The organism is Flavobacterium sp. FG19 (assembly GCF_057809475.1).
On the sequence record NZ_JBMDKA010000005.1, the window covers coordinates 1 to 57,671 of the forward strand.

The 57,671-nt window shown below is 34.9% G+C and carries 63 protein-coding genes (1 of these 63 running past the window's edge); 55 read left to right on the top strand and 8 right to left on the bottom strand.

The window, feature by feature from the left end; all coding sequences use genetic code 11:
* A partial coding sequence (locus tag ACODST_RS06715) for a transposase (protein ID WP_488931350.1) occupies positions 1-332 on the top strand: 332 nt, incomplete at its 5' end.
* A gap of 168 nt (positions 333-500) precedes the next feature.
* On the opposite strand, the gene ACODST_RS06720 is transcribed toward ACODST_RS06715, so the two are convergent.
* A complete protein-coding gene (locus ACODST_RS06720) occupies positions 501-914 on the bottom strand; it encodes a helix-turn-helix domain-containing protein (RefSeq protein ID WP_488931351.1) in 414 nt (137 codons plus the stop codon).
* A gap of 403 nt (positions 915-1,317) precedes the next feature.
* Here ACODST_RS06720 and ACODST_RS06725 point away from each other — a divergent pair, with 403 nt between their 5' ends.
* The 11 genes from ACODST_RS06725 (at position 1,318) to uvrB (ending at position 13,800) form a co-directional block, all read left to right on the top strand.
* Complete coding sequence (locus tag ACODST_RS06725) at positions 1,318-3,537, top strand: NADP-dependent isocitrate dehydrogenase (protein WP_488931352.1); 2,220 nt, start codon at positions 1,318-1,320, stop codon at positions 3,535-3,537.
* Positions 3,538-3,687: 150 nt separating this feature from the next.
* Positions 3,688-6,069 carry a TonB-dependent receptor gene (locus ACODST_RS06730; protein WP_488931353.1) on the top strand — a complete coding sequence of 794 codons (2,382 nt, stop codon included), beginning with the start codon at positions 3,688-3,690 and terminating at the stop codon, positions 6,067-6,069.
* A 23-nt stretch (positions 6,070-6,092) separates the two neighbouring features.
* Positions 6,093-6,914, top strand: a complete 822-nt coding sequence (locus tag ACODST_RS06735; protein ID WP_488931354.1) for a DUF4249 domain-containing protein — start codon at positions 6,093-6,095, stop codon at positions 6,912-6,914.
* 2 nt (positions 6,915-6,916) lie between these two features.
* Positions 6,917-7,426 (top strand): GyrI-like domain-containing protein, encoded by a 510-nt coding sequence (locus tag ACODST_RS06740; RefSeq protein WP_488931355.1) that lies wholly within the window; start codon positions 6,917-6,919, stop codon positions 7,424-7,426.
* Between the two features lie 18 nt (positions 7,427-7,444).
* Positions 7,445-7,888, top strand: coding sequence for a DinB family protein (locus tag ACODST_RS06745; RefSeq protein WP_488931356.1), 444 nt, complete (start codon positions 7,445-7,447; stop codon positions 7,886-7,888).
* An 85-nt stretch (positions 7,889-7,973) separates the two neighbouring features.
* On the top strand, positions 7,974-8,429 hold the full coding sequence (locus ACODST_RS06750) for a RidA family protein (RefSeq protein WP_488931357.1): 456 nt from the start codon (positions 7,974-7,976) through the stop codon (positions 8,427-8,429).
* A 67-nt stretch (positions 8,430-8,496) separates the two neighbouring features.
* Positions 8,497-9,159 (top strand): thiamine diphosphokinase, encoded by a 663-nt coding sequence (locus ACODST_RS06755; protein ID WP_488931358.1) that lies wholly within the window; start codon positions 8,497-8,499, stop codon positions 9,157-9,159.
* A gap of 202 nt (positions 9,160-9,361) precedes the next feature.
* The gene (gene rlmF / locus ACODST_RS06760; RefSeq protein ID WP_488931359.1) at positions 9,362-10,312 is read left to right on the top strand and encodes a 23S rRNA (adenine(1618)-N(6))-methyltransferase RlmF; all 951 of its coding nucleotides are present in this window, start codon (positions 9,362-9,364) and stop codon (positions 10,310-10,312) included.
* Between the two features lie 80 nt (positions 10,313-10,392).
* Entirely contained in the window at positions 10,393-10,629 is a 237-nt protein-coding gene (locus tag ACODST_RS06765) for a uroporphyrinogen decarboxylase (protein ID WP_091496092.1), read from the top strand.
* An 85-nt stretch (positions 10,630-10,714) separates the two neighbouring features.
* Positions 10,715-11,653 carry an alpha/beta fold hydrolase gene (locus ACODST_RS06770; RefSeq protein WP_488931360.1) on the top strand — a complete coding sequence of 313 codons (939 nt, stop codon included), beginning with the start codon at positions 10,715-10,717 and terminating at the stop codon, positions 11,651-11,653.
* Positions 11,654-11,808: 155 nt separating this feature from the next.
* Complete coding sequence (uvrB, locus tag ACODST_RS06775; protein ID WP_488931361.1) at positions 11,809-13,800, top strand: excinuclease ABC subunit UvrB; 1,992 nt, start codon at positions 11,809-11,811, stop codon at positions 13,798-13,800.
* Here uvrB and ACODST_RS06780 read toward each other — a convergent pair.
* On the bottom strand, positions 13,797-14,198 hold the full coding sequence (locus tag ACODST_RS06780) for a TerB family tellurite resistance protein (protein WP_488931362.1): 402 nt from the start codon (positions 14,196-14,198) through the stop codon (positions 13,797-13,799). The two genes, uvrB and ACODST_RS06780, sit on opposite strands and share 4 nt — an antisense overlap.
* Before the next feature lie 57 nt (positions 14,199-14,255).
* Here ACODST_RS06780 and ACODST_RS06785 point away from each other — a divergent pair, with 57 nt between their 5' ends.
* The 4 genes from ACODST_RS06785 to ACODST_RS06800 all read left to right on the top strand — a co-directional run bounded on the left by ACODST_RS06785 (position 14,256) and on the right by ACODST_RS06800 (position 17,770).
* Positions 14,256-15,056: an alpha/beta hydrolase gene (locus ACODST_RS06785; protein ID WP_488931363.1), complete on the top strand. Its 801-nt coding sequence runs from the start codon at positions 14,256-14,258 to the stop codon at positions 15,054-15,056.
* A 25-nt stretch (positions 15,057-15,081) separates the two neighbouring features.
* Positions 15,082-16,092, top strand: a complete 1,011-nt coding sequence (locus ACODST_RS06790) for a dipeptide epimerase (protein WP_488931364.1) — start codon at positions 15,082-15,084, stop codon at positions 16,090-16,092.
* A gap of 1 nt (position 16,093) precedes the next feature.
* Positions 16,094-17,116 carry an aminotransferase class I/II-fold pyridoxal phosphate-dependent enzyme gene (locus ACODST_RS06795; RefSeq protein ID WP_488931365.1) on the top strand — a complete coding sequence of 341 codons (1,023 nt, stop codon included), beginning with the start codon at positions 16,094-16,096 and terminating at the stop codon, positions 17,114-17,116.
* Between the two features lie 186 nt (positions 17,117-17,302).
* A complete protein-coding gene (locus tag ACODST_RS06800; RefSeq protein WP_488931366.1) occupies positions 17,303-17,770 on the top strand; it encodes a DUF1456 family protein in 468 nt (155 codons plus the stop codon).
* Positions 17,771-17,865: 95 nt separating this feature from the next.
* Here the strand turns inward: ACODST_RS06800 and ACODST_RS06805 are convergent, their stop codons facing one another.
* Both ACODST_RS06805 and ACODST_RS06810 read right to left on the bottom strand, forming a co-directional pair.
* Entirely contained in the window at positions 17,866-18,573 is a 708-nt protein-coding gene (locus ACODST_RS06805; protein ID WP_488931367.1) for a LytR/AlgR family response regulator transcription factor, read from the bottom strand.
* A 3-nt stretch (positions 18,574-18,576) separates the two neighbouring features.
* Positions 18,577-19,323 (bottom strand): sensor histidine kinase, encoded by a 747-nt coding sequence (locus tag ACODST_RS06810; protein WP_488931368.1) that lies wholly within the window; start codon positions 19,321-19,323, stop codon positions 18,577-18,579.
* 513 nt (positions 19,324-19,836) lie between these two features.
* Here ACODST_RS06810 and ACODST_RS06815 point away from each other — a divergent pair.
* Both ACODST_RS06815 and ACODST_RS06820 read left to right on the top strand, forming a co-directional pair.
* On the top strand, positions 19,837-20,634 hold the full coding sequence (locus ACODST_RS06815; protein WP_488931369.1) for a DUF5694 domain-containing protein: 798 nt from the start codon (positions 19,837-19,839) through the stop codon (positions 20,632-20,634).
* An 86-nt stretch (positions 20,635-20,720) separates the two neighbouring features.
* Positions 20,721-21,518 carry a DUF5694 domain-containing protein gene (locus tag ACODST_RS06820; protein ID WP_488931370.1) on the top strand — a complete coding sequence of 266 codons (798 nt, stop codon included), beginning with the start codon at positions 20,721-20,723 and terminating at the stop codon, positions 21,516-21,518.
* A gap of 447 nt (positions 21,519-21,965) precedes the next feature.
* Here the strand turns inward: ACODST_RS06820 and sucC are convergent, their stop codons facing one another.
* Positions 21,966-23,159 (bottom strand): ADP-forming succinate--CoA ligase subunit beta, encoded by a 1,194-nt coding sequence (gene sucC / locus ACODST_RS06825; RefSeq protein ID WP_248725907.1) that lies wholly within the window; start codon positions 23,157-23,159, stop codon positions 21,966-21,968.
* A gap of 415 nt (positions 23,160-23,574) precedes the next feature.
* Here sucC and gltB point away from each other — a divergent pair, with 415 nt between their 5' ends.
* The 20 genes from gltB (at position 23,575) to ACODST_RS06925 (ending at position 42,136) form a co-directional block, all read left to right on the top strand.
* Positions 23,575-28,092, top strand: a complete 4,518-nt coding sequence (gltB, locus tag ACODST_RS06830) for a glutamate synthase large subunit (RefSeq protein ID WP_488931371.1) — start codon at positions 23,575-23,577, stop codon at positions 28,090-28,092.
* A 156-nt stretch (positions 28,093-28,248) separates the two neighbouring features.
* On the top strand, positions 28,249-29,703 hold the full coding sequence (locus tag ACODST_RS06835) for a glutamate synthase subunit beta (protein ID WP_488931372.1): 1,455 nt from the start codon (positions 28,249-28,251) through the stop codon (positions 29,701-29,703).
* Between the two features lie 837 nt (positions 29,704-30,540).
* Complete coding sequence (lysA, locus tag ACODST_RS06840) at positions 30,541-31,764, top strand: diaminopimelate decarboxylase (RefSeq protein WP_488931373.1); 1,224 nt, start codon at positions 30,541-30,543, stop codon at positions 31,762-31,764.
* A gap of 267 nt (positions 31,765-32,031) precedes the next feature.
* Positions 32,032-32,346: a GIY-YIG nuclease family protein gene (locus tag ACODST_RS06845; RefSeq protein WP_488931374.1), complete on the top strand. Its 315-nt coding sequence runs from the start codon at positions 32,032-32,034 to the stop codon at positions 32,344-32,346.
* A 166-nt stretch (positions 32,347-32,512) separates the two neighbouring features.
* Positions 32,513-33,022 carry a hypothetical protein gene (locus tag ACODST_RS06850; RefSeq protein WP_488931375.1) on the top strand — a complete coding sequence of 170 codons (510 nt, stop codon included), beginning with the start codon at positions 32,513-32,515 and terminating at the stop codon, positions 33,020-33,022.
* 145 nt (positions 33,023-33,167) lie between these two features.
* The gene (locus ACODST_RS06855) at positions 33,168-33,719 is read left to right on the top strand and encodes a hypothetical protein (RefSeq protein ID WP_488931376.1); all 552 of its coding nucleotides are present in this window, start codon (positions 33,168-33,170) and stop codon (positions 33,717-33,719) included.
* Positions 33,720-33,807: 88 nt separating this feature from the next.
* On the top strand, positions 33,808-34,527 hold the full coding sequence (locus ACODST_RS06860; RefSeq protein ID WP_488931377.1) for a hypothetical protein: 720 nt from the start codon (positions 33,808-33,810) through the stop codon (positions 34,525-34,527).
* A 27-nt stretch (positions 34,528-34,554) separates the two neighbouring features.
* A complete protein-coding gene (locus tag ACODST_RS06865; protein ID WP_488931378.1) occupies positions 34,555-34,857 on the top strand; it encodes a hypothetical protein in 303 nt (100 codons plus the stop codon).
* 147 nt (positions 34,858-35,004) lie between these two features.
* On the top strand, positions 35,005-35,397 hold the full coding sequence (locus ACODST_RS06870) for a helix-turn-helix domain-containing protein (protein ID WP_488931379.1): 393 nt from the start codon (positions 35,005-35,007) through the stop codon (positions 35,395-35,397).
* Between the two features lie 38 nt (positions 35,398-35,435).
* Positions 35,436-36,248 (top strand): hypothetical protein, encoded by an 813-nt coding sequence (locus ACODST_RS06875; RefSeq protein ID WP_488931380.1) that lies wholly within the window; start codon positions 35,436-35,438, stop codon positions 36,246-36,248.
* Positions 36,249-36,349: 101 nt separating this feature from the next.
* Complete coding sequence (locus tag ACODST_RS06880; RefSeq protein ID WP_488931381.1) at positions 36,350-36,991, top strand: hypothetical protein; 642 nt, start codon at positions 36,350-36,352, stop codon at positions 36,989-36,991.
* A 303-nt stretch (positions 36,992-37,294) separates the two neighbouring features.
* Positions 37,295-37,732, top strand: a complete 438-nt coding sequence (locus ACODST_RS06885) for a c-type cytochrome (RefSeq protein ID WP_488931382.1) — start codon at positions 37,295-37,297, stop codon at positions 37,730-37,732.
* A 148-nt stretch (positions 37,733-37,880) separates the two neighbouring features.
* Positions 37,881-38,330: a hypothetical protein gene (locus ACODST_RS06890; RefSeq protein ID WP_488931383.1), complete on the top strand. Its 450-nt coding sequence runs from the start codon at positions 37,881-37,883 to the stop codon at positions 38,328-38,330.
* 26 nt (positions 38,331-38,356) lie between these two features.
* Positions 38,357-38,776 carry a hypothetical protein gene (locus ACODST_RS06895; protein ID WP_488931384.1) on the top strand — a complete coding sequence of 140 codons (420 nt, stop codon included), beginning with the start codon at positions 38,357-38,359 and terminating at the stop codon, positions 38,774-38,776.
* Between the two features lie 120 nt (positions 38,777-38,896).
* Entirely contained in the window at positions 38,897-39,262 is a 366-nt protein-coding gene (locus ACODST_RS06900) for a hypothetical protein (protein WP_488931385.1), read from the top strand.
* Positions 39,259-39,693 (top strand): hypothetical protein, encoded by a 435-nt coding sequence (locus tag ACODST_RS06905; protein ID WP_488931386.1) that lies wholly within the window; start codon positions 39,259-39,261, stop codon positions 39,691-39,693. The genes ACODST_RS06900 and ACODST_RS06905 overlap by 4 nt, the downstream gene beginning before the upstream one ends.
* Before the next feature lie 17 nt (positions 39,694-39,710).
* Positions 39,711-40,622 (top strand): hypothetical protein, encoded by a 912-nt coding sequence (locus ACODST_RS06910; RefSeq protein WP_488931387.1) that lies wholly within the window; start codon positions 39,711-39,713, stop codon positions 40,620-40,622.
* Between the two features lie 10 nt (positions 40,623-40,632).
* A complete protein-coding gene (locus ACODST_RS06915) occupies positions 40,633-41,040 on the top strand; it encodes a hypothetical protein (RefSeq protein WP_488931388.1) in 408 nt (135 codons plus the stop codon).
* 107 nt (positions 41,041-41,147) lie between these two features.
* On the top strand, positions 41,148-41,510 hold the full coding sequence (locus ACODST_RS06920) for a hypothetical protein (protein WP_488931389.1): 363 nt from the start codon (positions 41,148-41,150) through the stop codon (positions 41,508-41,510).
* Positions 41,507-42,136, top strand: coding sequence for a hypothetical protein (locus ACODST_RS06925; RefSeq protein WP_488931390.1), 630 nt, complete (start codon positions 41,507-41,509; stop codon positions 42,134-42,136). The genes ACODST_RS06920 and ACODST_RS06925 overlap by 4 nt, the downstream gene beginning before the upstream one ends.
* Positions 42,137-42,168: 32 nt before the next feature.
* Here ACODST_RS06925 and ACODST_RS06930 read toward each other — a convergent pair whose 3' ends face one another.
* Positions 42,169-42,618, bottom strand: a complete 450-nt coding sequence (locus ACODST_RS06930; protein WP_488931391.1) for a hypothetical protein — start codon at positions 42,616-42,618, stop codon at positions 42,169-42,171.
* 332 nt (positions 42,619-42,950) lie between these two features.
* On the opposite strand from ACODST_RS06930, the gene ACODST_RS06935 reads away from it, so the two are divergent.
* From ACODST_RS06935 to ACODST_RS07010, 16 genes are all read left to right on the top strand, one after another.
* A complete protein-coding gene (locus tag ACODST_RS06935; RefSeq protein WP_488931392.1) occupies positions 42,951-43,427 on the top strand; it encodes a hypothetical protein in 477 nt (158 codons plus the stop codon).
* Positions 43,428-43,452: 25 nt separating this feature from the next.
* A complete protein-coding gene (locus ACODST_RS06940) occupies positions 43,453-44,010 on the top strand; it encodes a hypothetical protein (protein ID WP_488931393.1) in 558 nt (185 codons plus the stop codon).
* A 34-nt stretch (positions 44,011-44,044) separates the two neighbouring features.
* A complete protein-coding gene (locus ACODST_RS06945) occupies positions 44,045-44,512 on the top strand; it encodes a DUF1572 domain-containing protein (protein WP_488931394.1) in 468 nt (155 codons plus the stop codon).
* 3 nt (positions 44,513-44,515) lie between these two features.
* The gene (locus tag ACODST_RS06950) at positions 44,516-45,499 is read left to right on the top strand and encodes a hypothetical protein (RefSeq protein WP_488931395.1); all 984 of its coding nucleotides are present in this window, start codon (positions 44,516-44,518) and stop codon (positions 45,497-45,499) included.
* A 131-nt stretch (positions 45,500-45,630) separates the two neighbouring features.
* Entirely contained in the window at positions 45,631-46,119 is a 489-nt protein-coding gene (locus tag ACODST_RS06955; protein WP_488931396.1) for a YegJ family protein, read from the top strand.
* Between the two features lie 29 nt (positions 46,120-46,148).
* Positions 46,149-46,865 (top strand): M949_RS01915 family surface polysaccharide biosynthesis protein, encoded by a 717-nt coding sequence (locus ACODST_RS06960; protein WP_488931397.1) that lies wholly within the window; start codon positions 46,149-46,151, stop codon positions 46,863-46,865.
* A 22-nt stretch (positions 46,866-46,887) separates the two neighbouring features.
* Complete coding sequence (locus ACODST_RS06965) at positions 46,888-47,646, top strand: ankyrin repeat domain-containing protein (protein ID WP_488931398.1); 759 nt, start codon at positions 46,888-46,890, stop codon at positions 47,644-47,646.
* Between the two features lie 94 nt (positions 47,647-47,740).
* Positions 47,741-48,106 carry a hypothetical protein gene (locus tag ACODST_RS06970; protein WP_488931399.1) on the top strand — a complete coding sequence of 122 codons (366 nt, stop codon included), beginning with the start codon at positions 47,741-47,743 and terminating at the stop codon, positions 48,104-48,106.
* Positions 48,107-48,342: 236 nt separating this feature from the next.
* Positions 48,343-49,530 (top strand): hypothetical protein, encoded by a 1,188-nt coding sequence (locus ACODST_RS06975; protein WP_488931400.1) that lies wholly within the window; start codon positions 48,343-48,345, stop codon positions 49,528-49,530.
* 145 nt (positions 49,531-49,675) lie between these two features.
* Positions 49,676-50,002, top strand: coding sequence for an ArsR/SmtB family transcription factor (locus tag ACODST_RS06980; protein ID WP_488931401.1), 327 nt, complete (start codon positions 49,676-49,678; stop codon positions 50,000-50,002).
* Positions 49,992-50,492 (top strand): SRPBCC family protein, encoded by a 501-nt coding sequence (locus ACODST_RS06985; protein ID WP_488931402.1) that lies wholly within the window; start codon positions 49,992-49,994, stop codon positions 50,490-50,492. The genes ACODST_RS06980 and ACODST_RS06985 overlap by 11 nt, the downstream gene beginning before the upstream one ends.
* Before the next feature lie 36 nt (positions 50,493-50,528).
* Positions 50,529-51,032 carry an SRPBCC family protein gene (locus ACODST_RS06990; protein ID WP_488931403.1) on the top strand — a complete coding sequence of 168 codons (504 nt, stop codon included), beginning with the start codon at positions 50,529-50,531 and terminating at the stop codon, positions 51,030-51,032.
* An 85-nt stretch (positions 51,033-51,117) separates the two neighbouring features.
* Positions 51,118-51,987 carry an alpha/beta hydrolase gene (locus tag ACODST_RS06995; protein WP_488931404.1) on the top strand — a complete coding sequence of 290 codons (870 nt, stop codon included), beginning with the start codon at positions 51,118-51,120 and terminating at the stop codon, positions 51,985-51,987.
* A gap of 124 nt (positions 51,988-52,111) precedes the next feature.
* On the top strand, positions 52,112-52,486 hold the full coding sequence (locus tag ACODST_RS07000; RefSeq protein ID WP_488931405.1) for a hypothetical protein: 375 nt from the start codon (positions 52,112-52,114) through the stop codon (positions 52,484-52,486).
* 11 nt (positions 52,487-52,497) lie between these two features.
* Complete coding sequence (locus ACODST_RS07005; RefSeq protein ID WP_488931406.1) at positions 52,498-52,866, top strand: nuclear transport factor 2 family protein; 369 nt, start codon at positions 52,498-52,500, stop codon at positions 52,864-52,866.
* Between the two features lie 153 nt (positions 52,867-53,019).
* Positions 53,020-54,609, top strand: coding sequence for an ABC-F family ATP-binding cassette domain-containing protein (locus ACODST_RS07010; RefSeq protein WP_488931407.1), 1,590 nt, complete (start codon positions 53,020-53,022; stop codon positions 54,607-54,609).
* Positions 54,610-54,751: 142 nt separating this feature from the next.
* Here the strand turns inward: ACODST_RS07010 and ACODST_RS07015 are convergent, their stop codons facing one another.
* Both ACODST_RS07015 and ACODST_RS07020 read right to left on the bottom strand, forming a co-directional pair.
* Positions 54,752-56,287, bottom strand: coding sequence for a YifB family Mg chelatase-like AAA ATPase (locus ACODST_RS07015; RefSeq protein ID WP_488931408.1), 1,536 nt, complete (start codon positions 56,285-56,287; stop codon positions 54,752-54,754).
* Positions 56,288-56,367: 80 nt separating this feature from the next.
* Entirely contained in the window at positions 56,368-57,339 is a 972-nt protein-coding gene (locus ACODST_RS07020) for a Gfo/Idh/MocA family protein (RefSeq protein WP_488931409.1), read from the bottom strand.
* A 316-nt stretch (positions 57,340-57,655) separates the two neighbouring features.
* Between ACODST_RS07020 and ACODST_RS07025 the strand changes: the two genes are divergently transcribed.
* Positions 57,656-57,671, top strand: the start of a protein-coding gene (locus tag ACODST_RS07025; protein WP_488931410.1) for an ammonium transporter. 1,301 nt of this gene lie beyond the right edge of the window; only the first 16 of its 1,317 coding nucleotides appear in the window; it begins with the start codon at positions 57,656-57,658; its stop codon lies off the right edge, out of view.

Here is a 57,671-nt window from a genome sequence, read left to right on the forward strand (position 1 = left end):
AACAATCGGGAACATCAGTAAAAGGAAAACCTAAAATATCAAAAAAGGGAAATAGAAACTTGAGAAAGGCAATGCATCTACCAGCATTAACAGCCGTAAAATGGGATGAAAACTTCAGAGACATTTACGCCAGATTAATATCTAAACATGGAATTAAAATGAAAGCATTGGTATGTATTCAAAGAAAATTACTGGAACTAATCTATATTTTATTTAAGAATGAAACTATTTATGATAAAAACTATACAATAAAAAATAGCGTGAAAACACAAATGGTTTTGCACGCTATAGAGACTAGTTCAATGACTGTCTTGAAAGACAAAAATAATTAAAATTTCAATTTTAACTTGTAAATCAACACAGAATCTCCGAAGCATATTTTTTTTAGATTGAATACTTTTAAGATAGCCCGGTTCGCCTTTTCCGGCGGGACACACCCAAAATAAAAAAAACCGACACTCCTAAAGCATCGGTTTATATTTTAATGAAAAATTGGTTTTCTATTTTTTTAATAGTTTTTCCAAATATTCGATTTTATCTTTTTCAGCTTGCAGTAAACGCTCGTAAAGCTTTTCTTTTTCATGAAAAGTTTCAATTAATTTATCTAATGGATTGAAATTATATATTGGATTTGCAGCATTTTGACCATTATTTATACTGTTGTCGTGAAAACTATTAAAATAATTAATCATATTTTCTTCTGAAAAATTTTTAATTGCTTCAACAGTCACACCAAGTGCTTTTGCAACTGCCTCAAGTCTTTCGTCATCTATCGTTTCACTATTTTCAATAGCCGAAATAGTTTGTTGACTAATACCTAAAGCCTGTGCCAAAGCCTCCTGTTTCATATCACGAAGTTCACGAATACGGCTGATTTTTCGCCCTATATGATTTGGTTTTGTAAGTGTGCTCATAATTCAAAGATAAGGATTAAGCCTAATATTAAACAACAAGTAAAAAACATATTAAACAATGTATCGCACATTTGTGATATGTTTATTGCCGGCTGGTCAAAAATACAACTTTTCATACAAAAACAAGCAGGCCTAAAATAAATTTCTACACCTGTAGTATTTTCTATTTCCGAAATGTTCTTATTTTATTTGTGATTCATCAAAACCGTAATTTTTTAATATCAAAATCATCGATTTAGCAATATATCGGATATGAAATAACAATCTGTTAATTTCGCCTTTTCTCACGAAAACTCAACCGATTTCGTTGTGATTTTATTATATTTGCTCCGCTCATTTTGAGCCGAATATATCTTTGACATCGTTAAACTCCTGACGATACGATTATAAAAAAAAAAAGAAAATGACAAAATCAAAAATTTTTTACACCTTAACTGATGAGGCGCCGTTATTGGCAACTTACTCTTTGTTACCAATTGTTCAAGCATTTACAGCTACAGCTGGAATTGAAATCGAAACCAGAGATATTTCGCTGGCAGGAAGAATTCTATCAAATTTCCCGGAATCTTTGACTGATGCTCAAAAAACTGGAGATGCATTGGCAGAATTAGGTCAATTAGCAACTCAGCCAGAAGCTAACATTATCAAATTACCAAACATTTCAGCATCTGTACCGCAATTAAAAGCGGCTATTGCTGAATTACAATCACACGGATACAACGTACCAAATTTCCCGGAAGATCCTCAAAACGATGCTGAAAAGGAAATTAAAGCAAAATATGCAAAAGTTTTAGGTTCTGCTGTAAACCCGGTTTTACGTGAAGGAAACTCTGACCGTAGAGCTCCAAGAGCAGTTAAAAACTTTGCAAAAGCAAATCCGCACTCAATGGGTGCCTGGTCTGCTGACTCAAAAACCAAAGTGGCTTCTATGTCAGGTGGCGATTTTTACGGAAGCGAAAAATCAGTAACTGTAAATGAAGCAAACGATGTAAAAATCGAATTCGTTGCTAAAGACGGAACTGCAACTGTTCTTAAAGCAAGTACTCCATTAAAAGCAGGCGAAATCATTGATAGTTCTGTTTTAAGCGTAAGCAAATTAAAAGCTTTCGCTGCTGATGTAATCGCTGAAGCTAAAGCGGCAGGAGTTTTACTTTCTGTGCACTTAAAAGCAACTATGATGAAAGTTTCTGATCCAATTATCTTTGGCGCTATCGTTGAAGTATATTTTGCAGACGTTTTCAAAAAATACGCTTCTTTATTCGCTGAATTAAACGTTGATACAAGAAACGGTTTAGGTGATATCTACGCTAAAATTGCCGGAAGACCTGAGCAGGCAGAAGTTGAAGCTGCTATTGACGCAGCAATCGCTAACGGACCAGCTTTAGCAATGGTGAATTCGGATAAAGGAATTACAAACTTACACGTACCTTCAGACGTAATTGTTGATGCTTCTATGCCGGCAATGATCCGTACTTCTGGTCAGATGTGGAATAAAGAAGGAAAAGCACAAGATACATTTGCAGTTATTCCGGACCGTTCTTATGCCGGAGTTTATACAGCAACTATCGATTTCTGTAAAAAACACGGTGCTTTTGATCCAAAAACAATGGGAAGTGTTCCTAACGTTGGATTAATGGCTCAAAAAGCAGAAGAATACGGATCTCATGACAAAACTTTCCAGATGAAAGCAGACGGAGTTGTACGTGTTGTTGATGCAAACGGAACTGTTTTAATGGAACAAAACGTTGAAGCTAATGACATTTTCAGAATGTGTCAGGCAAAAGACGCTCCTATTCAGGACTGGGTAAAACTGGCTGTAAACAGAGCCCGTTTATCTGATACTCCTGCTGTTTTCTGGTTAGACGAAAACAGAGCTCACGATAGAGAATTGATCGTAAAAGTTCAAAAATACCTTAAAGATTACGATACTGCAAACCTAGATATCCGTATTTTAAACCCGGTTGCTGCTACTGAATTTACTTTAGACAGAATCATCAAAGGTTTAGATACTATCTCTGTAACAGGAAACGTTTTACGTGACTATTTAACCGATTTATTCCCAATTTTAGAATTAGGAACTTCTGCAAAAATGTTATCTATCGTTCCTTTAATGAATGGTGGTGGATTGTTTGAAACGGGTGCCGGAGGTTCTGCTCCAAAACACGTTGAGCAATTTACAGAAGAAGGCTATTTACGTTGGGATTCATTAGGAGAATTTTTAGCTCTTGGTGCTTCATTAGAGCATTTAGGACAAACTTTAGATAACTCTAAAGCTATTGTTTTATCTGAAACTTTAGATCAGGCAAACGATAAGTTCTTAGCAAACGATAAATCTCCGGCTCGTAAAGTAGGACAGATTGATAACCGTGGTTCTCACTTCTACTTAGCATTCTACTGGGCTCAGGCTTTGGCTGCTCAGGATAAAGATGCTGAATTGAAAGCGATCTTTACTCCAATTGCTGCTGAATTTGAAGCTAACGAAGCTAAAATTGATGCTGAATTAATTGGTGCACAGGGGAAAGCTCAAAACATTGGCGGATACTACCAGCCAGCACCTGAGTTAGTAAGTAAAGCAATGCGCCCTAGTGAAACATTCAATGCTATTATTGCTAAAATTAAATAATTGAAACGGACAGCCGTCCGTCTCTGCAATAAATACCAAAAGGACAGTCCCAAAAAGGCTGTCCTTTTTTCATTCTTAACTTATGTTTAACAAAAGTTCACGGATAATATTTAGCAAGAATTAGTATCTATGTATATCAAAACCAGTACGATGATTACAAAAAGAATCAGTCTTGTTCTCCTTATTATCTTTACGACTTTTACTTCTTTTGCACAGGAAAAATTTACTCTAAGCGGTACTATCCGGGATTCTAAAAATAACGAGACCTTAATTGGTGTCAACATTTATATTCCCGCCTTAAAAAAAGGAACTACTACCAACGAATATGGTTTTTATTCTATAACACTGCCTCGTGGTGAACACCTGATCGAAATTAGTTATGTGGGGTATCAGACTCTTGAACAGAACATCATTTTACATCAGAATACAAAAAATAATTTCTCTATCAGCGAAAGCGGAGAACAACTTCAGGAAGTAGTCATTACCGAAAAAAAAGGCCGAATAAACATCAAATCGCCTGAAATGAGCGTCAACAAGCTCTCCATTTCAACCATCAAAAAAATGCCCGTTGTTTTAGGCGAGGTCGACGTTTTGAAATCGATACTTCTGCTGCCCGGAGTTACCAATTCCGGCGAAGGAGCTTCTGGTTTTAATGTCCGCGGCGGCGGTGCTGATCAAAATTTAATCCTGCTGGACGAAGCTACTATTTTTAACTCATCGCATGTTTTTGGTTTCTTCTCCGTCTTTAATCCGGATGCCGTCAAAGACCTGAAATTGTATAAGGGCGGAATTCCGGCACGATTTGGGGGCCGCGCTTCTTCTGTATTGGATATTTACCAAAAAGACGGCAGCAGTAAAGATTTTCATATGAACGGCGGAATTGGTCTGGTCTCCAGCCGCCTCCTGCTCGAAGGCCCGATTGTAAAAGACAAAGGGTCATTTTTAATTGGAGGAAGAGGTTCTTACGCCCACTTGTTTCTAAAACTTTCAGAAGAAAACAAAGACAATTCAGCCTATTTCTATGATCTTAATACCAAATTAAGTTATAAATTAAACGATAATAACAGTTTATACCTGTCCGGTTATTTTGGAAGAGATGTTTTCAGGCTCAACAAAAACTTTACCAATATTTACGGAAACTCTACCTTAAACCTGCGCTGGAATCATTTGTACTCTGCTCAGTTATTTTCTAATTTGTCTTTAATTTACAGCGACTATTATTATGGGCTCGATTTAGATTATGTAGGTTTCAGATGGGATTCCGGGATCAAAAACTACAATATCAAATATGATTTCAAACATTATCTTTCGGATAAATTCAAATTGAATTACGGGGTTAACGGAATCTACTACGACTTTAATCCCGGAACAATCAGACCCAGCTCTGCCGGTTCGGGAATTAATTCTGACCAGCTGGATAAAAAATATGCTTTTGAACCCTCGTTATATCTGGATGCCGAAAACCAGGTTTCGAAAAGAATTACGCTCTCTTACGGATTACGTTACAGTCTGTTTTATCGTTTAGGTTCTTCTACTATCAACTATTACGACGACAACAGTCCGGTTATTTTTGATCCCGATATGCAGATTTATGAAAAAGGATCGCCAAGTTTCACTAAATATTTCGGAAAAAACAAGGTCATTCAGCACTATGATAATTTTGAACCGCGTCTTTCTGTTTCTTATCAGTTAAATGAAAATCAGGCGCTAAAAGCGAGTTACAATCGTATGGTACAGTACCTGCAGTTAATTTCAAACACCTCATCGCCTACTCCACTGGATGTCTGGATGCCGAGCGACACTTACATCAAACCTCAGATTGCCGATCAGGCCGCATTAGGATATTTTCGAAATAGTGAAGACGGAGTTTATTCGCTTGAAATAGAAAGTTTCTATAAAAAAATCCAAAACCGCCTGGATTACATAGACGGTGCCGATTTAATTGCCAACAATGCCATTGAGCAGGTTATTTTAAATGGAAAAATGCGGGCTTATGGTCTTGAAATTATGTTTAAGAAAAATGAAGGCAGATTTAACGGCTGGGTTTCTTATACCCTTTCGAAATCGGAACAGCAGACACCGGGAAGAACTCCGGAAGAAACCGGAATCAACAATGGTCAATGGTACAGTTCGGCTTACGATAAAACCCATAATCTGGCCATTACATCGGCTTACAACCTGAACGAAAAATGGTCTTTTGGCGCTAATTTCATATTACAGTCCGGACAGCCTGTTACTTATCCCAACGGTCAGTATGAATATTTAGGCATTACGATTCCCAGTTATGGATTACGAAACGAAAACCGTCTTCCGGCCTATCACCATCTGGATGTTTCAGCAACACTGACACCCCGGAAAAACAAAGACCGAAACTGGAAAGCCGAATGGGTTTTCAGTATATACAATCTTTACAACCGCAGCAATGCCGCTTCTATTAATTTTAAACAGAATACAGATACCGGAGTTAATGAAGCCGTACGTATCTCTATTTTTGGCATCGTACCCGCTGTGAGTTATAATTTTAAATTTTAAAAAATCACTTTTGAAAATATACCATGAAAAAAGCTATCATATTTATCGTATTATGCACCTCTCTTTTCTTTACAGGCTGTGAAGAAGTGGTAGACGTTGATCTGGACACGGCACCGCCAAAACTGGTAATTGAAGCCGCTATAGCCTGGGAAAAAGGCTCTACAGGCAAACAGCAAGTCGTAAAACTGACGACCACCACGGGTTATTTTGAAGAAAAAATCCCAACCGTTTCCGGTGCTGTTGTATTCATAAAAAACAGCCAGAACCAGCGGTTTAACTTTGCAGAAGTTCAAAAAACCGGACGATATATCTGCAATACTTTTATCCCTAAAATTGATGAAACTTATACACTGACCGTCATCAGCGGCGGAAATACCTATACCGCAGCAGAAAGTTTAAAAGCTGTTGCTCCTATTACCCGAATTGAACAAAATAATCAGGGAGGATTCACCGGGGAAGATATTGAGATAAGAACCTATTACAATGATCCGCCCGATGAAGACAATTTTTATCTGTACAAATATGTATATTCTAATAAGATTACTTCTAATTTTTATGTAGATGAAGATAAGTTCTTTCAGGGAAACGAATTTTACAGCGTTTCAGACGATGAAGACCTGAAACCCGGAGACGAGATTGAAATTACACATTTTGGAATTTCAAAACAATATTATAACTATATGAGTATTCTGGTTAGTATTGCCGGAAGCAATGTTGGAGGTCCGTTTCAGTCTCCCCCTGCAACCGTGAAAGGAAATATTATCAATACTACCGACAAAACTAACTATCCGCTGGGATATTTTTCACTTAGCGAAAAAGAAACCAAAAAATTCAAAATTCAGTAAGCATGCAGGTTCAAATAGAAATGCTGTCCGAAAAAAAACTGATTGGAAACTATATCAATATGTCTTTTATGGACAATAAAACTTTTCAGTTATGGAGCGGTTTCATGCCCAGACGAAAAGAAGTTAAAAATACAATCAACAGCAATCTATATTCTGTTGAAGTCTTTTCTGACGGTCATTTTGATAATTTCGAACCGGCAAAAAGCTTTCAAAAATGGGCAGCTGTTGAAGTAAACAGCTTCGATCAGATTCCTTCAGACATGGAACCCTTAATTGTTCCTGAAGGCCTGTATGCTGTTTTTACGCATTACGGCCCTGCTTCAGAAGGACATAAAACTTATCATTCTATTTTTACAGAATGGCTTCCCAACTCTCAATACGTTATAGACGACCGTCCGCATTTTGCTGTTATGGATCATAAATACAAACAGGATGATCCCGATTCTGAAGAAAAAATCTGGATTCCGATAAAAAGCAGGGATTCATTTTCAGCTGTGAATTATTCTTCCTAATTTACAACTAAAAAAAACATGTTAATCGAAAGCTTAAAAACACTTTTCAATCGGGATTTAAATAAATTAAAAACTGAAATAAGTTCCTATACAACCGAAGATCTCATTTGGACCATTGATAAAAACATTTCCAACTCAGCCGGAAATCTCTGTCTGCATTTAATAGGAAACCTGAATACCTATATCGGAGCTGAAATGGGCAAAACGGGATACATCCGAAATCGTCCACTGGAATTTTCATTAAAAGATATTCCAAAATCAGAATTAATCCAGAAGATAGAGGACACAATCTTAGTAATCAATACCAGTTTAGATTCATTGACTGAAGCTGATTTGGAAGCTGTTTATCCTCAGATTGTGTTTGAAAAAGAAATGACTACCGGGTTCTTTCTGGTGCATCTTTCAACACATTTAGCGTATCATTTAGGTCAGATCAATTACCACAGAAGACTGCTGGATTAACCAAAAAACTGTAATCTCAACATATGTAAATGTTTTAAAAATTAGAATTGCGAAATCTTTGTTTCCTAATTTTAATTTTTAAAACATGAAACATTTTATAGCCTGTTTAGCCTGTATTTGTGCATTTCAGACCCAGGCACAAACTTTCAAAAATCCTGATTCTCTATTTAATCCCGCACCTTATGGTTTTAGTCATGCCTCTTCTGTAAAAACATCAGGAGAACTGATTTATATTTCAGGCCAAAGCGGTGGATTGGGAAAAGAGCATATTTTAAGTCCTGACTTTAGAGAACAAGTCCAGACGGCTTTAAAAAATCTGACGATCATTTTAAACAGTTATCAGCTGAAACCTGAAAATGTTATGAAAATTACCGTTCTGATAGTGGATCATTCTGCAGAAAAGCTAAAAATATGGGAAGAAGAAATGAGTAAAACCTGGCAGAACAAACCATTTCCTGCCAGTACACTGATTCCGGTTCCCAAATTAGCACTTGACAAAATGCTGATAGAAGTAGATGCTGTCGCCTTTAAAGCCAATTAAATAAACCAATGCCCTGTCAGAGCCCATAACTTTCGTACATTTGCGGCATATTTTAAATCAACTCTAAATGTCATCACATCATATAGTAAGGGACGATCAGGAACCCGCTTTAATAATTGCCAACGGAGCAGCCTGTAACCCTGAATTATTAGGACAATTACTCGAATGGTCTCCGCTTGTTATTGTGTTAGATTCGGCTATAGAAAGAGTAGCTGAACTGGGAATAAAAGTAGATGTCCTTTTAGGGGATTTTGACCGTGGTTTTGATCCTGAAATCTATAAAACCTCCCAATATCCAATCGAAATCGTCCATACTCCGGATCAGGACAAAACCGATCTTGAGAAAGCGTTTGATTATTTGGTTAAAAGAAATATTCCGGCCGTAAATGTAATCTGGGCAACCGGAAAACGTGCCGATCACACCATTACCAATCTTACGAATATCGTACGCTACCGCAATCTGCTTAAAATTGTGATTCTGGACGATCATTCCAAAATATTCTTACTGCCCGAAAAATTTGAAAAATGGTATACCGCAAAAACTCCCGTTTCATTAATTCCGATAGGCGTTGTTAACGGAATTTATTCGACTAATTTAAAGTATGAACTAAATAACGATACGCTTACTATGGGTTACAGAACCGGAAGCAGTAATTCTGTTTTAGAAGACGGCCTGGTTACCATTTCACATCATAATGGTGATTTGCTTTTGATGGAATGTTTTGATTAAAAAGAGTCCCAGCGGGACCAAATATTTATAGATCAAAAGATTTTATTCTAATTAAAAGCTCCAGCGGAGCGACACATAACGTTTTATGTCGCTCCGCTGGAGCTTTTGTTTAAATCATAAAATTAATTAGCTATAAATATTAAACTCTTCCAGAGCATTCTTAGAAAATGGAATACCTATCTTTGCATCGAAATCAATAAAAATGAAAGCAGAAAACAATTTACAAAAAGACAATTTACACCCGCGAAATCTTCATCGTTCACGTTATGATTTCGAAAAACTGATTTCAAATTGTCCGGAAATAAAAGCTTTTGTTTCCATAAACAAAAACGGAATTGAAACCGTTGATTTCAGCAATCCACTTGTCGTAAAAACTTTGAATAAAGCTTTGCTGCAAACGTATTACGGAATTGAAAATTGGGATATCCCTAAGAATTATCTTTGCCCGCCAATTCCCGGACGTGCCGATTATATTCATTATATAGCCGATTTATTAGCAGAAAGTAACCATAATCAAATTCCTGAAACTTCTTATGTTTTAGGTTTAGATATCGGAACAGGTTCTAATTTAATCTATCCGATATTAGGAAATGCAGTTTACAACTGGACTTTTGTTGCAACGGATATTGATAAAAAAGCCATCGAAAACTGCAGTGAAATTATCGAAGCTAATCCGGATTTAATTGATTCTATTAGTTTACAGCAGCAGACAGAACCCCGATTTATTTTCAAAAATATTATTACGCCCGAAGACCGTTTTGCTTTCACGATGTGTAATCCTCCTTTTCATGCTTCAGCCGAGGAAGCGAATAAAAGTGCTTCAAGAAAAGTTTCTAATCTTAATCCGAAAGAGAAAAGAAACACCAAACCTGTTTTAAACTTTGGCGGTCAAAATGCAGAATTATGGTGCAACGGCGGTGAAATTGGTTTTATAACTCAGATGATTTACGAAAGTGCCAAATACACTTCGCAGGTTCTATGGTTTACAACTTTGGTTTCTAAAAAAGAAAACCTCACATCAATTTATAAAATTTTGAAAAAAGTAAATGCTGTTTCGGTAAAAACGATTGAAATGTCGCAGGGACAGAAAACTAGTCGTATTGTGGCCTGGAGTTATTTTGAAAATCCTAAAAGCCAAAAGCAATTCTTTTAAAAGACTGATTTCCAAAACAAAACCTTGATTTTATAATTAGCATTTGCTACATTTATTGTAAACTATTTAAAATCAATATTATGGCAGAATACATTGGTTATCTCGCATCTGTTTTTATTGTTGGAGGATTTCTATTAAAAAATCTTAGAACAATCCGGTTTATTAATATGTTTGGCTGTATCTGTTTTGTCATCTATGGCATATTCTTAAACGATTACAGAGATTTCAATCAGTGGCTTTGGCCAGTAATTATTCCGAATGCTATTTTAGCTTTTGTACAGATTTATTATCTGACTTCTAAAAAGGAACAATCTTAAAATTATGATATTTTAAAATAAAATTCTGATACGCTTTCCGCTTACGATAATCGTAACTTTAAGTTTAAAATTGAATTTTATTACCATGTTAAAACACTATTCTCGTTTAGCAATCGTGCTATTTTTAATCACAAGTTGTGCTTCTAAAAAAGTAAAATTTGAAGATTATGTTTTTAAAACCAAAAAAGAAGAACAAAAATATCAGGCTGCCTACGATAAGGCTTTAAAGCTTTGGAACATTCCTTACAGTGAAGAAGATGTGAAAACCAGTTTTGGAACAGCCCACATAGTCATTGCCGGTCCAAAAAACGGAAAAGATCTGGTTTTACTCCACGGAATGGATGCCAGTTCTACGATGTGGTATCCAAACATTAAAACGCTAACCAAAAATCATCGGGTTTATGCCATCGATTTTATAATGGAACCCAATAAATCCAATTTAACGGCTAAACCTCTTTCTTCTAAAGACATTCTTGTTTTCTACAATGAAGTTTTTGATCATTATAAATTAAAGAAATTTGATATAGTAGCGGCTTCAAGAGGCGGTTGGATTGCTGCTTTATTAGCGACTCAAAAGCCAAATTCAATTGATAAAATAGTTTTATTAAGTCCCGCACAAACCTTCAAATTTATTGATAAAGTTGGCAAAACCTCTTCAGCATTAATGCTGAAACTTTTTCCGAGCGAGAAAAAATTTGGTAAAACATTAAAAACCTTTTCTACTCATCCGGAAAACATCAGTGTCATCTATAAAAGGCAGTTTTATTTAGCTAATAAATATGCCAAATCAAATTCCAGCATGCTTAAAATGATGCCTTTTTCAGAAAAAGAATTAGAATCGATTCAAAATCCGGTTTTAGTTTTAATTGGAGATAAAGATGTGATTAATTCTGAAGAAAGTTTAGAAAGAGCCAATAAATATCTTTCCAACTGCAAGACAAAAATCATAAAAGATGCAGGGCATTTTTTAACCATCGATCAGCCAAAAATTATAAATGATGCGGTCATTAATTTTTTAGAATAAGAGTTTTTTTGCCACGAATTACACTAATTTCCACTAATATTTAATTTCGGAGTCAAATATAAATTCGTGTTAATTCGTGCAATTCGCGGCAAACTTTTTAAAGCCTTTATTTACAATCTTCGTATCTTTACCAACCTAATTTTCATCAGTAACAAATGAATTTCCACGTAGCTTCAGAATACAGTCCAAAAGGAGATCAGCCGCAAGCCATACAAAAATTGGCGCAAGGTGTAGTCGAAGGAGAAAAATATCAAACTTTATTAGGAGTTACAGGTTCCGGAAAAACTTTTACCGTTGCCAATGTGATACAGGAAGTACAGCGACCGACTTTGGTTTTAGCACATAATAAAACTTTAGCTGCGCAATTGTACTCCGAATTCAAGCAATTCTTCCCGAATAATGCGGTGGAGTATTTCGTCTCTTACTACGATTACTATCAGCCGGAAGCTTTTATGCCTGTTACAGGAGTTTTCATTGAAAAAGATTTATCTATCAATGAAGAATTGGAAAAAATGCGTTTGAGCACCACTTCTTCCCTGCTTTCAGGCCGTCGTGATGTTTTGGTTGTGGCATCAGTTTCTTGTTTGTATGGTATTGGAAATCCCGTTGAATTTCAGAAAAATGTTATCGAAATTACCCGGGATCAGGTTATTTCAAGAACTAAATTACTGCACAGTCTGGTGCAAAGTTTATATGCCAGAACCGAAGCCGATTTTAATCCGGGAACTTTCCGTATTAAAGGGGATACGGTTGAAGTGTATCCAAGTTATGCTGATGATGCCTACCGTATTCACTTTTTTGGAGATGAAATCGAAGAAATAGAATCTTTTGATGCCCAGACCTCACAGGTAATTGAAAAATTCAAAAGACTAACGATATACCCGGCCAATATGTTTGTGACTTCTCCGGAAGTTTTACAGGGCGCTATATGGGAAATCCAGCAGGATCTGGTCAAACAGGTGGATTATTTTAAAGAAGTAGGAAAACATCTGGAAGCCAAACGTCTGGAAGAAAGAACCAATTTTGACTTAGAAATGATCCGGGAATTGGGTTATTGTTCAGGAATCGAGAATTACTCGCGTTACCTTGATGGACGTGAAGCCGGAACAAGACCTTTCTGTCTTTTGGATTATTTCCCAAGTGATTATTTAATGGTTATTGACGAAAGTCACGTAACCGTTTCGCAAGTTCATGCCATGTACGGCGGTGACCGAAGCCGTAAAGAAAACTTAGTTGAATACGGATTTAGATTACCGGCTGCCATGGATAACCGACCTTTAAAATTTGAAGAGTTTGAAGCCTTGCAGAATCAGGTTATTTATGTTTCAGCAACTCCTGCCGATTATGAATTACAAAAAACAGATGGTGTTTATGTAGAACAGATTATTCGTCCAACTGGTTTACTAGATCCAATAATTGAAGTTCGTCCAAGCTTAAATCAAATTGATGATTTGATTGAAGAAATTCAGGTTCGATGTGAATTAGACGAAAGAGTTTTGGTGACCACTTTGACCAAAAGAATGGCAGAAGAATTAGCTAAATATCTGACCAAAGTAAGCATTCGATGCCGTTACATCCATTCTGAAGTGGATACTTTAGAACGTATTGAAATTATGCAGGATTTACGAAAAGGGCTTTTTGATGTTTTAATTGGAGTAAACTTGCTTCGTGAAGGTCTGGATTTACCTGAAGTTTCTCTTGTTGCCATTTTAGATGCTGATAAAGAAGGTTTCTTGAGAAATCATCGTTCGTTAACACAAACTATCGGACGTGCCGCGAGAAACTTAAATGGTAAAGCAATCATGTATGCCGATAAAATTACGGCAAGTATGCAACGTACCATTGATGAAACGGAATACAGAAGAACCAAACAGATTAACTTCAACGTCCAGAATAATATTACGCCACAGGCTTTAAATAAAAAAATCGACAGTGCCTTTACGAAAAACCCGTTAGTGGAATACGAATTAGGTCATCCAATTCCTGTTGCTGCTGAACCGGAAACAGCTTATTTATCCAAAGCTGAATTGGAAAAAATGATTCGCGAAAAACGTAAAACAATGGAAAAAGCAGCTAAAGAATTAGATTTCTTACAAGCAGCCAAACTTCGTGACGAAATTAAAAAACTACAGGAACAGCTGGCTTAATTGTGCTGTTCCTGAAAAATTTCCAGTAAAACTATTGGATTGATTACCGTATTGGGTGCTTTTTTCATCATTTCTAAAACACGTTTTACTGCAGAAAGATTCAACCCCATCTGTATAGCAATCTGCTGAATAGCCTGAAACTCTTTTTCATGCAAAACACCATCGCAATGCATCAGCAGAGCCAGTCTGTAAAACTGATTGATACGCTGCATTTCAGAAGGAATTGGCAGCGCTTTTGTTTCCTGATGAAATAAGTCCTGAAATTCTTCCTTACTTATATTCAATTCAATAGCTACCAGTCGTAAAAATTCCAACTCTCTTTTGTGCAAATGTCCGTCTACAGTGGCGAGGGTAATCATTTCTAAAAGTAAACTTCTTTTTTCTGCTTCTGTATTCATCAATTTATTATTTTTAGCTAAAATATTGCTTTTAAATAAAAATACAAAACACGGATAATGAAGAGGATTTTTTTGGCAGTTTTACTTCTGTTTACTTTTATTGGCAAAGCACAAAGCACCGCTTCTAAAAATGTATCGACTTTTACCATTGAGGCACCTCAGCTGAATACTTCAAAAAAAATATGGATTTATCTTCCTGAAAATTATTCTAAAGATATTAAGAAAAAATACAGCGTTATTTACATGCATGACGCCCAAAATCTGTTTGATGCTAAAACTTCTTTTTCCGGCGAGTGGAATGTTGACGAAAAATTAGACAGCTTGAAAGCCCCAGTAATTGTTGTCGGAATCGAACATGGAAATGAAAAACGTATTGACGAATTAACACCTTTTAAAAACGAAAAATACGGCGGTGGAAATGCCGATAATTATTTAGAATTTATCGTAAAAATAGTAAAACCCTATATTGATAAAAACTACAGAACCAAAACAAAAGCAAAAAACACTATTCTTTTTGGAAGTTCTCTTGGCGGATTAGTTTCTTATTACGGAGCACTAAAATATCCCGAAGTTTTTGGAAAAGCGGGTGTTTTTTCCCCTTCTTTTTGGTTTTCTTCCGACATTTATACTTTCACCGAAAAACAATCCAAAATCAAAACTAAAATCTATTTTCTTTGCGGTGATAAAGAAAGTGACGATATGGTAAACGACTTGAACAAAATGAAACGTTTACTGGATACCAAACGCTGTTATTGTCTTCATCTGGATAAAACAAAAATTGTAAAAGGCGGAGAACATAATGAGAAACTTTGGAGAGATCATTTTACAGAAGCCCTATTGTGGCTGGGTGATAAATAGAAAAAAATAAAAACATCGCATACCAATGAAACTTATTTTAAGAGAATATAATCTCAAACTAAAGCACACTTTTACTATTTCGAGAGAATCTATTGATTTTCAGCCGTCCTTAATCGTCGAATTGCAAAGCGAAGGTTTTCCAGGTTTTGGAGAAGCTACTTCAAATCCGTATTACAACATTACGGTTCCGATGATGATGCAGGATTTAGAAAAAATAAGAAGCATTATTGAAAATACAGAAGATGAAACTCCAGAAGTATTTTGGGCAAAAATTCATCCGTATTTAAAAGAAGATATGTTTGCTCTATGTGCTTTGGATCTTGCTTACAATGATTTGTATGCCCGCAAAAAAGGCAAGAAATTATACGAATTATGGAACTATACGACTGAAAGAAATCCGATGACAGATTACACCATCGGAATTGCTTCTATCGATAAAATGGTTTCAAAAATGCAGGAACTTCCTTGGCCGATTTATAAAATCAAACTGGGAACTAAAGAAGATATCGAAATTGTAAAAGCACTTCGAAAACATACCAATGCGATTTTTAGAATTGATGCCAACTGTGGCTGGGGTGTTGAAGAAACCATCAACAATGCCGTTGAATTAAAAAAACTGGGCGTAGAATTCCTAGAACAGCCTATGAAAGCAGATAATTGGGAAGGTCATAAAGAGGTTTTCAAACATTCTGTTCTTCCTGTCATTGCAGACGAAAGCTGTATTATTGAAGAAGATGTAGCGAAATGCCATAATCATTTTCATGGTGTAAATGTTAAACTGGTAAAATGCGGCGGTTTAACTCCAGGAAAACGTATGATTGAAGAAGCTAAAAAATTAGGATTAAGAACGATGGTAGGATGCATGACCGAATCAACTGTTGGTATTTCTGCCATCGCTCATTTACTTCCTCAGCTGGATTATGTAGATATGGATGGCGCTCTCCTTTTGGCTGAAGATATTGCAACAGGAGTAACTATAAAAGACGGTGTTGTAAGTTATTCTGATTTAAACGGAACAGGAGTTACACTTTTATAAAATGATAGTTGATAAATTTCCTGACCGAATTATTGAAATTGATCAAAAACAATATTTGTATTTTGGCGGAACTGCGTATTTGGGACTTCCAACAAATACAGCATTTCAAAATTTAGTCGTTCAGAATATTTTGAATTGGGGAACTACTTATGGAAGCTCCAGAACAGCTAATATTCAGTTAAAAGCTTACGATGAAGGCGAAAGGTTTTTGGCTTCCCATATCGGCTCAGAAAAAGCGGTAACCGTTTCTTCGGGAATGCTGGCCGGAAAACTGGTTATTGATTTAATGAAAAAGCAGACAGATTGTTTTTTTCATTTGAACGACACACACAATGCTATTCAAACCGAAAACAGTTTTCCTGTATTCTTAAATGGAAACTTAAATAATCGTTTATTAGATTCAAAAACAGAAAAAATAACGATTTTAACTGACGGTGTACCTTCTTTTGAAACAAAACCTGCTAACTTATCCTTTTTAGACAATATTTCAAAAAGCAAAGAAATCACATTGGTTATTGATGAATCTCATTCTCTAGGAATTTCAGGTAAAAATGGATCCGGAATTTATTCATCAATTTCATTTCCTGCAAAAAGAAAAATCATGGTTTCTTCGTTAGGAAAAGCCTTTGGATTAACTGGCGGCGTTATTGCTGGCGATTCGAAATTCATAAATCAGATAAAAGAACTGGAAACTTTCACCAGTGCCGCAGGAATGAATCCTGCTTTTGTACAAACTCTTTCTGATGCTGCAGCAATTTATAAAGTACAACATCAAAAACTGCTGGACAATCTAAATTACATCGATTCGATTTTAAACAAAAACAGCATTGTCAAATTTGACAAAACTTATCCGCTGATTTATTTATTATCCAATGAATTAGTAGAAAAACTACAACAGGAAAACATTATTATCGCCAGTTTTAGATACAAAAAAGAAGCTGAACCATTAAATCGAATTGTAATCACAGCGAATCATTTAAAAGAAGATTTGGATAAATTAGTCGGCGTTTTAAATAAAAATTAGCCACGAATTCACAAATTATTTTTGATAATCTTTGAGAATAATAATTCGTGAATTCGTGGCAAAAAAAATAAATCGGCCAATTGCTTTTAAAATGTACCTTTGCAAAGAATAAATATCAAGTTTTAGTTTTAAGTAAAGATTGGAAAAACATGAAACTTGAAACAAAAAAACCTGAAACAAAAAATTATGACAAATAACGATATACTTAAAAAACTTCGCGTGGCTTTGATGCTCCGTGATGACCAAATAGTTGAAATTTTAGAATTAGTAGATTTTAGAATTTCAAAATCAGAATTGGGTGCTTTTTTCAGAGCTGAAGATCATCCTAACTATATGGAATGCGGTGACCAAGTTTTGAGAAACTTTCTAAATGGATTGGTAATTCATTTAAGAGGAACGAAAGAAAACCCTAAAAACCCAAATGAAGTTTTAGCCAAACATAAAGCTGAAATTCCGAAAAGAGAGACTTCTAAAGAAAGACCAGAATTTAAAGCAACTCCAAAAGATTCCGAAAAATACAGAGGTGATAAAAGTCCGTCAAAATCTGGTTCAGCTGCTGGAAAACCTAAAAAGAAGTCCTTCCCGAAAGGAAATGGAAAACCGGTTGTGGTAGAAAAAGTGGTTTTTAAAAACGGCAATAAGAAAAAATCGTAATTAGGGATTTAACCGCAAAGTTTTTTAGCCACGAATTCACAAATTATTTTTGATAATCTTTGAAAATAAAATTCGTGAATTCGTGGCTATTTATTTTAAATCTTATTCTCCTCTATTTTATCAAAAAAGGCATCTTTAAACGTTGCTCCTATCGGCAGTTCTTTTCCATTTATAAAAACAGAAAAATTATCGGTTGATTCAATGTGTTTCAAAGAAACAACATACGATTTATGAGTCTGAATAAACTCATTTTCCGGAAGAGATTCAATTACGTTTTTCAAGGAAGAATGCGTAATAATCTGCTGTTTTTCGGTATGGATACAAACATAATTCTGAAGACTTTCTACATACAGAATATCACTTAAAAAGATTTTTTGGAATTTGTTTTTTCCATCGGTTTTAACGAACAGAAAATCAGGCAGATTACTTTGATTGGAAACTACTGTTTTGGACTCCGAATTCAATTTTGAAACAGCCTGATAAAAACGTTCAAACGAAATGGGTTTCAATAAATAATCGACTGCATTCAGTTCAAAACCTTCTAAAGCAAAGTCCGGATAAGCAGTTGTAAAAATCACTTTTATATTTTTTGAAATAATTCTGGAAAGCTGCAAACCTGTCAATTGAGGCATCTGAATATCCAGAAAAATAACATCGGCTGTTTGCGTATTCAGAAATTCCAATGCTTTTAAAGAATCATTAAATACTCCGGCTTTTTCAAGGAAATTTACTTTTCCGATATAATTTTCCAGTATTCTGGTTGCAGGCGGTTCGTCATCTACAATAATGCATTTAAAAGCCATAGATTAGTTTTTTAGTGGTATTTTCAAGTAGGTTTTAAAGGTATTATTTTCTTCTGTTTTTTCAAGAATAAATTGGTCTTTATACATGTATTCGAGTCTTTTCGTCAGGTTCTCAAAGCCGATTCCGGTAGACGAATAATTTTCTCCGTTGACATTATAATTAAAAGTAGAAATCTCTAAAAAACCTTTTTTTATTTGAATGGAAATCAAGGCTTTCTCTTCTTTATCATTCAGTTTTCCATGCTTAAAAACATTCTCCACAAAATGAATTAATGCAGACGAAAGAATCTTTTCATTTGAATATTCTCCTTCAACGGAAAAATCAAGATACAACTGATCTTCAAAACGTTTTTTCTGCAAATGAATATAGTTTTGAATAAACTGAATTTCCTTTGAAAGAACTGCTTCATCTTTATCTGTTTCAGTAATAACATATCGAAGCAAATCGGAAAGCACTAAAATATCATCGGCCATTTCATCTTCTTTTACAACCAACTGACTATAAAAAGAATTCAGCGTATTAAACAAAAAATGCGGACTCACTTGTGCTTTCAACATTTGGAATTCGGCTTTTTTGTTTTCCAAAAGCAATTCCTGATTTTGATGTTGCGTAGCATGAAACTGCCAAAACAAAAAAGTCAATGCGCTTAAAAGTACAGCTGGCAATCCAAAGAAAAAATTGTCTTTTATGTAATAACCTATTTCTCTGGCTTCTTCATAGTAGTTGTGCTGACCGGTAATAGTGAACATAACAACTTCTTGCAAAAAATAACGAACAGCTGCAAAAAGCAATAACGAAACTGGAATTGTCAGAATATAAAAAAGTAATTTCTTCTTGTTCAGAAACCATGCACAGAAGTAGTAAAAGTTGAGAATGTAAATACAAAATATTGCCAACAAATGAGTTGGCGTAATTCCATAACATATTGCTTTAATTACAACTTCTAATTTTTGATCATTAAGTCCAATATCCCAGAAAATGTATGTTAGAAATAACAACAAGAAGAAGACAACGTGATAGTAAAAGGGTATTCTTGATTTCATAGTTTCTGATAATTAATTCAAAAATACAACTAAGCCTTAAATAGAAAATTAGATTTATTTAAAACATGCTTTTTTAAGGATGAACTATCAAAAATGTTACACGAAATTATTACACGATAAATTTCATGCGTTTGTAAAATGAAATTCCAGGTTCATCAAAAACAAAAAACAGAGGTCGAAAGACCGTATACATTTGCAATGAATTTAAAACAAAACGTCATGCAAAAAATCATTTTATTACTAGCAATTATTACATTAAACCTAACCTCAGCCCAAACCAGGAAAAAACAAATTTTATTAATTGGAACTTTTCATTATTCAAATCCAGGTCATGATGTTGCCAAGATCAATACTTTCAATGTAATGTCCGAGAAAAGCCAAAAGGAGCTCGAAATAATAAGTGACAAAATCAAAAAATTTGGTCCCAATAAAATTTTTGTAGAATGGAAATTTAGCAAACAGGCCGAGTTAGATCAGTTTTACAATAAAAACACCGACAGTTTACTTAAAAATAATTCAAATGAAATTACGCAGTTAGCATTACGTACTGCTAAAAAACTGAATCATAAAAAAATGTATGGAATTGATTATCGTACCCGTTTTCCTTATGACAGTTTAATGATGTCAATGGAAAAAGCAAATCAGAAGGATTTAATGAAAAAAAATACGGAATCAACAGAAAGGTTTCAAAAAGACAATAATGAAAGAATGGCTAAAAGCTCTCTAACCGAGCTTATGCTTTACTATAACGAAAAAGCAACTAATGAAGATAATATCCAATGGTATTTGGAAGTAGCCAACAGAACTGGAAATCCAGACGATTTTACAGGAGCTTCTTTAGTTTCAAATTGGTATAAAAGAAACCTTTACATGTATTCTTTGGTTCAGAAATTAACCAAAAGTACTGATACTAAAATAATGGTTTTACTTGGAGCCGGACACGCTGCAATGCTAAGAGAATTTCTGGCACACGATCCAGAATTTGAAATTGTAGAATTGGCGACAGTTTTGAAATAGTGAATTTCTAACCTCAACATTAACCTGTGCGTAGACGCACTGCAATGCGCCTCTACGATATACATTATCCATAAAAACAAAAAATCATGAAAAAAATCATTCTATTATTAGCTCTTATCACATTTAACATGACATCTGCTCAAACTAAGAAAAAGCAGATTTTATTGGTCGGAACATTTCATTATGCCAATCCTGGCCTTGATGTTGCTCAACTAAACAGTTTTGATATCTTGTCTGAGAAGAGCCAAAAGGAACTCGAAATAATGAGTGACAAAATCAAAAAATTTGGCCCGGATAAAATATTTGTAGAATGGGAATTTAATAAACAAGCCGATTTAGATAAGTTTTACAATAAAAATACCGACAGTCTTTTTAAAAATAACAAAAACGAAATAACACAACTGGCGCTTCGTACGGCTAAAAAACTGAATCATAAAAAATTATACGGAATGAACCTCTATACTTCTTTTCCTTATGACAGTTTACTGATGTCAATGGAAAAAGCAAACCAGAAGGATTTATTGAAAAAAAGTGATGAGACAAAAAAAAGAAATGAAAAAGATCATAATGAAAGAATTGCAAAAAGCTCATTACAAGAACTCATGTTGTATTACAATACGAAAGAAGCCGAAAATAGAAATATTCAATGGTATTTGGAAGTAGCCAACAGAGCTGGAAATCCAGATGATTTTACCGGAGCTTCTTTAGTTTCAAATTGGTACAAAAGAAACTTGTACATGTATTCTTTAATTCAGAAACTAACAGAAAGTACAGATACTAAAATAATGATTTTGGTTGGCGCTGGTCATGCTGCATTGATTAGAGAATTTATAACACATGATCCTACATTTGAAATTGTGGACTTATCAACTGTTTTGAAATAATTTTTTTTAACCGCTAAGAATTACGCAAAGTTCGCAAAGTTATTTTGCCACAGATTATTAGGATTAAAAGGATTTTTAAATCTGGGGTAATCTTTGTAATCTGTGGCTAACTATTTAAGATATAGCTTTGCAAATTTTGTATTGTAAAAAACATAGTTATAAATCCAATTTTAAAATATAGCCCGTGGTTTCAACCACGGGAACGATTAGTGATGCATAAATTATGATATACATTGTGTCCCCGTGGTTGAAACCACGGGCTATATTGAAATACATTACGCAAAATTTTATTAATCTAGCTTTGCGAACTTTGCGTTTATATTCACAATCCTCGGTAAAAAAATCCTTGCGTGCTTTGCGGTTAAAACAAAAAAAATCCACTCCTTTCGGAATGGATTTTCTAATATTTAAGTAAGATGCACTGCTGTGCATCTCTACAAATTTTAATTAAGAAAGAGCAGCTTTAACTTGGTCAGCAGCTTCCTGGAATTGAACTGCAGATAAGATTGGCATACCAGAGTTGTCAATTAATTCTTTTGCAATTTCAGCATTTGTTCCTTGCAAACGAACGATAATTGGCACATTGATAGCGTCACCCATGTTTTTGTAAGCGTCAACAACACCCTGAGCAACACGGTCACAACGAACGATACCTCCGAAGATGTTAATTAAGATAGCTTTTACGTTTGGATCTTTCAAGATAATTCTGAAAGCTGTTTCAACACGTTTTGCATCAGCAGTTCCTCCTACGTCAAGGAAGTTAGCAGGCTCAAAACCAGCGTATTTAATTAAATCCATAGTTGCCATCGCAAGACCTGCTCCGTTTACCATACATCCTACAGTACCGTCAAGGTCAACATAGTTAAGACCAACTTCTTTAGCTTCAACTTCGATTGGATTCTCCTCACGGATATCTCTCATTTCAGCATATTTTGGTTGTCTGTATAAAGCATTATCGTCGATGTTAACTTTAGCGTCAACAGCTAAGATTTTGTTATCAGAAGTTTTAAGAACCGGGTTGATTTCGAACATAGAAGCATCAGAACCAATGTAAGCATTGTATAATGCGTCGATGAATTTCACCATTTCTTTGAAAGCGTTTCCGGAAAGACCTAAATTGAAAGCAATTCTTCTAGCCTGGAAACCTTGTAATCCAACAGCAGGATCAATTTCTTCAGTAAAGATTAAGTGTGGAGTGTGCTCAGCAACTTCTTCGATATCCATTCCACCTTCAGTAGAATACATAATCATGTTGCGTCCTGTACCTCTATTCAATAAAACAGAAACATAAAATTCAGAAGTTTCGCTTTCACCAGGATAGTAAACATCTTCAGCAACTAAAACTTTGTTTACCTTTTTTCCTTCTGGCGGAGTTTGAGGTGTAATCAACTGCATTCCGATGATTTGTTCTGCTAACTCTTCAACTTGTTGTAAGTTTTTTGCCAGCTTAACTCCTCCACCTTTTCCACGACCACCTGCGTGAATTTGTGCTTTTATTACATGCCATCCTGTACCAGTTTCGGCAGTTAATTGTTTTGCAGCAGCCACCGCTTCAACCGCATTGTTAGCCACAATTCCGCGTTGTACGCGTACTCCGTAACTCGCTAAAATTTCTTTTCCTTGATATTCGTGTATGTTCATAATATTGAATTTGTCTGGTTCTGAATTTATTTCAGAATAAAAGTGCGACAAAAGTAACAAATAACAACTTAATAGGAAAATCTTTTTCAATTAAATAATCCTATATATAGGTATTCAGCGTTGAATAGTTTTCAACGCAAACAAATCGTTAACAGAATGATTTGTTAATGTTAACACAAAACCACTAAAACGTTTGATATTTAACAAAAAATTCATTGATTTTATTGGTCTCCCGACGATTTTTCCTAATATATTTTAAGAGTAATTATATTTTTAGCAATTCGGGATGCTTTATATAATATTATTAATAATTAAGAACCCATTTTCTAATATTACAACAAAAATGAAAGCAAAAGCATAATTTCACTACATTATGTTTAACGAAATCTTTATTTTTGTAAAAAAAATATCAAGAATGAAAGTTAAAGAACAAGGGCTTTATCTGCCTGAATTTGAACACGACAATTGTGGTGCGGGATTTATTTGTAATTTGAATGGTATTAAATCAAATGATATTATTCATAAAGCATTAGACATCTTAATTAAATTGGAACATCGTGGTGCCGTTAGTTCTGATGGAAGAACTGGAGATGGTGCCGGAATTTTATTCGACATTCCACATGATTTCTTTAAGAAAGTTTGTGACTTCGAAATCCCTGAAGCTCGTGAGTATGCAGTAGGAATGGTTTTTTTACCAAAAAGCAAAAACCAGGTTTCTTTTTGTATCAATGCATTTGAAGCAACTATTAAAGATCAGAACTTAAAGATCTTAGGTTGGAGAGATGTGCCTGTTGACGTTGAAAATTTAGGTGAAATCGCCGCAGAAAAAGAACCAACAATTAAACAAGTTTTCGTTTCTAAAAACGGACAGGATTTAACTGAAAATGAATTTAATGCAAAACTTTTTGCAGCTAGAAAAATAGCTGAACATGCCGTAAGAGGATCTAAAACTTCTGAAAGCCACATGTTCTATTTTACTAGTTTATCGACCACTACTATAATATATAAAGGTCTATTGATGCCGGAAGACATCAGCCGTTATTATATAGATTTGAAAGATCCGGACCTGGTGACGCGTTTAGCGCTTGTACACCAGCGTTTCTCTACTAATACATTCCCATCCTGGGACTTAGCTCAACCGTTTAGATATATGTGTCATAATGGTGAGATCAATACACTTCGTGGAAACGTAAGCCGTATGCGTGCTCGTGAAGAGCTTATGCAAAGCGCTGTTTTTGGCGATGATATTAAAAAATTATTCCCAATTATCTTAGAAGGAAAATCAGATTCTGCTTCTATGGATATGGTGGTTGAACTTCTATTAATGACGGGCCGTTCGCTTCCAGAGGCAATGATGATGGTGGTTCCTGAAGCTTGGGAAAAGCACCAGACCATGTCTCCTGAGAAAAGAGCTTTCTATGAATACAACGCTTGTATCATGGAACCTTGGGATGGTCCTGCTTCTATTCCTTTTACAGATGGTAACGTAATTGGAGCCTTACTAGACAGAAACGGTTTACGTCCTTCTCGTTATACTTTAACACATAGCGGATTCGTAATTATGTCATCTGAAATTGGTGTATTAGACATCGATCCGGAAGATGTAATTCAGCACGGTCGTTTGGAGCCAGGAAAAATGTTCTTGGTTGATATGAATGAAGGTCGTATCATCGAAGACGAGGAAGTTAAGAAAGCGATAGTTACAAAACGTCCTTACCAGCAATGGGTTGACGAAAACTTATTGCCATTGGCTAGCGTTCCTTACACAAACAACCCTACTCCTGTTGAAAAATTAGATTTCTTAACAAGACAACGCTTGTTTGGTTATACTATTGAAGATTTAAAAACAATCATCAACCCAATGGGAAGTGACGGAGCTGAAGCAATCAGTTCTATGGGTAACGATACACCTTTGGCTGTATTGTCTGATCAGCCACAATTGTTGTACAATTACTTCAAACAATTGTTTGCTCAGGTTACAAACCCGCCGTTGGATGGTATTCGTGAAGAAATCATTACTGATATCAGTTTAGCGATTGGTGGAGATTTCAATATTTTTGAAATTGAATCTAAACAATGTAAAAAACTGAAAATCCAAAATCCGGTTATTTCTAATGAAGATTTGGATAAAATCAGAAATATCGATCACGCAGATTTCAAATCGGCTACCATTTCTACTTTATATAAAATAGAAAAAGGAGTTAACGGTTTAGAGCGTGCTCTTGAAAAATGTGTTCAAGCAACTTTTAAAGCAGTTGAAGAAGGATGCAACATCATTATCTTATCTGATAGAGGTGTAAGTGAAGAATTAGCTCCAATTCCTATGTTATTGGCTTGTTCTTACATTCACCACTCATTGAATATTTTACAGGTTCGTTCTAAATTCGGAATCATTATTGAATCTGCTGAACCACGCGAACCTCATCATTTTGCTTTATTGTTCGGATATGGTGCAAGTGCGATCAACCCTTACATGGTAAACGAAATCATTCACGATCAGGTGGAAAAAGGTTTCATTACAAAAGTAAAAGCAGATTATGCAGTTGTAAACTATAATAAAGCAATTGCAAAAGGAATCGTGAAAATCATGAACAAAATTGGTATCTCTACTTTACATTCGTACAGAGCTGCTCAGATTTTCGAGATTTTAGGTTTAAACAAAACATTTACATCTAAATACTTCCCTTACACTCCATCAAGAATTGAAGGAATTGGTTTAATGGAAGTTGAAAAAGAGGTTAAAAAACGTTTCCAAAAAGCTTTCCCAAATTCAAAAATCGCAAACTTGCTTTCTCTTGAAATTGGAGGTATTTACAGATGGAGACGTGGTGGAGAAAAACACATGTTTAACCCAACTACGATTTCTAAACTACAGCAGGCAGTTCGTTTAAACAGCCCTGAAAGCTATAAAGAATATGCTAATGCTGTAAACGAGCAAAGCTCAAACTTAATGACGATCAGAGGTTTATTTGAATTCAACAATTTAGATCCAATTTCTATTGATGAAGTTGAGCCTTGGACAGAAATCGTTAAGAAATTCAAAACGGGTGCAATGTCTTACGGATCTATTTCCAGAGAAGCACACGAGAATTTAGCGATTGCGATGAATAGAATTGGTGGAAAAAGTAACTCTGGAGAAGGTGGAGAAGATCCAAAACGTTTCCAGAAAGAAATCAACGGAGATTCTAGAAACTCTGCCATCAAACAAGTTGCTTCAGGACGTTTTGGTGTTTCAATCAACTATTTGACAAACGCTAAAGAAATCCAAATCAAAATGGCTCAGGGAGCAAAACCTGGAGAAGGTGGACAGTTACCTGGAGAAAAAGTAGTGCCTTGGATTGCTGAAACCAGAAACTCTACGCCTTATGTAGGTTTGATTTCACCTCCGCCTCACCACGATATTTACTCTATTGAGGATTTATCTCAGTTGATTTACGATTTGAAAAACGCAAACCGCGAAGCTCGTATCAACGTGAAATTAGTTTCTGAAGTTGGAGTTGGAACTATCGCTGCCGGTGTTGCCAAAGCAAAAGCTGACGTTATCCTGATTTCAGGTTATGACGGAGGAACGGGAGCTGCTCCATTAACATCTTTACAACACACAGGTATTCCATGGGAACTTGGTTTAGCTGAAGCGCAACAAACACTTATCTTGAACGACTTAAGAAGCCGTGTAGTTTTAGAATGTGACGGACAATTGAAAACTGGTCGTGACGTAGCTATCGCAGCTTTATTAGGTGCAGAAGAATTCGGATTTGCAACGGCTCCGCTTGTAGCTTCTGGATGTATCATGATGAGAGCTTGTCACTTGAATACTTGCCCGGTTGGTATTGCAACTCAGGATCCGGAATTGAGAAAAAATTTCAAAGGAACTCCAGAGCACGTAATCAACTTCATGTATTTCATTGCTGAAGAGTTAAGAGAAATCATGGCTCAGTTAGGTTTCAGAACTTTAAAAGAAATGGTAGGTCAGTCTCAAAAATTAAACGTAGACAAAGCTATCAAACATTATAAAGCTAATGGTTTAGATTTATCGACTATTTTATACAAACCGGAAAAAGCGAAAACGGTTCCTAATCACAATACAACAACTCAAGATCACGCTCTTGAAAACGTATTGGATTTTGACATCATCAAAGAAGCAATTCCGTCTATCTATAGAAAAGAGAAAACGAGAGTTACTTTCAAAATCAAAAATACAGACCGTTCTGTAGGTGCGATTTTAAGTAACGAAATCTCAAAAATTTATGGCGCACAAGGATTACCAGATGACACTATTTTAGTTGATTTTGAAGGTTCTGCCGGACAAAGTTTTGGTGCATTCGCAACAAACGGATTGTCATTTAAAATTCACGGAAACTGTAATGATTACTTAGGAAAAGGTCTTTCTGGAGGAAAACTAATTGTAAAAGTACCTCCAACTGCGACTTTCAACCCTGAAGACAACATCATTATCGGAAACGTTGCCCTTTACGGAGCTATTACCGGAGAGGCTTATATTAATGGTATCGCAGGAGAGCGTTTCTGTGTAAGAAACTCTGGAGCAACAGCAGTTGTAGAAGGAATTGGAGATCACGGATGCGAGTACATGACAGGTGGTACAGTAGTAGTTTTAGGAAAAACTGGAAGAAACTTCGCTGCTGGTATGAGTGGTGGTGTAGCTTACATTTACGATCCGAAAAAGAAATTCGATTCGACAGTATGTAACATGGAAATGGTTGCATTCGACCCAATGGAAGAAGAGGATCTTACTAAACTAAGAAAACTGATCAAAAATCATTCGTTGTACACCAGCAGTCCATTAGCAAAAAGAATTTTAGCAGACTGGGAAAACCAACAACAGCACTTCGTAAAAGTAATGCCGACAGATTACAAAAAAGCATTACAAAGAATTGCAGAAGAGAAAAAAATAGAAGAATTAATAGCGGGATAAATGATTTTAGATTTTAGAGTTCAGATTTTAGATTAAAACTTAACCGCAAAGCTTTGCGAACTTAAAACACTCAAAAAAGCAAAAAAGACCTTGCGCTCTTTGCGGTTAAAAAAATTAGAACTTTAGAATTTATCATTTAGATTTAATTAAAAAGTCATGGGTAAAATAGGCGGATTTAAAGAATATAACAGAGCCGACGAAAGTAATTTAGCAGTTGCAGAACGTGTTTCAAACTACAACGAATTTACTATTCCGGTTCCAAAAGATAAATTAAAAGAACAAGGATCAAGATGTATGGACTGTGGAATTCCTTTTTGCCACAGTGGTTGTCCGTTAGGAAATTTAATTCCTGACTTCAACGACATGGTGCATCAGGAAGAATGGCAGAGCGCGTTAGAGATTTTACAATCGACTAACAACTTCCCTGAATTCACAGGACGCTTATGCCCTGCCCCATGTGAGAAATCATGTGTATTAGGAATCATCAAAGATCCGGTTTCTATCGAAAACATCGAGAAAAGCATAGTAGAAAGAGGTTTCGCTGAAGGATGGATTAAACCACAAGCGCCAAAAACAAGAACCGGAAAAACAGTTGCTGTTATTGGTTCAGGACCTGCAGGTCTTGCCGCGGCGCAGCAATTAAACAGAGCAGGTCATACCGTAACTGTTTTTGAAAGAGACAACGCAATTGGAGGTTTATTACGTTACGGAATTCCAAACTTCAAATTAGAAAAAGGAATTATCGACCGTCGTGTAGCTATTCTAGAAGCAGAAGGAATCACTTTCAAAACAAATGTAAATGTTGGAGTTAATTTCAGTGTAGAAGAATTAAACCAATTCGATTCTATCGTTTTATGCGGAGGAGCAACAGAAAGAAGAAGCTTACCAACTAAAGGAATCGAAAGTAAAGGCGTTGTTCAGGCAATGGATTTCTTAACACAGCAAACAAAAGTTTTATACGGAGAATCTATTCCAGATCAGGTAAAAGCTACTGGAAAAGATGTAATCGTTATTGGTGGTGGAGATACAGGTTCTGACTGTATCGGAACTTCAAACAGACAAGGAGCGAAATCGGTAACTAACTTTGAGATTTTACCAAAACCTCCAGTTGGAAGAAGCGAGTCAACTCCATGGCCTTTCTGGCCGTTACAGTTAAAAACATCTTCTTCTCACGAAGAAGGTTGTGACAGAAACTGGTTAATCAACACAAAAGAATTCATTTCTAACGATAAAGGTGAATTAACTGGATTAAAAACGGTTGAAGTTGCATGGAAAATGACTCCAGGTCAGCGTCCTGAATTAATCGAAAAAGAAGGTTCTGAGAAAATCTGGCCTTGCGATTTAGCTTTACTAGCTCTTGGATTTACAGGTCCTGAGAAAACTTTAAGCGAGCAGTTAGGAATCGAAACTGATATGAGAAGCAATTACAAAGCGCATAACTATCAGACAAACGTTCCTCATATCTTCACAGCTGGAGATATGCGTCGTGGACAATCATTAATCGTGTGGGCTATTTCAGAAGGTCGCGAAGCTGCAAGAGAAGTAGATTTATTCCTTATGGGATCTACTAACCTGCCTACTAAAGGAAAAGGAGATTTACCGAGTTTATAATTTTTTAAGACTCTAAGTCGCTAAGGTTCTAAGATGCTAAGTTTTTTTTCTCAGCCTTAACCTTAATTTCTATACAACATAACTACTTACAAACCCTTGAATTTATATTCAGGGGTTTTGTTTTTTATTTTGCCACAGATTAAAAAGATTAAATGGATTAAATGGATTTTTTTGTTTGCCCCGAATTGCACGAATTTCCACAAATTTTTAATTTTCTGGCCGATTTCTATTTCAAATATAGCCCGTGGTTTCAACCACGGGAACACAATATATGATAACGTCCAATCCGTAACGTTTCCCGTGGTTGAAACCACGGGCTATGTTCTGAGCATTTTGCGAAAAATCTACATTAAAAATTTGCGGAAATTTGTGTAATTTGTGGTTAAAAAATTTTCTCATTTTAAAGCATCACAAAAGGAATTTTAATAAACATAGTTCCCGCTTTCGGCTATATCTCTCCGTTCCACTGCGAGGATACCGCCTCAATCGGGGCTAAATACAAACATTAGGCTTCTTTTAAAAATTAGAATAAAAAAGAAATCCATTTAATCTGTGTAATATGTGGCAAAAAGAAATAATCTGTGGAAATCATTTTAATCTGTGGCAAAAAAAATAATTTCAACAGCATTTATAAATTAGAGAAATTCGTGAATTTGTGGCCAAAAACCTTTATATATTAGCATCTCAAAACCTTAGCATCTTAGAAAAAGGTTACAAAACTCCAAAAACAAGAACTTTTTGTTTTAAATTAAACAATTTGTTACAATTTGTTATTTTTCTGCATTTTATTTGCTGGTAATCAAAAGTGTAATAACTTTGCCCAAAATAAGTTTAAAAATGCAAGCAAAAGATTTACTGCAGTTAGCAGACCAATTTGGAAGTCCATTGTATGTTTACGATGCTGAAAAAATCCAATCACAGTACAACCGATTAACTAAAGCTTTCTCTAAGGTAGAAAACTTAAGAGTTAATTACGCCATGAAGGCATTGTCAAACGTTGCGATTCTTCAGTTATTAAAGAACATGGGGTCTGGCTTAGACACTGTATCAATTCAGGAAGTTTTGTTAGGACTTCATGCTGGCTATGAACCCGAAAGAATTTTCTTTACACCAAACGGCGTTTCTCTGGAAGAAATTGAAGAAGTAGCCGCAATGGGTGTACAAATCAATATCGACAATTTATCTATTTTAGAGCAATTCGGAACAAAACATCCACATATTCCGGTATGTATCCGTATCAATCCACACGTAATGGCCGGCGGAAATGCTAATATTTCTGTGGGACACATCGATAGTAAATTCGGAATTTCTGTACACCAGATTCCGCATATCTTGCGAATTGTTGAAAACACTAAAATGAGCATTGTTGGAATTCACATGCACACAGGATCTGATATTTTAGATATCGAAGTATTCTTGTATGCTGCTGAAATCTTGTTTGATACCGCAAAACACTTCAAAGATTTACAATTCTTAGATTTCGGAAGCGGATTCAAAGTTCCTTACAAAAAAGACGATATCGAAACAGACATCGAAGAATTAGGTAAAAAATTATCAAAAAGATTCAATGCTTTCTGTGCTGAATATGGCAGAGATCTGACACTTATCTTCGAACCAGGAAAATTCCTTGTATCTGAAGCAGGTCATTTCTTAGTAAAAGTAAACGTAGTAAAACAAACAACCTCAACAGTTTTCGCCGGAATCGACAGTGGTTTCAACCACTTAATCCGTCCAATGTTTTACGGATCTTCACACCATATCGAAAACATCTCTAACCCAAAAGGAAAAGAGCGTTTTTACTCTGTTGTAGGATACATTTGCGAGACTGATACTTTTGCAAACAACCGTAGAATTGCAGAAATCACAGAAGGTGACATTTTAGAATTCAGAAATGCAGGAGCATATTGTTTCTCAATGTCATCCAACTACAATTCAAGATACAAACCAGCTGAAGTTTTATGGATGAACGGTAAAGGAATCTTAATCCGCCAAGCCGAAACATTCGAAGATTTACTTAAAAATCAAATCCCGTTACCAGAAGAAGTTGCTGCTACGGTTTAACAATAGAAAAAAAAAAGGAATATCACCAAAGTCCCGTTTCTTAATTGAGGCGGGATTTTTTTGTTTTAGATATTTTAGGCTTCTTAGATTTTATTAAAAATGATCATCAGACTGAGCCAAGTCGAAACCTACGTAAAGTAACCACACCGTTTTGTCATTTCGACGAAGGAGAAATCTTCGCAAGTAACTCCACAAAGTATATCAAAACCAAATACAAAAAAAAGAAAGAAAAGTCTTAAAAAAAATTTTATCTTTAACATCAAAAAAATGCTACATCAAGAAGGCTATCACACCTACTATATTTACATACTTACAAACAAATCAAAAACAGTTTTCTACACGGGAGTGACAAATAATTTAAAAATCCGTTTAAGTCAACATAAAGAAAGTAATATAACTGGAATCAAAACTTTTACATCAAAATACAATGTAACATACTTACTTTATTATGAAAAATTTACTTGGATTCAAGAAGCAATTGCTCGCGAAAAAGAAATAAAAGACTGGCGTAGAGAAAAGAAAATTGAATTAATCAAAACTATTAATCCTGATTTGGATTTTCTTAATTATTTATTTGGATAACATTTCCAATCTTTGTAGAGCTACTTGCGAAGATTTCTCCTTCGTCGAAATGACAAATATTGTGGATAATTAAGAAGTGATTAAAAGCTTTTGGATTACTAAAACACTTATTTTTCAAGAAACATTATATTTGAAATAGAAAAGAAAATTGCACTATTTACAAACTATGAATTCCTTCGAGACTATTTATGATTTTGCATCCAGCGCAGGATTCAAAAAGCTTCAAATATTACTTTTGCCAATTGGATTTTTTTTATTCATAAGATTTCTCCTATTCTTGATTAAAAATGACAAAGATGAAGATTTATTCAAAAATCCCGAACAGCAAAAATTTAAAGTGTATTTAATGCAATACGCTTCAATATTTATTTTTATAGTTTCCCTAATAATGTTTGGAAGTAAATATTACAAAACATACAACTTATATAATACCTCTCTAATTAAAACTGAAGGATTTGTAACTAACTTTCATCCAATGCCATCAGGCGGTCACGATACTGAAAGATTTACTGTTAATGGAGTGGAATTCAAATTTTCAGATTTTGACATTTCAAATTTTGGATATAATAATGCAAAATCAAAGGGAGGAGCGATAGATGCAAATAAATATGTTAGAATAAGTTATATTAAAGTAAACAACTCAAATCAGATTTTAAAATTAGAAGTGAGGAAATGAGAAACAGCTTTCTAATAACATTTCCAATCTTTGTAGAGTTACTTACGAAGATTTCTCCTTCGTCGAAATGACAAGATTGTGGATTACTGGAATTGAAACTATAAATTATTCATATCTTACCTGAATACTTTCAATATTTATAAAAATGAACTTTGAAGCCATTAACATACGCAGGATAGACCCGGCAACAAGAAATTTCAAATTACATGAAGATTATCTTCTTTCCTATGATCATGATGATGGCTGGACTCAAAGACTGCTAAGAGCCGGAATTTTTATTGATCTCATTTATGAATGTAAAGTTGAGATAGACTTTTACACAAAAAATCGGGATAAATTTGAAAAACAATTTGAATACGAAATACCTTTAGAAATTAAAAATATAATTTCTGAAATAATGAATCTTGATCAGCTGACACTTAAGCATTATTATGGAGACGGGGTTACGGAAGACTTTGACGATCAACATTTTGTTATAAATCATAATGGTATATCTCATAATATTGGAATAAGTTTTATGGAGAAAAAGCGTCAGCCCGAAAATCCGTCAGAAAAGCTGTTTTTTGTTTTAATTGATCTTTTTGACAAATGGCTGGAAGAACTTTATCAGGAATGTTTACAGGAATCTGTAATATCCAGTCAAATCGCTTCAAACGATAAACCTGTCGTTCGGGGTAAACGAAAACATAAAAAGTAAAGCTTCGCAAGTAAATCCGGAAAATAATACTCTGGAAAAACCTATATTTATTCTTTAAAATAACCTTATAAATACACCAGATTCTGCTATGAAGAAACTATCAATTATTCTCTTATTTATCTTCTTCTCGGCATGTAATCTTAATACCAATAAAAAAACTGTTCCTGATAGTAAAGATAGTTCCGAAATTAAAAAAAAGAATCAGCAGACAGATTCTGTCGTTTTACTAACAGATACTATATTAATCAACAAACAACATTACATTCAGAAAATAAGAGATAAATCTTTTTATTGCCTTTTGTCCCCTAAAGGTGATACCATTATAAAACCTGCCGATTATTATTCTGATGCCGAATATTTAGATATTAACCACGACGGATATAATGACATTCGTATTTATTTTGTGAGTAACATTCCTAATCAATGTGATAATTACTTATACAATAAAAAGCTTCAAAACTTCAGGCTTATTGAGGATTGCGATCTTGACATACAAAAAATAAAAGGAACTCCCTTTTACCTTTCCTATAATAAAGCAGGCTGTGCCGACTTAAACTGGGAAAGTTATTTAAGTAAAATTGAAAATTATAAGTTAGTAAAATATGGATATATGTTAGGTCATGGCTGTGATTCTGAGGCTGAAAAAGATTCTCAATCAATATCTATTTATAAAATCATCAATGAAGAAAAACAGGAAATGAAATTAATCAAAGAACTACCTTACCTTAAAAACATTCCTAAAAACGAAGACAAATTTAGTTTTCTGGCAAAATACTGGGAAACCAATTATAGTATATTTGACAGGTAAAAAAACATTAACAGCTTTTATTCTTTTATGACCATTTATAAAATCACCCTTCAACTTCTATTTTTTATCGGCCTCTTCCTTTTTGCCGGCAGTTATCTTATTACTCCCTATATTGTCAATGATGGAGAATACATTGTAATTGATGCAGATGGCGTGGCATTCCTAAAAATGTTATATATCATTACTACGCTTATTTTTGGCGGTCTGTTTTGGGCATTTCTCAGGGTTTTTAAAAACAAAACGTATCTTGTTCTTTCTTTTATTCTTCTGGTATCCAGTGTCTTTTTTTTAGCCAGAATGTTTGTCTATTTTGATCCGTTTTTAGAATAATTCAGTTCTAAAAAACTGATTCTTTTAGAACTAAATACTATCAGAAAAAACCGTATTTTTATCGCGTTAAAAAATAAGTACTTTACTTAAAAATCCTGTTTTTTACCAATTACTATTTTATAAAAGAATTTTAAATACCTTTGAAATATGAGCATAACAGAAAAACCAAAACATATCGGCAGAAACATCAGCCGAATCAGAGAGCTTAAAGGTATGAAACAGGAAGCACTTGCAATTGCAATTGGTTTAAGTCAGCAGACTATTTCAAGCATTGAAACAAGCGAAATTGTTGATAAAGAAAAACTTGAAAAAATTGCAGAAGCACTTGGCGTTACAGTTGAAGCTATTGAAAGTTTTTCAGAAGAAAATGTATTTAACTATTTTAATACTTTTAATGAATCTGTTTCAAACAGTAATTTTGGTCATCATAATACTTGCAATTTCAATCCGCTTGATAAAGTTGTCGAACTTTACGAACGTTTGGTTCAGGCCGAAAAAGACAAAAACGAATATTTAGAAAAATTACTAAAAGGGAAATAATTCCTTAACCTCCTAAAAACCCAACTAACATTTAACCAATGAAATTCGCTAAATTTCTATTTATTGCTTTTTTTGTAATTTCCTGCTCAAATGACGACTCTGCAGAAAATAACTCCGAAAACAAGTCGCTGGTTACAGAATTAAGTGCCAATGTATTTAATTCCGGGCTTGAATCAACTTCGAAATTTACTTTTGAATACGATTCAAATCAAAGGCTAATCAAAAAAAATGGCGGATATATCCCGCTTTCGATCTCTACCGGTTTTGGCGGATTTTTTACAAGCGAAGTTCATACTACTTTCACTTACAATAACAATAGTGTGGTAATTGAAAATTTTTCTACTTATAAGGACTTTACCATAGCAAAAGATACCCGAATACTGACTTTAAACGCTTCAAATCAAATTGAAACCAAAGAAATTCCAAATCCATCAAATAATTACAATTCAAAAAAACAAAATTACATATACCTCAATAACAGACTTGCCAAAATAGTAACGACTTATCCAAATATGCCTTACGATGCTGCAGATGAAAGCGATTACATTTTGTCGTATGTAGAGAATTTTTATTATGACTCAAATAGTAATCTTACAAAGGCTGAATATTTTGAACAGCACAATGGGGTTAATAAAGGCGAAAAAACGATACGAACTTTTGAAGATTATGACAGCGCAGAAAATCCATGCCGGGATTTACAATTTGTAGATGAATTTTTCTACCGTTCGCTTTCAAAAAATAACTTTAAAAAATACACCATAACTCAGTACACTAATGATGTTTTAAGCTTCCAAAGTACCAGTACCTGGACTTTCAATTACGATTCAAGCGGACAGCTTATCATTAAATAAAAAAAAATCCTCAGAAATATAAATTTTACAAAAGCACAAATAACATCTTATTTCGTGCTTTTTTTGTACACAACCAAAATTCCAATCTAAATTTTAAACCTATGAAATTAAATCTACTCACTTTATTTTTTGTCTTATCAGCAAGTTTTATTTATTCTCAAAAAACAATCAAAATAATTCTAGACCCAAAAATAAAAGCATTGGCTCTTGAAAATATAAATACAACAAACAACGGATCACAATATGCGATAGATTCGATTTATGGAACAGTTTATAGAGGAAAAAATATGGTTGAAGACACTATATTCTATGATCACCTAAAAAATGATTTTACAAAAAAAGACTTTATGTGCAATCATTATTACAAAAATGACACACTTATTATTAAAGGTGGCTTTGGCTCTAGATTTCAAAGATATGGTTTCGTTGCTAAAGTGTTTCCAAACAAAACTGCCGAAGTAAAATTACGTATGTCCTGGGGGTATCCATCTTATTTTACAAGTAGAGACCAGATAGATGCTAAAAGCGAAATACTCGTTTATACAAGAACTTCAAAACTTGTTCTCAACAGATTACCCAACAATAAATCTGATCGTAAACATATTTTCGGCTGTGTCGATTTTTTAAGCGAAGATTATTTTGTTGAAATGAAAGACAAAAAAACTGGAGAACTTTATAAAGAAAAAAACACAATGGAATACAAGATTTATTTTGACAGCAGGTATCTCAAAGATGATGAATAACACAACCATTTTATTCCTGCAGTAAAACTCAATAGAACTAAACAAATCAAACCGCCAAATCTATGAAAATCACAATTCCCCTTTCGATATTTCTCCTACTATAATGATATAAAAACATACGGTACTATTGTGAGTAACATTCCTAATCAATGTGGTAATTACATAAACAATAAAAAGCTTCAAAACTTTACTCTTATTGAGAATTGTGATCTTACAATACAAAAAATAAAATTTTGTAAAAGCACAAATATCTTATGATTCTGTGCTTTTTTTATTTTTTAACAAAACGATATTTCGAAACTCATGAACAAATTATTTTTTATAACTGTACTTGCTTTTCTTCTAAATTCTAACACTGAAAAAAAACAGTTCGATAATAAAATCGATTTTCGGGAAAACTACACCAAAATTGATCAGGCTGATCCTCTTTATAAAAAAGGGCAGAATCTTTTTAAAAGAAATTGTGCCGCCTGCCATTCAATTGATATGGTTCAAACAGGCACAGCTCCGGCTTTAGGAGGAATTACAAAATTACGTGAAAAAGACTGGCTGTATAAATATACCCGATATTCTTATGAAATGTTCGAAAAAGGCGATAAAATTGCAAAAGAAAACAGAGCCAAAGGCTGGGGTCTCATGACTTCATTTCCTAACCTCACAGATGCTTCTCTGGATGCTATTTACTATTTTGTTGAGAAAAGGTATGAAATGACAAAAAAAGGAATTCCAATTGAAAAATAATGAGGCCAGAGATAATGAACATTTTTTAAGCGGTTTATTAAAAAAAATCCCCCTCGCTGGCACGAGCGAGATGCTTACGCCGGAAATAAATGTTTTTACATAGAATAAAAACTCATACATTAGCCTTACAAATCAAACCCAAAAATCAATGAAACCTACAGTCCTACTTTCAGCACTTTTTATCCTGCTGACAACCAATGTATTCAGCCAGACTATTGCAGACTTAAAACTAAAGCCAAAAGAAATACCAAAAGGTTATATTGCAAGCGACGGTAATATCTGCATAACGCCGCAAGCCTGTACTTTTTATAACGATATTGCTACCTACAGTAATATTGTGGGAACTGTAAAAAGCAAAGCCATTCAGAGTTTTAAAGGTAAAGGAGACAAAGGTTCTGTTATGTATTTTGAGTTTGATCATGTTTTTAAAGGCGATCGTTTTCTGCAGGGATTACTTTGGGGAAAAGACGGCCAGCCAACCGAGGAACATCCGGAGGAATATGTTGTAAAAGGTAAATTTTTAATCATCTGGAGTTTCCGCGCGGACAGCCCGATCAGGGAAAAATCAGAAGCTAAAATTGAAACGATACTGGAGTAATAAATTTGCCCCTAAAAACATTCTAAATGAAAAAAAACAAACTCACCGCGATTATTCCTTTGTTTATTTTACTATTTCTTTTAGCAGGCTGTGACAAGGTTATAGATTGTATTCGTAATACCAGCCCCAATCTGATTTCAAAGGAACTCAATACCGGAGCTGTTTTTACTGCTTATAACGAAAGCATCACCTATGAAATAGTAAACTCAAAAAAATCCTTAGATAATTATTATATCAGCGATGTAGTCATTAAAGGAAATCTTCCTCCCGGAATTAATTACACTGTTAGCAACAATACAGTAAGGTTTAATGGTGCTCCCAGCGAAAAAGGTACTTACAGTTTTTCGGTTACCATAACCGTTAAACCGCATGATTACAACCAGGACGGAGTCGATAATTTGTGCAGCAGTGTTTCAACCAAAGAATACAAAATAACCGTCATTTAAAACAATTTATAATTTGCTTAGAAGTAAAAAGAATCTCTTTTCTTCAGGTAGAACTACGGTGTACAGCATTCCCTATTTAATTCTATATTCGTGTTAAAGAACTAATTCAAAGAAATAAAAATGAAACTACAACTTCGCTTTTTTCTGTATGCAATGCTGGTGGTGCTGTATTTTTTTTCAACCTCTTTTTTGATAATCATAGATGAAAAACTGCATATTAACGATGTCTTCATTACAGTTCCCTCCGGTTTTGTTTTAATCAACCTTCTTTATACTTTTCTGTTTTTAAAATTAAAACCTGTTCTCAATATTCTAAGCTCCGTAATCATTCCGTTTTTGAGTTTATTTCTGGCTTTAAAATTTAGCGATTTACACTTGTTTTCTCAGTACGATGCTTACGATATAGGAACAGCTATAGTAGCGAATTCCATTTTCCCGCTTGCTTTTTGGGAAATTATATATCAGCTAAAAAAGAAGTACTTATGAAAAAAACAACACTGCTGCTTTTTATCCTTTTCCTGCCTTTTTTGGCAAAAGGCAGCGTAATAGATACCATTTCAAACTGGAAAATTTACTATAACAATTCGTTGATTAAAAATGTGAATTTGTATTCAGATAACTCAGTTGTCATTACCAAAAAAAAATATAAAACAGGAGATTATGTAGCCATTCAGTATTTTGATGATACTCCCTGCTCTGACTGCAATTATTATATTTCCGTAATTGGAGAAGGTAAAGAAGAAGTTTTCAGACGTGAATTTAAAGGAGAAAATACCATGATTAAAATCGATTTAAAGAAGCTTCTCGATTATTTTTCAGTTACCCATCAGCCCTATTTCATAATTTACTTATATGCTTCAGACCAGCAAAAGAAAAAAAACGGAATACGATTGTCAACTTTAAGAATAGAAAACTAACCTCAACAAACATTTAAATGAGAAAACTGTTTTTACTGCTTCCTTTTTTATTGTTATTTCAAACCTCTTATGGCGATGTCGCTCCCGAGAATTCTCATTATGTTCAAAAATGCGTCAAAATAACCAATAGCAAAGATTTTCCTGATTATTACATTGTAGTCTGTTCCATGCATCCCAGTGATGTAAAAATCGAAACCAGTATTTTACAGCCGTTTGAATGCATCGATAAAGGATATAAATTTAATGCGCTTTATATCATAGCGGTTAAAAAAGAGTATTTTAAAGGAAATTCGTTCACTACGATCGACGATTTAAAAGATAAAAATATCCTTCACAGCAATATTAACATTGAAAGTGAAGGCGGCTATGTAAGCAATGATAATCCGATTTCGGCCATCGAAGAATATTACAAAATTATAACCATCAGCGATACCGAACTGCTCCTGTACAAATACAAAGAACTGATTCATTACAATGACGGAACGCCCTTATCTGTCAAAACCTATCCCAGAGTTGAAACCAAAATAAACAATGCACAGATTGATGGTATTTATCCGAGTACCGAAGTCCTTAATTTTTTAACGGCTTTACTGGTTACCATTTTTATCGAAACCCTGATTTTATTTCTTTTGTTTAAAACCCGGTATAAAAAACTAAACATCAAAAACCAGCAGCTGTTTTTTACAGGAATTGTCGCTTCATCGTTAACCCTGCCGTATGTCTGGCTGGTTTTTCCGGCTTTTATTCATTCGCAGATTCCGTATCTTTCTGTTAGTGAATCTTTTGCCGTGTTGACGGAATCGGTCCTAATTTACTACTTCTTAAAAATAGATTACAAAAAAGCACTTTGGGTTTCGCTTAGCTGTAACATCGTTTCCTTTTTAGCAGGACTGTTTATTAACTGGCTTAATATGCCTTTGTATTATTAACAATCAGATTATGAATAAAATATTTCCTTACAGCTTTATAATTTACAGAACAATTCTGATTCTTATTATACCATTGTTTTTGATTGCGAAATTCATGACTGCTTTTGCCGGACATAATCCGCCGTTTACAATTACTGAATATTCTATTTTTACTTTCGTTGTTGTAACGTCAATAATATTATCGGTAGTTAGAAAAAGAAACAGTTATAAAAAGCCAATCCAAAAGCTCATAAAAATTACTGCCTTTGTCCTAATTAGTATTGGTACTCTATTTCTCTTTTACGGTTTATACGATATTTGGTCCGTTTATCAGAATCAAAGTTTTACAGAGGGAGAAAATAGTATGCTCTCAATTATTTTCCTTTTGATTGCATTAAGTATTTTACTTTTAATAGGGTTGGCAAAAAACAAAATTTAAAGCAATAAAACGGGCTTTGAAAAAAGTTCGAATTAATATCCTAATTTTGCAGCTAGTTTTAAAAAAAGTTCGGGCTTTAAAAAATTAGTACTTAAAAAACACACCAAATGAAACCGCAGATACGAATCCTTCTCTACTCTATTTTATTCTTTTTATACCTTACCGCAACTTCTGTTTTACTGAACATAGGCGAAAAATTAAAAACCGATCCTTATATCACTATGGGCTGCGGTTTTGCCGTTTTTAATCTTATTTATGCTTTTTTGGCCTTAAAGTGGAAACCGCTGCTCAATATCATTTTTGCTGTTGGAATTGCGGCTTTATCCTTATTTCTGGCTCTTAAGTTTACCAATTTACATCTATTGATCGATTATGATCCATATCAGGTAAAAACGGCCATATTTGCCAATGCTGTTTTCTCTATTATTTTTTGGGAAATTGTGTATCAGGTAAAGATCAGAAAATCATGAAATTAAAACTTGCTTTTCTTGCCCTTATTCTGCTTCAGTTTTCCTGTAAAAACAATCCCGAAAATCAGACAAAAGCTCCAGAGAAAGAGGTTTCTAATATCGAACCTCAAAAAACGGAAGTCTCAGCAGAAGATCTAAATTTTGATTTCGAAAAATTTAAAATAGCAAAAGGACAGCTTGGAGAAATCAAAATCGGAATGACCATTAGTGATGCCGAAAAATTACTTTCCCAATTAACGAAAACAGAAGCCGAAGCCTATGATTTTGGTTTTGACGGCGGCGGAAAAGCTTATATTTATTCTGCTTTAAATGAACCTGTACTGGCTCTTATTCCGAAAAGAGATACCGAAGAAATACTAGCTATTGCAGCTTTAAGTAAACAATTAAAAACCAGCAATGGCCTAAATCCTAAATCTTCAGTTGCAGAGATACTCGCAAAATACCCCAATATTAAAGTCAATCAGAATTTAATGATGGACTGGGAGTTTATTATAGACGAAAAAAACGATCTCGAATTTGTATTCATGACCGATGAAAATAACCGAATTGGAGAATACAATGAATTAGAAATACCTGTAGAACCTCAAAAAACAGATATAAAAACAGACTGGATTACGATTCAATAAAAAACATTGTTTTACACTGGTCGTAACAATTCTTATTTTTCAATGGACAGTTTTATAGTCTGCAGCAGTATTCTGTTATCCCGAAAAGGATAAACTTTGCGAACATCAAGCCATTGCGAGTTTTGTTTTAACAAAATAACGTCATTTCCTAAATCAAACCAAATCTCAAATTCGGCATAATTAGATTCGGCTTTGTTTACTTTAACCAAATAATGATTGGTTTTATCCGTTTCTTCGATCTGAATATCGCCCTTTTTGACAGTCAGATTAATGTCATTATCACGTATGGGAAGATTTTTAAAATCTGAAATTCCGGTAAACAAAATTTTGCTTTTGCCCTTTTTTAGCTTTGGGGATTCTTTAAATTCAGGATACCAGCTATGCAGAATGACCTTTGGTTTTCTCTGAAGCCTTATCGTGTCCTGCGCTTTAAGAGTAGTAAACAAACCAAATACAGCTGTAAAAGTCAAAATAAATCTCATCGTTTTTCCGGAATTATGATACGTTTTTCATACATGGCGGCAGAACGAAAATACAATAAAAAACAATCCAGTGCTGTGTATTCTCCTTTTCTGTAACATCCTCGATCAAATTACATCAAAAAAACAGAAATACCAGCAGTAAAATCTCCGGATAAGAAACAAAAAAACACTGATTTCTGTACGTATTTTTTTATATTAGCAATCTGGTTTTTCCAAATCAGTATTATTTACTATAAAAACACAAATCTGAATTAAAATTATACCCATTGCGCAGAAAAACAATAGTAATACCGGTCTCTTTATTTATGATGCTCCTTATCTGTAACAGTTGTATGAAAAGCAATGATAAAGGATACGAAGGAGATCTGGTTCCGCTTAAAAGTGAAATTGAAAACATTGCCGGATATGAAAAAGCCGTACATCTAATTTTAAAAAACTGGGACAGAATTACCCTTGAAACCAAACGTTCGGTTAGGAGAAACCATAGCATTATTGACAGTATCCAAAAAATACAAACAGACAGCCTTAAACTAAGATTTATCTCGGGAGGAAGCCACAATTTCGACATGCTGATTGAAGAGAAAGACACCACTATTATATTCCAGCCTTCCAGTGCCGCCGATTTTTACATGCGGGGCAATACCAAAGATGAGGAAGCGGGTTATACCCTTTTTAAACACGATATCCTCTATACCACCAAACCGGTTAAAACTTTTAAAATTGAAGACAATGAAGATGATACACCCAGTGCTGTTATTAAAATCAAAGACCGTTATTATTACCGTATAAGCTCTTATCTCGAATATTAAAAATACGCCCTTTAAACAACCTGTTATGAAAATTAGAATTCTGGCCGCTTTGACACTTCTTTTTATTTCCTGTAAAAAAGAACCAAAAACCGAAATGAAACAAAAAACAACTCCTACAAAAGACACTCTTACAGCAGCTGCGGAAAAAGAAACAATAGAAACTGCTTCTGATACAATCGTGATTTCGACCAAACACAAAACAAACAAAATATCAGCTGATTTAGACGGAGACGGAAAAAACGAAACCATAGAAATCGTTAGAAGTACAAAAAGTGATAAAAGCGGTTTACGTATTGTTTTTGGAAACGGAAAAAGGACCGATTATCTGGGGTTAGGAAATGACATTCTGAAACAAGGTTTTGATGAAATCGACTGGGTCGGCATATTTGAAAAAGCACCTAAAAATGAAATTTACTGGAACAATGTAAACGATGACGGCGAAATTATGAGTGAAGAAGAAATAAAGGAAGAAGACAAAATCAAACTGCCCAACGACGGAATTTTTATTCATGCCGAAGAAAGCTGCGGAGGCGGCATTATTTACCTGAAAAACGGAAAATACGAATGGATTCAGCAGGAATAAACAGACTATAACCCACTTTTAAACTATTTTGAATATGAAAAGTACAACAGAAATTGCCCGCCGGTTTAAAGAAATTATCCTTAACGGAACCTGGGTTGCCAATACTAATTACAAGCATCAGCTTGATAATCTGGATTGGAAAATCGCCGTTACACCAATTCAGGATTTAAACACGATCGCTGTTCTGGCGCAGCATATTCATTATTATATCAACGGACTCAATCAGGTATTTAAAGGCGGAACACTGGATATTAAAGATAAATTCAGTTTTGATTTTCCACCCCTTACCTCGCAGGCAGACTGGGAAACTTTTTTAACAAAGTTCTGGAAAGATACCGAAGAGTTTGCCTCTCTCGTAGAACAAATGCCTGACGAACAGCTGGATCAGAGTTTTGTGGAGGAAAAATACGGTACTTACCGAAGAAATATTGAATGTATGATTGAACACAGCTATTATCATTTAGGACAAATTGTACTGCTCAAAAAATTACTGACTAATTAAAAAATGAAGAAACTAATTTTAACGTTATCCTTATTGTTAGTCTTTATAAGCTGCAAGAAAGACAAACAGGTTCAAAAAAAAGAAAATAGTTTTACTGTAGACACTATCAGTATCGCGGATTCCAAAAATGACAGTATTGCTTTGTTAGCATTAACCAAAAAACTTTATGAATGGGAGGAGAAAAAAAGTAACGGCAGCGATTTTAGTCCTGTTGAAGATAAAAATACCGAGAATATTTATAGCGGAATTGATTTCAAACTTCATAAAGCCAGACTTAAAGAACTCGAAAACACGCATTTATTTTCACAGGATTTTATTGATAACTATAATAAAATTGCATTAAAAATTGACAGTGAATTTAAAAGCGGTACTTTAAAATGGAATGTTGGCGAGCTTCCTCCTTTTGGCTCAGGTGCAAGTCCGTGGTGTAATTGTCAGGATACGCCTGATCGTTTTCTGGATAAAATCCGGATCATGCACCTTTCACTAGAAAACAATAAAGCATTCTATAATTGGAGCTGGGGCGATGGGACTGTTTATAATGTTAAAGCTGTAAAAGAAAATAACGAATGGAAAATATCGTATCTGGAAGGTTTTGATTACGATAGTTTTATTGATAGTTTTCAAAAAACGAATGACTTTACCGGAAGATGGAAAAATGATATGGTTTCACTAAATATTGGAAACAAATCGTTAGCATTTGAATATCACGGACAGTGCGTTTACTTTTATCCGGTTCGTAAAATAAGTAATACAGAATTTGAAATGATCTGGGCAAATGAAATGGATTGTAAATTTGATAATGGCACAGATGAAACTTTTGGTATAAAAGAGATTCCACAGATTGGCAAACCCTTTTCAAAACTTACACTTAGAAATAATGTTTTACATGTTCAGTATTATTACAAAAAATGGGTAGACAAATACAGCGAACAAGTAAGCGGTGTTTTTACTTCAGAATATACAAGAGAACAAGAAGACCTTTAGCAAATAAAAAAATCAGTACTATTATTAGTAATCCTGTTTTTATTCTCCTGATAAAAAGTAATGAGGAAAAAAGGAACCCAAAATTACGAATCAAAAAGTACAGCACACCTTAAAAGTCGAAACAGAAAACAATGAAAATAAAACTTGTAGCCTTACTAAGCATGCTTTGTCTAATAAGCTGTAAAGAATCAAACAAAATTGAAAGAGAAAATGAACCTGCAATTTACGGTGTCGAAAGTGAAGATAAAGAAATGAATGACGCTATTGTAAAAGCAAATCAGACTTTAAAAGATTTCAATAACGGGTTATCAGATCCTAAAGCGGAGAGCGCCGCCTTAAAAGTTCAATTTGCCTATACAGAAGGAAATGAACACATGTGGGTGGGCGATATTGAATTTAAGAATGGAAAATATTCCGGTATCTTAAATAACGAACCCGAATATGTTACGGAATACAAAGCTGGTGATACCATAGAAATTGATCCTTCTAAAATAAGCGACTGGATGTATTTAAAAGATAGAAAACTAATTGGCGGTTATACCATAAAAGTTTTAAGAAACAGAATGACCTACGAAGAAAAAAAACAATTTGATGAAGAAAGCGGCATGATAATAGAATAAAAACCAAAATATAAAAATACAAGCCACTCATGAAAAACCTACCCATAGCGATAATGATCATTTTCTTATTTTCGAACTGTAAGCCGGAGAAAAAAGAAGCAGCAAAACCTGCTGCAAGTATAGAAATACCCGCAGACAAAGAAGAAGATTTTACTTTAATAGTACAAAATATCGATTCGACACAATTCCCGGCTTCGGTTAAATATGAAGGATTTGTAAAAGAAGCAGTACGCTGGAGGGATAAACAGGGAAAGCATATTGTAATTTTAACCGAAACAGGATATCACATCAATAAAAAATTCGAACATGAATTTAACGACAGTGCTGATGCCGAATTATTTGGTTATCATTTTATAGTTTCCGGAAATGAAGCCAGACAAACATGGCGGGTTTACGATTTCATTTCAGACTGTCCTGTTGATATTGTGGCATCATTTGTCAAAAACACTTTTAATGTTACAGATTTAAACAACGACGGAATTGCCGAAGTCTGGATGATGTACAAAACAATCTGCCATGGTGATGTAAGTCCGTCTGATATGAAAATTATTATGTACGAAGACACTAAAAAATATGCTATGCGGGGCGAGAATAAAGTACAGGTGGGCGTTTATGACAATGGCGAAAAACAATTCATAGGCGGTAAATTTAAACTGGATCAAAACTTTACAAACGGTCCAAAAGTTTTTAGGGACTATGCCCGAAAACTGTGGGATGAAAACCTGATGGAAAACGGAGACAATTAAAACGAACCAAAACGCAATGACAATGAAAAATATAAAAACAATCTTTTTAATTCTGGTAATTCTGATTTTTGATAAATCGGTGTCACAGACCAAAACAAAAACAGCGGCACCTTCAAGAGAAACAGTGGAAGAATTTTATGATGCCATTTTTGCCAATGATACTCCAAAAGCGCTTAAAATGATTGGTACAAAATTCCCGGCCGCTTATGAACCGCAAAATAAAGTTACACCGCTGCAGGCCGCAATCTGGCAAAATAACCTGCCGCTTGTAAAAGCACTGGTCGAAAAAGGAGCCAATATTAATAGTCCGGTCTCATCTGCTGTTGATGTGGCAGCAGGAAAAGGGACTCTGGAAATTTTATCTTATTTAATTGAAAAAGGTGGAAAAATCTCCGCGGAAGCTTTTAATACAGCGGGATTCAGCCAGTTTTATGATTGTGCCAAACTACTGCTGTTAAAAGGCGCCAGTCAGGAAAAAGGAGATATCAGAGGAAAACTCTGGGTCTTTGAACAGGCTGTAAGAAAATCAGATTATGAGCTTTTGAATGCCTTAAAACTAGATAAAGAAGAACTTAATTCCCATAATTACGATGGTGAAACCGCTCTTATTATCGCCGTAAAAAACAAAAATACCGAAATGGTAAAATACCTGCTCAAAAAAGGGGCAGACAAAAATAAACCTGAAACCTTTGATGCCGGCGATGATATTTCGTATGGCAAAAAACCGATTCAGATTGCGGCAAAAATGAAATTGACCGAGATTGTTAAACTGCTTAAATAACGACAAAGAACTGAGAAACAGCCCCTTAATATCAAAAAGTAATTTTACTTTGAATAAATTAGTAAATTTATAAATCAACACTAATCTATTCAAAATGAAAAAACTAATATTATTATTTGTCTTTTTTGCGGGTTTATCCGTAAATGCACAGACTTCTAAAGAACTGATCGGGAAATGGCAGCTCGTAAAATGGACCAAAAACGGAAAAGAAAAAAGTATTCAGGATCGTTTTAAAACTGATCAGGTTTTTCAGGTTTTTGGTGAAAATGGAGATTTTAATAGTTTGATAGGAGAAGAATCACACAGAGCAAAATGGAAAATGTCCAATGATAATAGTCAACTGACGATTATTTCTGTCTTAATGCCAATAAAGTTCAATATTGACTACTTTGATAGTCAGAAACGTATTATTACCAATACCGAAGTGGGCACTTTTGAATACAAAAAAGTAGCTGATTGATATACAATATTTAAAACAGGGCTATTATCGTATTTCTTATGAAACTTAAAAGTACTCTAATAGCCCCGATGGAAGCGGTATCCTTTTCCTGCTTCTTTAGCAGGAAAAGATTTAGCGTACAGCGGGACTAAAGGTCTTTATAAAAAGCATAGTTCCTGCTCCTTAAAATAAATCTTAAAAAAGGCATAGTTGTTGAAAGTTAAAAAAGATATATTTACACCTTCAAAAAGAATACTATGCAAAAAATTACTTTTTTATTTTCTATATTGTTTTTAGCCTTTTCCTCTTGTGGTGTAAAAACCACGCAGGCCTTAATAAGTGACGGAAATTATGACGGTGCAATTGACCGCGCAGTCGAAGCTTTAAAATCGAATAAAGATTCTAAAGGAAAACAGGATTATGTATATCTGCTCGAAGAGGCTTTTGCAAAAGCGAAAGAAAGAGATTTACGTGATTTGGAAATGCTTTCTAAAGATCCAAATCCGGCCAATGCGGAACGTGTTTACAATACGTATTTACAGCTGAGTAACCGTCAGGAAAAAATCAGACCCATTTTACCTTTGAAGTTAATCAAACAGGGGAAAAATGCGTATTTCCCTTTTGATAATTATACCGATCAGATTGTAAGCAGTAAAAATGCACTTTCAAAATATTTATATGAAAACGCATCGGCACTTTTAAAATCCAAAAACAAACTGGATTTCAGAAAAGCCTATGATGATCTGGCGTATTTAGAAAGAATAAATCCCGACTATAAAAACGCCAAAAAACTGATGGACGAAGCACAGTTTAAAGGAACTGATTTTGTAGACGTGTACGCCAAAAATGAAACCGAAATGATCATCCCGAAAATGCTTCAGGAAGACCTGCTGGATTTTAAAACTTATGGATTAAATGACAAATGGACGGTTTATCACAACGCCCGACAAAAAAATGTAGTCTACGATTACAGTCTGATTATCAATTTCAGACAAATTGTAATTTCTCCGGAACAAATCAAAGAAAAGGAGTTCATTAAGGAAAGACAGGTAAAAGATGGGGTAAAAACACTGCTGGACAGCCGCGGAAGACCTGTAAAAGACAGTCTGGGCAAGGAAATAAAAGTAGACAATTACCGAATTCTCCGTGCCAATGTGTACGAGTTCAGACAGTTTAAATCCTGTCAGGTAACTGCCAAAATTGATTATGTAGATTTAAAAACAAACCAGCTGATACAGACTTTCCCCGTAAGCAGTGAGTTTATTTTCGAAAATATTTACTCGACCTATAAAGGTGACCGCAATGCCTGCGAAGACAGTTATATTGGCTACTTTAATAAACGCGCTGTTCCGTTTCCGAATAATGAACAGATGGTTTATGATACCGGTGAAGATCTGAAAGCCCGACTCAAAGATATTATTGTTAAAAATAAATTCAGGAGTTAAACCTGAACCCTTTTGAAAAGACGCATTTGATGCGTCTTTTTTGTTTCTAAACCATATCAATCTAAAAAAAATCTGAAAAAAACAATTGCGCAACCAAAAAGTTGCTTATATTTGCAACTGATTAGTTGCTTAACTTATATTAAAAATGAAACGAGATGTTTTTCAGGCGATTGCCGATCCGACACGCAGAGCGATTCTGGTACTGATTTCTTCAAGTGCCTTAACTCCAAATGCTATTGCGGAACAATTTCATACTACCAGACAGGCCGTATCTAAACACATCAGGATACTGAATGAATGCGACCTGCTGGAAGAAAAAAAAGTGGGACGGGAAATTTACTATCAGCTTAAAATCGATAAAATGAAAGAAGTAGATCACTGGCTTGAACAATTCAAAAAGATATGGGAAAGCCGATTTAGTCAATTAGATCAAGTATTATTGAATTTAAAATCTAAAGAAAATGGAAACTAACCTTTTAATGAACTTTTCGGTAGACAAAGAAAACAAAACCGTAAATGTAAAACGTGAATTCAATGCCTCATTACCAATCGTGTGGTCTGCCTGGACAGAGGCCGAAATTCTAGACCAATGGTGGGCACCGGCTCCGCTGAAATCCAGAACCAAAAGTATGGAATTTAAAGAAGGCGGAAGAAGATTATACGCTATGGTAATGCCCGAAGGCGAAGAACGCTGGAGCACTTTCGATTATACTTCGATTTCTCCTAAAACTAATTTTAAATATGCCGCTACTTTTTGCGATGGCGAAGGAAATCCTAATTCAGAATTTGGAAGTTCCTATTGGGATGTCTCGTTCTCTGAACAGGGAGATTCTACTATTGTAGATATCGTCATCAGAAGGGACAGTCTGGAAGAACTGGAAAAAATAGTCGAAATGGGATTCAAACAAGGATTTACATCGGCTATGGAAGGTCTGGACAAAATACTGGCCTCAAAAAAATAAAAAAGACAAATTACTAACGACTATAAAACCTAAAAAATGAAAGCAGCTCTTTTAATGAATTTTACTGTAGACAAGGAAAAAAATACAGTGAATGTAAAACGTGAATTTAATGCTTCCTTATCAAGTGTCTGGTCCGCCTGGACTGAAGCTGAAATTTTAGATCAGTGGTGGGCACCGGCACCCTGGAAATCCAGAACTAAAAGCATGGAATTTAAAGAAGGCGGAAGAAGACTCTATGCCATGGTGGGCCCGGAAGGAGAAGAACATTGGGCTTTAGCCGATTTTAAATCGATTAGTCCAAAAACTAATTTTCAGTATCTGGATGCGTTTTGTGACAGCGAAGGAAACCTAAACACCGAATTTCCCCGCTCTGACTGGGACGTTACGTTTTCTGAGCAAGGCGATTCAACCTTTGCCGAAATTGTGATTAAACATGAAAAACTTTCTGATCTGGAAATGATTATACAAATGGGTTTTAAAGAAGGTTTTACAATCGCTATGGAAGGCCTTGATACGATTTTTGCAGGAAAAGAGAAATAATTTTCCTAAGAATATATAAAAGACGAAAGCAGCAAAAAATAAAATGGTAACTTTCGTCTTTTATAAATCATTTTCCTCCTAATTAATGAACAAGATTTTTTACTTTACTTTCTTCCTTTTTTTCTCAGTTTTTACCTTCGGTCAAAAAAAACAACTTCAAACAGCACAAACTTCAAAACCTTTCATGTTAGGCGTTATTGATGAAATTCAATCGAAAGAATTAAACGAAAAAAGGGTTTTAAATATTTATCTGCCGGAAGGCTACAATCCGCAGGACGATGTAAAATATCCCGTAATTTATTTACTGGATGGTTCAGCCGATGAAGACTTTATTCATATTGCAGGTCTCGTGCAGTTTAACAGTTTTGAATGGATCAATCAGGTTCCAAAATCGATTGTAGTAGGCATTGCCACAGTGGACAGAAAAAGGGATTTTACTTTTCCAACCACTCTCGAAAATGATAAAACCCGTTTTCCAGCCACAGGTCACTCTGATAAATTCATTTCTTTTATCGAAAAAGAACTACAGCCGTTTATTGACAAAAAATACAAAACAACAACTTCTAAAACTCTTATAGGGCAATCACTGGGCGGTCTGCTGGGAACAGAAATCCTGTTTAAAAAACCGGCACTGTTTACGAAATACATACTGGCAAGCCCGAGTTTATGGTGGGATAACGGCTCTCTTTTAAATCTGGAACCCGAAATCCTTCAGGAAAACTTTAAACAGCCAATCGATGTATATATTGCTGTAGGCAAAGAAGGCCTCACCCCTACCGAAATTCCGCGTGTGATGGAAGTAGACGCTAATTTACTCGCTGAAAAAATAAAAGGCGCAAAAAACAAAAACATAAAAGTCTATTTTGATTATTTTCCAAACGAAAATCACGGAAGTATTTTGCATCCGGCAGTTTCAAATGCCTTCAAATTCTTTTACCCTCAGCTTAAAGAGTAAAAATGAGTTTACGGAATGTCTTTAAAAAATTGTATTTTAGTATCCATTAAAAAATTAAACTTAAGAAGTGAAGTTTCCCACAACGGCCGAAGAACTTAACGAGGAACTTTTAAAATCTGTCGACATGATCGATAGAGCCGGGGATTTACGTATCAGGCAGCTGTTTCAGATTTTACCAAAAGTGGATGATCAGGTGCTTATTGAAGGGGTAATTCAGGTTTTTGAAAACGAAGACAGAACCAATTCTGTTTACACAGATCAAAAATATGCCGGATTAATTCTGGCAGAATTTAATCCGAAAACCAGCCAAAACATAGAAAACATACTAAACAGAGTTTTAAAAAACTGGAATAAAAGTGTCGCAGAATTTCCTTTCTGGCTTCAAAATAATTACGGAATTGAAACTGTAAAAAAAGCTTTTACAGAGATTGAACACAAAGGTTTATCAGCAACAGAAGCAGACAAACTGCGTACCATGAAATGGTTTTTAAGACCTTAACATTTTGACTCATGGCATTAAACAAACAAACCGTAAACGAATATATGGCCGCTTTTATGGTAAGCGATCATCAAAGAATTCTGGCCTGCCTTACTGATGATGTCATCTGGGAAATGCCCGGAATTTATCAGCATATTGGCAAAGAAGCTTTTGATAAAGAAATCGAAAACGACAACTTTACAGGAAGCCCGACGATCCAGATTATCAAATTAATTGAAGAAAATGACATTGTAATTGCTGAAGGCGCTGTTCAGGGAAACATGAAAAACGGAAATAAACTGGACGCTGTTTTTTGCGATGTTTTTGAAATGGAGAATGGAAAAATCAAGAAGCTAACCTCCTATCTGATGTCTAAAAATGCTAATCTCAAATTTGAATAATCCCTGTTTTCAATCCTCAAAAATATTTTTTATATCTTTGCCCTGTAAATAAACCGCACAAAGCCTTATGTGAATAAAAATTTCTTTCGGACAATTATAAAGTAAGCTGTAAAAACAGCCTGCTCATTTGTTTATTCCTTAAAGAAAGAAATTATGGTTATTTTACAGAATATCTCATACTTACATTCCAACAAAGATTTGTTGTTTGATAAGATCACTTTTACAGTTAATCAGCACGAAAAAACAGCCTTAATTGGCCATAACGGAGCCGGAAAATCAACTTTATTAAAAATTACAGCCGGAGAATTACAACCGGCCGAAGGCATTTTAAAAACCAATTCAAAACCTTATTACCTGCCTCAGATTTTCGGGCAGTTTAATCATTTGACTATCGCTCAGGCTTTACAGGTCGAAGATAAATTAAAAGCTCTTCAGGAAATTCTGAACGGAGAAGTGACAGAGGAAAACCTCAACACCTTAAACGACGACTGGACTATTGAAGACCGCTGTATCGAAGCCCTTCAGTATTGGAAACTGGAAAATCTTAACTGGAACCAAAAACTGGAAACCTTGAGCGGTGGACAAAAGACAAAGGTTTTTCTGGCCGGAATTCTTATTCACCAGCCAGAACTGGTTTTACTGGACGAGCCCAGTAATCATTTAGATGCAGCATCACGGGAATTACTGTACAATTTTATAAAACAGACTGCTTCGACCCTGATCGTGGTAAGTCATGACCGAAAACTACTGCAATTGCTAAACTCCGTTTATGAACTTTCAAAACATGGAATTACGGTTTATGGCGGTAATTATACCTTTTATACGGAACAAAAACAAATTGAAAACAATGCTTTAAATCAGGATATCCAGAGTAAAGAAAAAGCACTGCGGAAAGCCAGGGAAAAAGAACGGGAGACTTTAGAGCGTCAGAACAAACTGGATGCCCGCGGAGAAAAAAAACAGAAAAAAGCCGGGGTTTCCAGAATCATGATGAACACGCTGCGTAATAATGCCGAAAACAGTACAGCCAAAACCAAAGGAGTTCATGCTGAAAAAATTGGTGGTATTTCTAAAGAATTACAGGAACTACGTTCGGTTTTACCCGATATAGACCAGATGAAATTTGGTTTTGATAAAACGAATCTTCACAAAGGAAAAATACTTTTTTCTGCCGCCGAAATGAATTACCGTTATGAAAACGGTCTTTTATGGAAAGAGACTCTTACTTTTGAAATTCTGAGTGGTGACCGCATTGCACTAAAAGGCACAAATGGTTCCGGAAAAACAACGCTGATCAAAATTATTATGGGAGAATTACAGCCCACAACCGGAAAAGTTTTTAAAGCCGATTCCAAAATGATTTATATCGATCAGGATTATTCTCTTATCGAAAATGAGCTTTCGGTATACGAACAGGCACAAAAATTTAATACTTCGGGTCTGCAGGAACATGATGTTAAAATGAAACTGAATAAGTTCCTCTTTTCTCAAAACGACTGGAACAAGCCGTGTGCAGCTTTAAGCGGAGGTGAAAAAATGCGCTTAATGCTTTGCTGTTTAACAATCAATAATCAGGCACCTGATGGTATTATTCTCGATGAACCAACTAATAATCTGGATATTCAGAATATCGAAATCCTTACCGCCGCCATCAACGAATACCAGGGAACTTTAATTGTGGTTTCGCATGATGCCGTTTTTCTCGAAGAAATACAGGTTGAAAATTTTATCGAATTAAGCTAAACCTTTTAATACTATATATGCTAATTGACAGTGGTGTCAATTAGCATATATAAATCAAGAAAAAATATACGATTGTATCAATTGTTTTCTAAACAATTGGAGCTATCTATTTGTACCAAAATAACAAAATCTAAAACCAAAGCTATCCCAGCCAGCCATCCCTGTCGAGACTTCTGTACTGAATTGCTTCAGAAATATGATGAGAAACAATATGTTCTGAATTATCAAGATCAGAAATAGTCCTGGCTACTTTCAAAATCCGGTCGTAGGCCCTGGCAGAAAGGTTTAAACGTTCCATCGCATTTTTTAAAAGCTCTTTGGACTGCTCATCTAATACACAAAATTCACGGATTAATTTACTGCTCATCTGGGCATTGTAATGTACATTCTCAATATCGGCAAAACGTTTGGTCTGGATTTCGCGTGCAGCTGTTACCCGTTTACGGATTTCAACACTGCTTTCGGCTTTGCGGTCATCTGCCAGTTTATCAAACGGAACAGGTGTCACTTCTATATGAATATCGATTCGGTCTAAAAGTGGTCCGGAAATCTTACTCATATAACGCTGCATTTCGTGAGGAGAAGACGTATTGGGCATCGAAGGATCATTAAAAAAACCACTCGGACTCGGATTCATACTGGCCACCAGCATAAACGACGACGGATAGGTCACCGTAAATTTTGCTCTTGAAATGGTAACTTCACGATCTTCCAGCGGCTGACGCATTACTTCCAAAACGTCGCGTTTAAACTCGGGCAGTTCGTCCAGAAACAAAACACCATTGTGCGCCATCGAAATTTCTCCCGGCTGTGGATAACTTCCGCCGCCTACCAAAGCCACATTCGAAATGGTATGATGCGGACTCCTGAAAGGTCTTTGATTCATTAATCCTGCTTCTTTTAATTTTCCGGCCACACTATGTATTTTAGTGGTTTCAAGAGCTTCCCGTAAAGTCATGGGCGGTAAAATACTCGGAACCCGTTTGGCCAGCATTGTTTTTCCTGCTCCGGGAGGACCAATCAATATAATGTTATGACCTCCGGCAGCGGCAATTTCCATACAGCGTTTGATACTTTCCTGACCACGGACATCTGAAAAATCGAACTCCGGAAAATCAAGTGTTTTATAGAATTCAGCCTGTGTATCAATTACTGTGGGCTGTAAGCCCCCTTTTCCGGCAAAAAAATCAATAATCTCCTGTAAATTGGTTACCCCATAAACATCAAGATCTGATACAATCGCCGCTTCTTTTACATTTTGTACCGGAAGAAAAAAACCTTTAAAGCCTTCTTCTTTGGCTTTTATCGCAATGGGCAAAGCACCTTTAATAGGCTGTAAGCTTCCATCAAGCGAAAGCTCTCCCATAATAACGTACTGTTCAATTTCCGGCGCCTTAATCTGATCGGAACCAACGAGAATGCCCAAAGCCAGAGGAAGATCATAAGCAGAACCTTCTTTTCTAAGGTCAGCCGGAGCCATATTAATGGTTATTCTTTTACCCGGCAGACTTAGTCCGTTGTTCTTTAAAGCAGCTGCTATTCTGAAACTGCTTTCCTTTATCGCATTATCCGGAAGTCCCACCAAATGATAACCAATCCCTTTGTCCATGTGCACCTCAATCGTAATGGTGGTGGCTTCAACTCCAAAAACAGCACTTCCGTAAACTTTTACCAACATAATATTCTCTTCATTAATTATTCTTCAAACTAACGAAAAAAATATTTAATTGTAAAAATTTTATTACAATAAATTGTTTTTTAAAATAAAAGCCCGATTTGATACTTAATCCCCTCAACTATTTTACTCAAATCCAAACTATTCTGATGCGACCAAAGTCGGCTTTCTATTTGATTGTTCAAAATGCAGTTACAGCATTCTATAATTTCATGGGTATATCCTTTTCCTAAAGTCGGCAGTTTATGTACTGTTTCCTGTTCTTCAATATGAACAGAATAAGCACCTGCCATAAACCAGGGAGCCCGTAGTTCAATCCAGCCTTTTGTACCGCCAATGACCGCTTTCATATCTGAATTTGAAACAATAGAAGCCTGTAAAACGGCCTGAGCTTTTTCGTACTGCAAAATCATTGAGGTCTGCAGATCAATTCCGTTTGAATGCAAAATGGATTTTGCCAGTATTTCTTTTGGGATACCAAGCATTATATAGGATAAGAACAAAGGATAAACGCCAATATCATAAAGAGCACCTCCTCCTCTGTTTTTATCAAATAACCTACTGTTTTCTGTTTCATTTCCAACAAAAGCAAAATCTGCTTTTATATAATTCACTTCTCCTATCAGTCCGTTTTGCACTTTTTCCAGCACATCCCGAACCACCGGAATAAACCTTGTCCAGAAAGCTTCCATAAAAAATTTAGTCTGTTTTCCAGAGACTACGGTCATAAGCTGTGCATCAGCATAAGAAAGTGCTAATGGCTTTTCACACAAAACATGTTTACTGTTTTCCATTGCTCTAATCGACAATTCTGCATGTGAGTCGTGCGGTGTGGCTATGTAAACGATATCCACTTCCGGATCTGCCAAAAGGAAATCGTATGAGTCATATGTCTTTAATGCCTTGTGTTTTTCAGCAAACTCTTTAGCCTTAGCAATATCCCTTGAGGCGACAGCATATAATACGGCATTTTCTACTAACCGTAAATCTGCCGCAAACTGTTGTGCAATATTTCCCAGCCCTATTATTCCCCATTTTACTATTCGACTTTCCATTCTTATATTTTAATTACAAAAACTGTTAAAAAGATTAATTATACTTCATCAACACAAACAATTCGATGTTTTTACATAATAAACCACAAGTTTAACTCAAAAAAGTGTATTAAAAAAACAGAAAAAAGGCACCCTTCATGGGGCAGTGAAAAAAAAACGCTGCTAAAATGTAAATTTTAAGTCTATTTTAACAAACACATTCAAATTTAAGGGGGTTAAATTTTAAAATTAACAAAAATTAAACATTAAACTCTATTTTTTTAGGGGGTATCAAATCATTTTATACTTTTATCAAAAATTTTAAAACTAAATAACTATGCGAAAAATTATTT

What these genes read in the sequence shown, in the direction of transcription:
- ACODST_RS06720 (WP_488931351.1), bottom strand. Translation starts at nt 914, where the DNA reads ATGAGCACACTTACAAAACCAAATCATATAGGGCGAAAAATCAGCCGT.
- ACODST_RS06725 (WP_488931352.1), top strand. Translation starts at nt 1,318, where the DNA reads ATGACAAAATCAAAAATTTTTTACACCTTAACTGATGAGGCGCCGTTA.
- ACODST_RS06730 (WP_488931353.1), top strand. Translation starts at nt 3,688, where the DNA reads ATGATTACAAAAAGAATCAGTCTTGTTCTCCTTATTATCTTTACGACT.
- ACODST_RS06735 (WP_488931354.1), top strand. Translation starts at nt 6,093, where the DNA reads ATGAAAAAAGCTATCATATTTATCGTATTATGCACCTCTCTTTTCTTT.
- ACODST_RS06740 (WP_488931355.1), top strand. Translation starts at nt 6,917, where the DNA reads ATGCAGGTTCAAATAGAAATGCTGTCCGAAAAAAAACTGATTGGAAAC.
- ACODST_RS06745 (WP_488931356.1), top strand. Translation starts at nt 7,445, where the DNA reads ATGTTAATCGAAAGCTTAAAAACACTTTTCAATCGGGATTTAAATAAA.
- ACODST_RS06750 (WP_488931357.1), top strand. Translation starts at nt 7,974, where the DNA reads ATGAAACATTTTATAGCCTGTTTAGCCTGTATTTGTGCATTTCAGACC.
- ACODST_RS06755 (WP_488931358.1), top strand. Translation starts at nt 8,497, where the DNA reads ATGTCATCACATCATATAGTAAGGGACGATCAGGAACCCGCTTTAATA.
- rlmF (WP_488931359.1), top strand. Translation starts at nt 9,362, where the DNA reads ATGAAAGCAGAAAACAATTTACAAAAAGACAATTTACACCCGCGAAAT.
- ACODST_RS06765 (WP_091496092.1), top strand. Translation starts at nt 10,393, where the DNA reads ATGGCAGAATACATTGGTTATCTCGCATCTGTTTTTATTGTTGGAGGA.
- ACODST_RS06770 (WP_488931360.1), top strand. Translation starts at nt 10,715, where the DNA reads ATGTTAAAACACTATTCTCGTTTAGCAATCGTGCTATTTTTAATCACA.
- uvrB (WP_488931361.1), top strand. Translation starts at nt 11,809, where the DNA reads ATGAATTTCCACGTAGCTTCAGAATACAGTCCAAAAGGAGATCAGCCG.
- ACODST_RS06780 (WP_488931362.1), bottom strand. Translation starts at nt 14,198, where the DNA reads ATGAATACAGAAGCAGAAAAAAGAAGTTTACTTTTAGAAATGATTACC.
- ACODST_RS06785 (WP_488931363.1), top strand. Translation starts at nt 14,256, where the DNA reads ATGAAGAGGATTTTTTTGGCAGTTTTACTTCTGTTTACTTTTATTGGC.
- ACODST_RS06790 (WP_488931364.1), top strand. Translation starts at nt 15,082, where the DNA reads ATGAAACTTATTTTAAGAGAATATAATCTCAAACTAAAGCACACTTTT.
- ACODST_RS06795 (WP_488931365.1), top strand. Translation starts at nt 16,094, where the DNA reads ATGATAGTTGATAAATTTCCTGACCGAATTATTGAAATTGATCAAAAA.
- ACODST_RS06800 (WP_488931366.1), top strand. Translation starts at nt 17,303, where the DNA reads ATGACAAATAACGATATACTTAAAAAACTTCGCGTGGCTTTGATGCTC.
- ACODST_RS06805 (WP_488931367.1), bottom strand. Translation starts at nt 18,573, where the DNA reads ATGGCTTTTAAATGCATTATTGTAGATGACGAACCGCCTGCAACCAGA.
- ACODST_RS06810 (WP_488931368.1), bottom strand. Translation starts at nt 19,323, where the DNA reads ATGTTCACTATTACCGGTCAGCACAACTACTATGAAGAAGCCAGAGAA.
- ACODST_RS06815 (WP_488931369.1), top strand. Translation starts at nt 19,837, where the DNA reads ATGCAAAAAATCATTTTATTACTAGCAATTATTACATTAAACCTAACC.
- ACODST_RS06820 (WP_488931370.1), top strand. Translation starts at nt 20,721, where the DNA reads ATGAAAAAAATCATTCTATTATTAGCTCTTATCACATTTAACATGACA.
- sucC (WP_248725907.1), bottom strand. Translation starts at nt 23,159, where the DNA reads ATGAACATACACGAATATCAAGGAAAAGAAATTTTAGCGAGTTACGGA.
- gltB (WP_488931371.1), top strand. Translation starts at nt 23,575, where the DNA reads ATGAAAGTTAAAGAACAAGGGCTTTATCTGCCTGAATTTGAACACGAC.
- ACODST_RS06835 (WP_488931372.1), top strand. Translation starts at nt 28,249, where the DNA reads ATGGGTAAAATAGGCGGATTTAAAGAATATAACAGAGCCGACGAAAGT.
- lysA (WP_488931373.1), top strand. Translation starts at nt 30,541, where the DNA reads ATGCAAGCAAAAGATTTACTGCAGTTAGCAGACCAATTTGGAAGTCCA.
- ACODST_RS06845 (WP_488931374.1), top strand. Translation starts at nt 32,032, where the DNA reads ATGCTACATCAAGAAGGCTATCACACCTACTATATTTACATACTTACA.
- ACODST_RS06850 (WP_488931375.1), top strand. Translation starts at nt 32,513, where the DNA reads ATGAATTCCTTCGAGACTATTTATGATTTTGCATCCAGCGCAGGATTC.
- ACODST_RS06855 (WP_488931376.1), top strand. Translation starts at nt 33,168, where the DNA reads ATGAACTTTGAAGCCATTAACATACGCAGGATAGACCCGGCAACAAGA.
- ACODST_RS06860 (WP_488931377.1), top strand. Translation starts at nt 33,808, where the DNA reads ATGAAGAAACTATCAATTATTCTCTTATTTATCTTCTTCTCGGCATGT.
- ACODST_RS06865 (WP_488931378.1), top strand. Translation starts at nt 34,555, where the DNA reads ATGACCATTTATAAAATCACCCTTCAACTTCTATTTTTTATCGGCCTC.
- ACODST_RS06870 (WP_488931379.1), top strand. Translation starts at nt 35,005, where the DNA reads ATGAGCATAACAGAAAAACCAAAACATATCGGCAGAAACATCAGCCGA.
- ACODST_RS06875 (WP_488931380.1), top strand. Translation starts at nt 35,436, where the DNA reads ATGAAATTCGCTAAATTTCTATTTATTGCTTTTTTTGTAATTTCCTGC.
- ACODST_RS06880 (WP_488931381.1), top strand. Translation starts at nt 36,350, where the DNA reads ATGAAATTAAATCTACTCACTTTATTTTTTGTCTTATCAGCAAGTTTT.
- ACODST_RS06885 (WP_488931382.1), top strand. Translation starts at nt 37,295, where the DNA reads ATGAACAAATTATTTTTTATAACTGTACTTGCTTTTCTTCTAAATTCT.
- ACODST_RS06890 (WP_488931383.1), top strand. Translation starts at nt 37,881, where the DNA reads ATGAAACCTACAGTCCTACTTTCAGCACTTTTTATCCTGCTGACAACC.
- ACODST_RS06895 (WP_488931384.1), top strand. Translation starts at nt 38,357, where the DNA reads ATGAAAAAAAACAAACTCACCGCGATTATTCCTTTGTTTATTTTACTA.
- ACODST_RS06900 (WP_488931385.1), top strand. Translation starts at nt 38,897, where the DNA reads ATGAAACTACAACTTCGCTTTTTTCTGTATGCAATGCTGGTGGTGCTG.
- ACODST_RS06905 (WP_488931386.1), top strand. Translation starts at nt 39,259, where the DNA reads ATGAAAAAAACAACACTGCTGCTTTTTATCCTTTTCCTGCCTTTTTTG.
- ACODST_RS06910 (WP_488931387.1), top strand. Translation starts at nt 39,711, where the DNA reads ATGAGAAAACTGTTTTTACTGCTTCCTTTTTTATTGTTATTTCAAACC.
- ACODST_RS06915 (WP_488931388.1), top strand. Translation starts at nt 40,633, where the DNA reads ATGAATAAAATATTTCCTTACAGCTTTATAATTTACAGAACAATTCTG.
- ACODST_RS06920 (WP_488931389.1), top strand. Translation starts at nt 41,148, where the DNA reads ATGAAACCGCAGATACGAATCCTTCTCTACTCTATTTTATTCTTTTTA.
- ACODST_RS06925 (WP_488931390.1), top strand. Translation starts at nt 41,507, where the DNA reads ATGAAATTAAAACTTGCTTTTCTTGCCCTTATTCTGCTTCAGTTTTCC.
- ACODST_RS06930 (WP_488931391.1), bottom strand. Translation starts at nt 42,618, where the DNA reads ATGAGATTTATTTTGACTTTTACAGCTGTATTTGGTTTGTTTACTACT.
- ACODST_RS06935 (WP_488931392.1), top strand. Translation starts at nt 42,951, where the DNA reads ATGAAAAGCAATGATAAAGGATACGAAGGAGATCTGGTTCCGCTTAAA.
- ACODST_RS06940 (WP_488931393.1), top strand. Translation starts at nt 43,453, where the DNA reads ATGAAAATTAGAATTCTGGCCGCTTTGACACTTCTTTTTATTTCCTGT.
- ACODST_RS06945 (WP_488931394.1), top strand. Translation starts at nt 44,045, where the DNA reads ATGAAAAGTACAACAGAAATTGCCCGCCGGTTTAAAGAAATTATCCTT.
- ACODST_RS06950 (WP_488931395.1), top strand. Translation starts at nt 44,516, where the DNA reads ATGAAGAAACTAATTTTAACGTTATCCTTATTGTTAGTCTTTATAAGC.
- ACODST_RS06955 (WP_488931396.1), top strand. Translation starts at nt 45,631, where the DNA reads ATGAAAATAAAACTTGTAGCCTTACTAAGCATGCTTTGTCTAATAAGC.
- ACODST_RS06960 (WP_488931397.1), top strand. Translation starts at nt 46,149, where the DNA reads ATGAAAAACCTACCCATAGCGATAATGATCATTTTCTTATTTTCGAAC.
- ACODST_RS06965 (WP_488931398.1), top strand. Translation starts at nt 46,888, where the DNA reads ATGAAAAATATAAAAACAATCTTTTTAATTCTGGTAATTCTGATTTTT.
- ACODST_RS06970 (WP_488931399.1), top strand. Translation starts at nt 47,741, where the DNA reads ATGAAAAAACTAATATTATTATTTGTCTTTTTTGCGGGTTTATCCGTA.
- ACODST_RS06975 (WP_488931400.1), top strand. Translation starts at nt 48,343, where the DNA reads ATGCAAAAAATTACTTTTTTATTTTCTATATTGTTTTTAGCCTTTTCC.
- ACODST_RS06980 (WP_488931401.1), top strand. Translation starts at nt 49,676, where the DNA reads ATGAAACGAGATGTTTTTCAGGCGATTGCCGATCCGACACGCAGAGCG.
- ACODST_RS06985 (WP_488931402.1), top strand. Translation starts at nt 49,992, where the DNA reads ATGGAAACTAACCTTTTAATGAACTTTTCGGTAGACAAAGAAAACAAA.
- ACODST_RS06990 (WP_488931403.1), top strand. Translation starts at nt 50,529, where the DNA reads ATGAAAGCAGCTCTTTTAATGAATTTTACTGTAGACAAGGAAAAAAAT.
- ACODST_RS06995 (WP_488931404.1), top strand. Translation starts at nt 51,118, where the DNA reads ATGAACAAGATTTTTTACTTTACTTTCTTCCTTTTTTTCTCAGTTTTT.
- ACODST_RS07000 (WP_488931405.1), top strand. Translation starts at nt 52,112, where the DNA reads ATGATCGATAGAGCCGGGGATTTACGTATCAGGCAGCTGTTTCAGATT.
- ACODST_RS07005 (WP_488931406.1), top strand. Translation starts at nt 52,498, where the DNA reads ATGGCATTAAACAAACAAACCGTAAACGAATATATGGCCGCTTTTATG.
- ACODST_RS07010 (WP_488931407.1), top strand. Translation starts at nt 53,020, where the DNA reads ATGGTTATTTTACAGAATATCTCATACTTACATTCCAACAAAGATTTG.
- ACODST_RS07015 (WP_488931408.1), bottom strand. Translation starts at nt 56,287, where the DNA reads ATGTTGGTAAAAGTTTACGGAAGTGCTGTTTTTGGAGTTGAAGCCACC.
- ACODST_RS07020 (WP_488931409.1), bottom strand. Translation starts at nt 57,339, where the DNA reads ATGGAAAGTCGAATAGTAAAATGGGGAATAATAGGGCTGGGAAATATT.